This window comes from Streptacidiphilus jiangxiensis (assembly GCF_900109465.1).
Lineage (GTDB): Bacteria > Actinomycetota > Actinomycetes > Streptomycetales > Streptomycetaceae > Streptacidiphilus > Streptacidiphilus jiangxiensis.
Genome location: NZ_FOAZ01000006.1, coordinates 280,418 through 336,902 on the forward strand (window position 1 = coordinate 280,418; position 56,485 = coordinate 336,902).

At 73.8% G+C, this 56,485-nt stretch carries 50 protein-coding genes (2 of these 50 cut by a window edge); 32 read left to right on the plus strand and 18 right to left on the minus strand.

The window, feature by feature from the left end:
- A protein-coding gene (locus BMY61_RS14460) for a TetR/AcrR family transcriptional regulator (protein ID WP_052438936.1) crosses the window boundary here: on the plus strand, positions 1-583 show its 3' portion. 143 nt of this gene lie to the left of the window's left edge; only the last 583 of its 726 coding nucleotides appear in the window; the start codon falls outside the window, past its left edge; it ends in the stop codon at positions 581-583.
- A 169-nt stretch (positions 584-752) separates the two neighbouring features.
- Here BMY61_RS14460 and BMY61_RS14465 read toward each other — a convergent pair whose 3' ends face one another.
- Positions 753-1,937: a M48 family metallopeptidase gene (locus BMY61_RS14465; protein ID WP_042451118.1), complete on the minus strand. Its 1,185-nt coding sequence runs from the start codon at positions 1,935-1,937 to the stop codon at positions 753-755.
- Positions 1,938-1,991: 54 nt separating this feature from the next.
- Between BMY61_RS14465 and BMY61_RS14470 the strand changes: the two genes are divergently transcribed.
- From BMY61_RS14470 to BMY61_RS14505, 8 genes are all read left to right on the plus strand, one after another.
- Positions 1,992-2,570 (plus strand): hypothetical protein, encoded by a 579-nt coding sequence (locus BMY61_RS14470; RefSeq protein ID WP_042451120.1) that lies wholly within the window; start codon positions 1,992-1,994, stop codon positions 2,568-2,570.
- 462 nt (positions 2,571-3,032) lie between these two features.
- Positions 3,033-3,617, plus strand: coding sequence for a (2Fe-2S)-binding protein (locus BMY61_RS14475; RefSeq protein WP_042451290.1), 585 nt, complete (start codon positions 3,033-3,035; stop codon positions 3,615-3,617).
- Positions 3,614-6,031, plus strand: a complete 2,418-nt coding sequence (locus tag BMY61_RS14480) for a xanthine dehydrogenase family protein molybdopterin-binding subunit (RefSeq protein WP_042451122.1) — start codon at positions 3,614-3,616, stop codon at positions 6,029-6,031. The genes BMY61_RS14475 and BMY61_RS14480 overlap by 4 nt, the downstream gene beginning before the upstream one ends.
- Positions 6,028-6,891, plus strand: a complete 864-nt coding sequence (locus BMY61_RS14485; protein ID WP_042451129.1) for an FAD binding domain-containing protein — start codon at positions 6,028-6,030, stop codon at positions 6,889-6,891. Before BMY61_RS14480 ends, BMY61_RS14485 begins: the two co-directional genes overlap by 4 nt.
- A 16-nt stretch (positions 6,892-6,907) precedes the next feature.
- On the plus strand, positions 6,908-7,837 hold the full coding sequence (locus tag BMY61_RS14490; RefSeq protein WP_082015207.1) for an AAA family ATPase: 930 nt from the start codon (positions 6,908-6,910) through the stop codon (positions 7,835-7,837).
- Entirely contained in the window at positions 7,834-9,189 is a 1,356-nt protein-coding gene (locus BMY61_RS14495; protein WP_236656118.1) for a vWA domain-containing protein, read from the plus strand. Before BMY61_RS14490 ends, BMY61_RS14495 begins: the two co-directional genes overlap by 4 nt.
- The gene (locus BMY61_RS14500) at positions 9,182-10,303 is read left to right on the plus strand and encodes an XdhC family protein (protein ID WP_042451132.1); all 1,122 of its coding nucleotides are present in this window, start codon (positions 9,182-9,184) and stop codon (positions 10,301-10,303) included. Before BMY61_RS14495 ends, BMY61_RS14500 begins: the two co-directional genes overlap by 8 nt.
- A 2-nt stretch (positions 10,304-10,305) precedes the next feature.
- A complete protein-coding gene (locus BMY61_RS14505; RefSeq protein WP_042451135.1) occupies positions 10,306-11,031 on the plus strand; it encodes an SRPBCC family protein in 726 nt (241 codons plus the stop codon).
- A gap of 85 nt (positions 11,032-11,116) precedes the next feature.
- Here BMY61_RS14505 and BMY61_RS14510 read toward each other — a convergent pair whose 3' ends face one another.
- Genes BMY61_RS14510 through BMY61_RS14520 form a run of 3 tightly spaced genes read right to left on the minus strand, consistent with a single transcriptional unit; the run spans position 11,117 to position 14,725 of the window.
- Positions 11,117-12,472, minus strand: coding sequence for an FAD-binding oxidoreductase (locus BMY61_RS14510; protein WP_042451297.1), 1,356 nt, complete (start codon positions 12,470-12,472; stop codon positions 11,117-11,119).
- A gap of 20 nt (positions 12,473-12,492) precedes the next feature.
- Positions 12,493-13,488: a decaprenyl-phosphate phosphoribosyltransferase gene (locus tag BMY61_RS14515; protein WP_052438938.1), complete on the minus strand. Its 996-nt coding sequence runs from the start codon at positions 13,486-13,488 to the stop codon at positions 12,493-12,495.
- Positions 13,489-13,495: 7 nt separating this feature from the next.
- Positions 13,496-14,725 (minus strand): phosphodiester glycosidase family protein, encoded by a 1,230-nt coding sequence (locus BMY61_RS14520; RefSeq protein WP_042451138.1) that lies wholly within the window; start codon positions 14,723-14,725, stop codon positions 13,496-13,498.
- Positions 14,726-15,035: 310 nt separating this feature from the next.
- On the opposite strand from BMY61_RS14520, the gene BMY61_RS14525 reads away from it, so the two are divergent.
- Positions 15,036-16,277 (plus strand): YncE family protein, encoded by a 1,242-nt coding sequence (locus BMY61_RS14525; protein WP_052438939.1) that lies wholly within the window; start codon positions 15,036-15,038, stop codon positions 16,275-16,277.
- Positions 16,278-16,296: 19 nt separating this feature from the next.
- Here BMY61_RS14525 and paaI read toward each other — a convergent pair whose 3' ends face one another.
- Positions 16,297-16,668, minus strand: a complete 372-nt coding sequence (paaI, locus tag BMY61_RS14530) for a hydroxyphenylacetyl-CoA thioesterase PaaI (protein WP_042451304.1) — start codon at positions 16,666-16,668, stop codon at positions 16,297-16,299.
- Positions 16,669-16,848: 180 nt separating this feature from the next.
- On the opposite strand from paaI, the gene BMY61_RS14535 reads away from it, so the two are divergent.
- From BMY61_RS14535 to BMY61_RS14550, 4 genes are all read left to right on the plus strand, one after another.
- Positions 16,849-17,535, plus strand: a complete 687-nt coding sequence (locus BMY61_RS14535; protein ID WP_042451139.1) for a hypothetical protein — start codon at positions 16,849-16,851, stop codon at positions 17,533-17,535.
- Positions 17,536-17,584: 49 nt separating this feature from the next.
- The gene (locus BMY61_RS14540; RefSeq protein WP_052438940.1) at positions 17,585-18,019 is read left to right on the plus strand and encodes a MarR family winged helix-turn-helix transcriptional regulator; all 435 of its coding nucleotides are present in this window, start codon (positions 17,585-17,587) and stop codon (positions 18,017-18,019) included.
- Positions 18,016-18,435 carry a hypothetical protein gene (locus tag BMY61_RS14545; protein WP_042451141.1) on the plus strand — a complete coding sequence of 140 codons (420 nt, stop codon included), beginning with the start codon at positions 18,016-18,018 and terminating at the stop codon, positions 18,433-18,435. Before BMY61_RS14540 ends, BMY61_RS14545 begins: the two co-directional genes overlap by 4 nt.
- Before the next feature lie 69 nt (positions 18,436-18,504).
- Positions 18,505-18,885, plus strand: a complete 381-nt coding sequence (locus BMY61_RS14550) for a SpoIIAA family protein (protein ID WP_042451143.1) — start codon at positions 18,505-18,507, stop codon at positions 18,883-18,885.
- On the opposite strand, the gene BMY61_RS14555 is transcribed toward BMY61_RS14550, so the two are convergent.
- On the minus strand, positions 18,882-19,529 hold the full coding sequence (locus tag BMY61_RS14555) for an MOSC domain-containing protein (protein WP_042451145.1): 648 nt from the start codon (positions 19,527-19,529) through the stop codon (positions 18,882-18,884). The genes BMY61_RS14550 and BMY61_RS14555 overlap by 4 nt on opposite strands.
- Positions 19,530-19,629: 100 nt before the next feature.
- Entirely contained in the window at positions 19,630-21,924 is a 2,295-nt protein-coding gene (locus BMY61_RS14560) for a GH92 family glycosyl hydrolase (RefSeq protein ID WP_342342524.1), read from the minus strand.
- Between the two features lie 364 nt (positions 21,925-22,288).
- Here BMY61_RS14560 and BMY61_RS14565 point away from each other — a divergent pair, with 364 nt between their 5' ends.
- Together BMY61_RS14565 and BMY61_RS14570 are read left to right on the plus strand one after the other, a co-directional pair.
- Positions 22,289-24,319: a hypothetical protein gene (locus tag BMY61_RS14565; protein ID WP_042451147.1), complete on the plus strand. Its 2,031-nt coding sequence runs from the start codon at positions 22,289-22,291 to the stop codon at positions 24,317-24,319.
- A gap of 14 nt (positions 24,320-24,333) precedes the next feature.
- The gene (locus BMY61_RS14570) at positions 24,334-24,879 is read left to right on the plus strand and encodes a GtrA family protein (RefSeq protein WP_063773300.1); all 546 of its coding nucleotides are present in this window, start codon (positions 24,334-24,336) and stop codon (positions 24,877-24,879) included.
- Here BMY61_RS14570 and BMY61_RS14575 read toward each other — a convergent pair.
- Positions 24,864-25,763: a 3-hydroxybutyryl-CoA dehydrogenase gene (locus tag BMY61_RS14575; RefSeq protein ID WP_042451148.1), complete on the minus strand. Its 900-nt coding sequence runs from the start codon at positions 25,761-25,763 to the stop codon at positions 24,864-24,866. The two genes, BMY61_RS14570 and BMY61_RS14575, sit on opposite strands and share 16 nt — an antisense overlap.
- 313 nt (positions 25,764-26,076) lie before the next feature.
- Here BMY61_RS14575 and BMY61_RS14580 point away from each other — a divergent pair, with 313 nt between their 5' ends.
- From BMY61_RS14580 to BMY61_RS14610, 7 genes are all read left to right on the plus strand, one after another.
- The gene (locus tag BMY61_RS14580; protein WP_042451150.1) at positions 26,077-26,427 is read left to right on the plus strand and encodes an ArsR/SmtB family transcription factor; all 351 of its coding nucleotides are present in this window, start codon (positions 26,077-26,079) and stop codon (positions 26,425-26,427) included.
- 26 nt (positions 26,428-26,453) lie between these two features.
- Positions 26,454-26,603 carry a DUF6126 family protein gene (locus BMY61_RS46160; RefSeq protein WP_169791868.1) on the plus strand — a complete coding sequence of 50 codons (150 nt, stop codon included), beginning with the start codon at positions 26,454-26,456 and terminating at the stop codon, positions 26,601-26,603.
- 182 nt (positions 26,604-26,785) lie between these two features.
- Entirely contained in the window at positions 26,786-28,147 is a 1,362-nt protein-coding gene (locus tag BMY61_RS14590; protein ID WP_042451155.1) for a uracil-xanthine permease family protein, read from the plus strand.
- Between the two features lie 149 nt (positions 28,148-28,296).
- A complete protein-coding gene (locus BMY61_RS14595) occupies positions 28,297-29,226 on the plus strand; it encodes an ABC transporter ATP-binding protein (protein ID WP_042451157.1) in 930 nt (309 codons plus the stop codon).
- Positions 29,223-30,101 carry an ABC transporter permease gene (locus BMY61_RS14600; protein WP_236656120.1) on the plus strand — a complete coding sequence of 293 codons (879 nt, stop codon included), beginning with the start codon at positions 29,223-29,225 and terminating at the stop codon, positions 30,099-30,101. Before BMY61_RS14595 ends, BMY61_RS14600 begins: the two co-directional genes overlap by 4 nt.
- A complete protein-coding gene (locus BMY61_RS14605; RefSeq protein ID WP_244904210.1) occupies positions 30,098-31,549 on the plus strand; it encodes a sensor histidine kinase in 1,452 nt (483 codons plus the stop codon). The genes BMY61_RS14600 and BMY61_RS14605 overlap by 4 nt, the downstream gene beginning before the upstream one ends.
- Positions 31,546-32,226 carry a response regulator gene (locus BMY61_RS14610; protein WP_042451160.1) on the plus strand — a complete coding sequence of 227 codons (681 nt, stop codon included), beginning with the start codon at positions 31,546-31,548 and terminating at the stop codon, positions 32,224-32,226. Before BMY61_RS14605 ends, BMY61_RS14610 begins: the two co-directional genes overlap by 4 nt.
- A gap of 79 nt (positions 32,227-32,305) precedes the next feature.
- Here the strand turns inward: BMY61_RS14610 and BMY61_RS14615 are convergent, their stop codons facing one another.
- The 4 genes from BMY61_RS14615 to BMY61_RS14630 all read right to left on the minus strand — a co-directional run bounded on the left by BMY61_RS14615 (position 32,306) and on the right by BMY61_RS14630 (position 38,234).
- Positions 32,306-33,640, minus strand: coding sequence for a hypothetical protein (locus BMY61_RS14615; RefSeq protein WP_042451163.1), 1,335 nt, complete (start codon positions 33,638-33,640; stop codon positions 32,306-32,308).
- 293 nt (positions 33,641-33,933) lie between these two features.
- On the minus strand, positions 33,934-35,283 hold the full coding sequence (gene lysA, locus BMY61_RS14620) for a diaminopimelate decarboxylase (RefSeq protein ID WP_042451164.1): 1,350 nt from the start codon (positions 35,281-35,283) through the stop codon (positions 33,934-33,936).
- A gap of 10 nt (positions 35,284-35,293) precedes the next feature.
- Positions 35,294-35,659, minus strand: coding sequence for an SAV_915 family protein (locus tag BMY61_RS14625; protein ID WP_236656122.1), 366 nt, complete (start codon positions 35,657-35,659; stop codon positions 35,294-35,296).
- A gap of 289 nt (positions 35,660-35,948) precedes the next feature.
- A complete protein-coding gene (locus BMY61_RS14630) occupies positions 35,949-38,234 on the minus strand; it encodes an FdhF/YdeP family oxidoreductase (protein ID WP_236656124.1) in 2,286 nt (761 codons plus the stop codon).
- 171 nt (positions 38,235-38,405) lie between these two features.
- On the opposite strand from BMY61_RS14630, the gene BMY61_RS46165 reads away from it, so the two are divergent.
- The 3 genes from BMY61_RS46165 (at position 38,406) to BMY61_RS14640 (ending at position 40,951) form a co-directional block, all read left to right on the plus strand.
- Positions 38,406-38,579: a hypothetical protein gene (locus BMY61_RS46165; RefSeq protein ID WP_169791869.1), complete on the plus strand. Its 174-nt coding sequence runs from the start codon at positions 38,406-38,408 to the stop codon at positions 38,577-38,579.
- Positions 38,580-38,740: 161 nt separating this feature from the next.
- On the plus strand, positions 38,741-40,306 hold the full coding sequence (locus BMY61_RS14635; RefSeq protein ID WP_042451170.1) for a Na+/H+ antiporter: 1,566 nt from the start codon (positions 38,741-38,743) through the stop codon (positions 40,304-40,306).
- 201 nt (positions 40,307-40,507) lie between these two features.
- Positions 40,508-40,951, plus strand: coding sequence for an ATP-binding protein (locus tag BMY61_RS14640; RefSeq protein WP_052438942.1), 444 nt, complete (start codon positions 40,508-40,510; stop codon positions 40,949-40,951).
- A 59-nt stretch (positions 40,952-41,010) separates the two neighbouring features.
- Here the strand turns inward: BMY61_RS14640 and BMY61_RS14645 are convergent, their stop codons facing one another.
- From BMY61_RS14645 to BMY61_RS14655, 3 genes are all read right to left on the minus strand, one after another.
- On the minus strand, positions 41,011-42,231 hold the full coding sequence (locus BMY61_RS14645) for an FUSC family protein (protein WP_042451319.1): 1,221 nt from the start codon (positions 42,229-42,231) through the stop codon (positions 41,011-41,013).
- 91 nt (positions 42,232-42,322) lie between these two features.
- Positions 42,323-44,101, minus strand: coding sequence for an Ig-like domain-containing protein (locus tag BMY61_RS48375; RefSeq protein ID WP_075003904.1), 1,779 nt, complete (start codon positions 44,099-44,101; stop codon positions 42,323-42,325).
- A 96-nt stretch (positions 44,102-44,197) separates the two neighbouring features.
- The gene (locus tag BMY61_RS14655) at positions 44,198-45,277 is read right to left on the minus strand and encodes a hypothetical protein (RefSeq protein WP_042451178.1); all 1,080 of its coding nucleotides are present in this window, start codon (positions 45,275-45,277) and stop codon (positions 44,198-44,200) included.
- A 221-nt stretch (positions 45,278-45,498) separates the two neighbouring features.
- Here BMY61_RS14655 and BMY61_RS14660 point away from each other — a divergent pair, with 221 nt between their 5' ends.
- Positions 45,499-46,551 (plus strand): substrate-binding domain-containing protein, encoded by a 1,053-nt coding sequence (locus tag BMY61_RS14660; protein WP_042451179.1) that lies wholly within the window; start codon positions 45,499-45,501, stop codon positions 46,549-46,551.
- 53 nt (positions 46,552-46,604) lie between these two features.
- Here BMY61_RS14660 and BMY61_RS14665 read toward each other — a convergent pair whose 3' ends face one another.
- Together BMY61_RS14665 and BMY61_RS14670 are read right to left on the minus strand one after the other, a co-directional pair.
- Positions 46,605-47,402, minus strand: coding sequence for a sugar phosphate isomerase/epimerase family protein (locus BMY61_RS14665; RefSeq protein ID WP_075003905.1), 798 nt, complete (start codon positions 47,400-47,402; stop codon positions 46,605-46,607).
- Positions 47,399-49,528: a DUF2264 domain-containing protein gene (locus BMY61_RS14670; RefSeq protein WP_063773302.1), complete on the minus strand. Its 2,130-nt coding sequence runs from the start codon at positions 49,526-49,528 to the stop codon at positions 47,399-47,401. The genes BMY61_RS14665 and BMY61_RS14670 overlap by 4 nt, the downstream gene beginning before the upstream one ends.
- 272 nt (positions 49,529-49,800) lie before the next feature.
- On the opposite strand from BMY61_RS14670, the gene BMY61_RS14675 reads away from it, so the two are divergent.
- The 5 genes from BMY61_RS14675 to BMY61_RS48780 all read left to right on the plus strand — a co-directional run bounded on the left by BMY61_RS14675 (position 49,801) and on the right by BMY61_RS48780 (position 55,943).
- Positions 49,801-51,153, plus strand: a complete 1,353-nt coding sequence (locus BMY61_RS14675; protein ID WP_042451181.1) for an ABC transporter substrate-binding protein — start codon at positions 49,801-49,803, stop codon at positions 51,151-51,153.
- On the plus strand, positions 51,150-52,091 hold the full coding sequence (locus BMY61_RS14680; RefSeq protein ID WP_042451183.1) for a carbohydrate ABC transporter permease: 942 nt from the start codon (positions 51,150-51,152) through the stop codon (positions 52,089-52,091). Before BMY61_RS14675 ends, BMY61_RS14680 begins: the two co-directional genes overlap by 4 nt.
- Complete coding sequence (locus BMY61_RS14685) at positions 52,088-52,996, plus strand: carbohydrate ABC transporter permease (protein ID WP_042451184.1); 909 nt, start codon at positions 52,088-52,090, stop codon at positions 52,994-52,996. The genes BMY61_RS14680 and BMY61_RS14685 overlap by 4 nt, the downstream gene beginning before the upstream one ends.
- 125 nt (positions 52,997-53,121) lie before the next feature.
- On the plus strand, positions 53,122-54,102 hold the full coding sequence (locus BMY61_RS14690; protein ID WP_042451326.1) for a hydroxyacid dehydrogenase: 981 nt from the start codon (positions 53,122-53,124) through the stop codon (positions 54,100-54,102).
- A 200-nt stretch (positions 54,103-54,302) separates the two neighbouring features.
- The gene (locus tag BMY61_RS48780) at positions 54,303-55,943 is read left to right on the plus strand and encodes a carbohydrate binding domain-containing protein (protein WP_042451186.1); all 1,641 of its coding nucleotides are present in this window, start codon (positions 54,303-54,305) and stop codon (positions 55,941-55,943) included.
- Between the two features lie 15 nt (positions 55,944-55,958).
- Here the strand turns inward: BMY61_RS48780 and BMY61_RS14700 are convergent, their stop codons facing one another.
- Positions 55,959-56,485: the 3' portion of a hypothetical protein gene (locus tag BMY61_RS14700; RefSeq protein ID WP_052438943.1), read on the minus strand. Its footprint extends 370 nt past the window's final position; only the last 527 of its 897 coding nucleotides appear in the window; its start codon lies beyond the right edge, outside the window; the stop codon is at positions 55,959-55,961.

The window sequence follows — 56,485 nt, forward strand, 5'->3', positions numbered from 1 at the left end:
CGCCGGCGAGATGGGCTTCACCGCCCCCGCCCTGTACCGCTACTTCGCCGACCGTGACGAACTGCTGACCGCCCTGGTGGCCGACAGCTTCACCGGCCTGACGGCCGCGTTGACGGCGGCCCGCGCCGCGGCCTCCGACGACGTGGGCGACCGCCTCGAAGCGGCCTGCTTCGCCTACCGGGGCTGGGCGCTGGCCAACCCCGAGCGCTTCGCGCTGATCTTCGGGGCCCCCGTCCCCGGCTACGCCGCACCGGCCGACGGGCCCACGCTCGCGGCGGGACGCACCACGCTCGACCACATCGCCGAGCTCTTCGCCGACGCGGCCGCGGACACGCCAACGGACGAGGACGCGGCACCCGCGGCTCCGGAGAACGAGTTCGGCCTGCCGCAGCCGATGCTGGAGGCGGTGCTGCGCACCTGGTCCACGGTGCACGGCTTCGTCTCGCTCGAGGTCTACGGCCACTTCTGCGTGCTCGACGGGCCGGCCCGGGACCGGCTCTTCGAGGCCCAGGTCCGCACGGCCGCGGCCGTCGCGGGCCTGGATCAGGCGACGGACCAGGCGACCGGAGCGGCACAGCCGTAGGTGCCGAGGGGGTCGCCTGCGGCCGCGCCCGCGAGCCCTCCGCCTCCCGATCCGGACCCACCGTCAGGAGCCGACCGGACGTTGCCGGGCCGAGCCGGGGCCGGGGGCGTCAAGCCCGGCCGACGCAACCGGTACGCCGGGCCCCGCCTGCCGGGCCCCGCCTGCCGGGTCACCCCTCGTGGGCCGCCGCGAGGCGGGGCGGATCGGGCACTCCGTGGTCGCGGGCCCAGGCACGGGCCTGGGCGATGCGGGCGACGGTGGGCGGATGGCTGGCGAAGAGCGCCACGGTCAGCGGGTGCGGCGCCAGGTCGGCGATGTTGAGGACCGCGAGCCGGCGCTGCATCGCCACCACCGTGCCCGGAGCGCGCGTCAGGTCCAACGCGTAGGTGTCGGCGCGGGCCTCGACCTGTCGGCTGCGCAGGTTGTACACCGGACCCCCGAGGGCGCCGGCGAGCGTGCCGAGCGCCGCCACCAGCGCCAGCGACCGCGGGTCGGACGCCCGGGAGACGCCTGCGGCGTCGAGCAGCGGCGGCCAGTGCAGCGCGGCCGCGAGCAGGCAGACCACCCCGGCCGCTCCCAGCGCGCCGACCAGGGTGCCGTAGAGGACGTCGCGGCGTGCGGCGTGACCGAGTTCGTGCGCGGTGACGGCCGCGACCTCCTCGGGCGCGGCCTGCTCGACCGTGGTGTCCCAGACGACGACCCGCCGGGTGCGGCCGATACCGGAGACGTACGCGTTGACCGCGCTGGTGCGCCGCGAGGCGTCGCTCACCAGGATGTCGCGCACCCGCACCCCGGAGGCCTCGACGACGGCCATCAGCGCCCGGCGCAGCTCCCCCTCGGGCAGCGGCGTGAAGCGGTTGAACAGCGGCTCGACGAGCACCGGCACCAGGAACGACAGCGCCACCACCAGCAGCGCCGCGCCGAGCGCGGCCACCGCCCACCACGCGTCCGGCAGCCGACGCATCAGCGCGTAGAGGGCGACGGAGACCCCGGCGAAGAGCGTGACGCCGATCGCCAGCCCCTTGCCCGCGTCGGCGGCGAACAGCCGCCAACTGCGGTGGGACAGACCCCAACGGCGGTTGACCACCTCCGCCCGCAGCGACAGCGGCAGCGCCACGACGAACGACACGAGCTGCAGGGCGACCGCCCCCAGCGCGGCGGTCGCGATCCACCCGCCGCCCGCGACGTCCCCGGCGGCGCGCACCAGCGCGGCGCCCAGCGGCGTGAACCCGAGCAGGAGCGGCACGGCGAGCCCGAGCAGCATCGAGGTGTACCGCAGCGGTGCCACCTCCCGCTTCCGGGAACGGGACCGCTCGATCTGCTCAGGGGTGAAGTCGTCCTCCAGAGGCGCCATGGCACCTAGTGTGGGGGATCCGGGAGTCGCCGAAACCGCACGCGAGGAGCCGTCATGGAGCTGCACAACCCTGCGCCCTTCACCGTGGACCAGGTGGTGCACGCCCTGTCCGTGCTGGGCCAGGAGGTGGTCGCGGACCCGGAGTACCGGCCCGACGGACCCACCGACGACGACCTGCCCGAGTTGCTCGGTGGTCTGCTCGGCCGGGTGGAGCTGGAAGTCGCCACGGTGGTGGATCCGGACGACGAGCCCCCGCAGGCACTGGCGGCGCTGCTGGAGGGGTGGCGTGCCGAGAGCGACGACGTGTCCCTGCACCGTGCGGTGCTGATGCACCGCCTGCAACGAACGGCGTTCGACGTCGGGGCGGCGCTGGGCGAGGAGGAGGACGAGGACGAGGAGGACGACGAGCCGACCGGCCCGCCCGGCGTCGCCGGCTCCGCGGCCTGCGCGCTGGCCGCGGCGGACCTGCTGGCGGCGCAGGCGGCCGTGGACGACGGCCACATCCGCCGCGCCCGCCGCGCGCTCGACTCCGTCGAGGGCTTCCTCGCCCAGGCGCTGCTGACGGTGCACCTGCTCCGCCTGGAGGTACGCGCGGAGGAGGAGGACGACGAGGACGAGGACGACGAGGGCTGACCGCCGCCCGCCCGCCGCCCGGGGCCCGCTCCCTGGGCGTGCCGGCTGCGGCCACGGCGGCCCAAGACCCCGCTGACCCACGGTCCCGGTGGCCCGGCGGCCCACGGCCCCGGCGGCCCAAGGCCCCAGCGGCCCAAGGCTCCACTGACCCACGGTCCCGGTGGCCCAGCGGCCCACGGCCCCGGCAGCCCAGGGTCCCGGCGGCCCAAGGCCCCGGTGGCCCAGCGTCCCCGGTGGCCCAGGGTCCCGGCGGCCCACGGTCCCGGTGGCCCAGCGGCCCACGGCCCCGGTGGTCCAAGGTCCCGCTGACCGACGGCCCCGGCAGCCCGTGCCCCCAAGGGGCGGATCGGCCTGCGGGGCCGCGAACGGCGGCCTAGTGTAGGGGTATAGCCGGATTTCTGCCGTTTCGGGCCCTGGGTCTCAGGGCCCGAGAGCTCAGGAGGGCAGATGGCCCAGAATCCGATGCGCGACGATCCCACGCCCCCGCCCGCCCTGGCGCGGACCTCCGCGGCCCGGATCGCAGTGAACGTCGACGGCGTGGCCCATCTGGACGAGGTGGAGCCGCGCCTGCTGCTGGTGCACTACCTGCGCGACCGGCTCGGTCGCACCGGCACGCCGATCGGCTGCGACACCGGCAACTGCGGGGCCTGCACCGTCGACCTGGACGGGATGAGCGTCAAGAGCTGCCAGGTGCTGGCCGTGCAGGCGGACGGCAGGCGGGTGACCACGATCCAGGGGCTGGCCGGGCCGGACGGGGCCTGGCACCCCTTGCAGCGGGCCTTCCACGAGCAGCACGCGCTGCAGTGCGGCTACTGCACGCCGGGGATGATCATGGCCGCTCGGGACCTGCTGAAGGACAACCCCGATCCCACCCCGGAGGAGGTCCGCGACGCGCTGGAGGGCAATCTCTGCCGTTGCACGGGCTACCAGAACATCGTCCGCGCGGTGCTGGCGGCCGCGGCCGAGCTGCGCCGTGAGGGCGCGCCGGAACCGCGGGGCAAGGCGGCGGGCGCCCCGCGGGCGAGCGGGCAGGAGGCGCCGGCATGACCGACCAACTGACGGGGCAGGCGCCCGGGCGCGAGGTCGGCCGGGCCCGGACCCGCAAGGAGGACGCCCGGCTGGTGACCGGGCAGACCACGTGGACGGACAACCTCACCGCACCAGGACTGCTGCATGTCGCGATCCTGCGCAGCCCGCTCGCGCACGCCCGGATCGAGCGCGTCGACGTGCGCTCGGCGCTGGAACGCGAGGGCGTGGTCGGCGCGTTCAGCGGGGCCGACCTGGCGGAGGGCCTGGGCTCACTCCCCTGCGCCTGGCAGGTCACCGAGGACATGGTGCTGCCCGAGCACCCGGCGCTCGCGGTGGACGAGGTCCGCCACGTCGGCGACCCGGTCGCGGTCGTGGTCGCGCGCGACCGCTACACGGCGGCCGACGCGCTGGAGGACGTCCTGGTGGACTACGAACCGCTGCCCCCGGTCCTGGACCTGGAGGCGGCGCTCGCGGACGACGCGCCACTGGTCCACGCCGACAAGGGCACCAACCGCTGCTACACCTGGCCGCTCGTCTCCGGCGACTACGCGGCGGCCAGGGCCGCGGCGGACGTGGTGGTGCGACGCCGCCACCATCAGCAGCGGCTCATCCCCAACGCGATGGAACCGCGCGCCAGCATGGCCGTGCCGGTGCCCGCGACCGGCGAGTACACGCTGTACTCCTCCACCCAGATCCCGCACATCGTGCGGGTCATGATGGCGCTGACCACCGGCATCCCCGAGCAGAAGCTCCGCGTCGTCGCCCCGGACGTCGGTGGCGGGTTCGGCTCCAAGCTGCAGGTGTACGGCGAGGACGCGATCGCGCTGACGCTGGCGCGCCGGCTCGGGCAGCCGGTCAAGTGGACCGAGTCGCGCTCGGAGAGCTACCAGGCGCAGCACCACGGGCGCGGGCAGATCCAGGACGTCGAGCTCGCCGCGACGCGCGACGGGCGGCTGCTGGGCATGAAGGTGGACCTGCTGGCCGACATGGGCGCCTATCTGATGATCATCACGCCCGGCACGCCGCTGCTGGGCGCGTTCATGTACCCGGGCATCTACAAGATGGACGCCTACGACTTCCACTGCACGGGCGTCTTCACCACCCGCACGCCCACCGACGCCTACCGCGGCGCGGGCCGGCCGGAGGCGACCTTCGCCATCGAGCGGACCATGGACGAGCTCGCCGCCGAGCTGGGCCTGGACCCGCTGGAGCTGCGCCGCCGCAACTGGATCCGGCACGAGGAGTTCCCCTTCACCACCGTCGCCGGGCTCACCTACGACAGCGGCGACTACGCCGCCGCCACCGATCGCGCGCTCGCGCTCTTCGGCTACGACGACCTCCGCGCCGAGCAACGGGCCCGGCACGAGAACCTGGACCCGGTCAGGCTCGGCATCGGGATCTCCACCTACACCGAGATGTGCGGCCTCGCGCCGAGCCGCATCCTCGGCTCGCTGCGCTACGCCGCGGGCGGCTGGGAGGCGGCCATGATCCGGATGCTGCCGACCGGCAAGGTCGAGGTGATCACCGGGACCAGCCCGCACGGCCAGGGCCATGTGACGGCGTGGAGCCAGATCACGGCCGACGCGCTCGGCGTCCCGTTCGAGGACGTCGAGGTGATGCACGGCGACACCCGCGTCGCCCCGCAGGGCATGGACACCTACGGCTCGCGCTCGCTGGTCATCGGCGGCATCGCGGTGCACGAGGCGGCGTTGAAGGTCGTCGCCAAGGCCCGCAAGGTCGCCGCACACCTGCTGGAGGCGAGCGAGGACGACCTGGAGTTCGCCGACGGCGCCTTCTCCGTGCGCGGCTCGCCGGAGGCACGCAAGACGATCCAGGAGGTCGCCTTCGCAGTCTTCGCCGCGCACGACCTGCCCGAGGGCATGGAGCCGACGCTCAACGCGGAGCACCTGCTCGACCCGGACAACTTCTCCTACCCGCACGGCACCCACCTGTGCGCGGTGGAGGTCGACACCGAGACGGGCAAGGTCGCGATCCGCTCCTACGTCTGCGTCGACGACGTCGGACGGGTCGTCAACCCGATGATCGTCGAAGGCCAGGTGCACGGCGGCGTCGCCCAGGGCATCGCCCAGGCCCTGTACGAGGAGGCCGTCTACGACGACGCGGGCAACCTGGTCTCCGGCACCATGGCCGACTACCTCGTCCCCGCCGCGCCGGACCTGCCGGACCTGGTCACGGACCGCACCGAGACGCCGGCCACGTCCAACCCGCTCGGGGTCAAGGGCGTCGGCGAGGCGGGCACCATCGCCTCCACCCCGGCGGTGGTGAACGCCGTCATGGACGCGCTGCGGCCGCTGGGCGTCCGTGACATCCGGATGCCGTGCACACCGGAACGGGTGTGGCGGGCCGTCAAGGAGGCCACGGCCGCCGCATCCGCCGCCGCTGACGCTGCCGGGAAGGAGGGCCCGTCGTGATCCCCGCGACGTTCGACTACGCCCGTCCGCAGAGCACGGACGAGGCCGTACGGGTGCTGGCCGAGGCCGGCCCGGAGGCCAAGGTGCTGGCCGGCGGTCAGAGCCTGCTGCCGATCCTGCGCCTGCGGCTGTCCTTCCCCGAGCTGCTGGTCGACCTCGGTGCGGTCGACGCGCTGCGCGGCATCCGGCAGGACGGCGCCCAGCTGGTGATCGGCGCCATGACCACGCACCACGAGGTCGTCCACGACCCGCTGGTCCGCGCGCACGCGGGCCTGCTCGCCCGAGCCGCGGCGACGGTGGCCGACCCGGCCGTCCGCCACCGCGGCACGCTCGGCGGCTCGCTCGCCCACGCCGACCCGGCCGGTGACCTGCCCGCCGTCTGCCTGGCCCTGGACGCGACCATGGTCGTGCTCGGCCCGCAGGGCTTCCGCACGGTCCCGGCGGCGGAGTTCTTCGTCGACTACCTGCAGACGGCGCTGCGGCCCGACGAGCTGCTGACCGAGATCCGGATCCCGGCCATGGACGGCTGGGGCTTCCACTACGAGAAGTTCCAACGCGTCGCCCAGGCCTGGGCGGTGGTCGGCGTCGCGGCCGCCGTCCGGCCGGCGCAGGACGGCCGCGGGATCGCCGAGGCGAGGATCGGGCTGGTCAACATGGGCGCCCGCCCGATGCGCGCCCACCTGACCGAGACCGCGCTGACGGGAGCGGACGGGAGCGAGGAGGCGATCGGCCGGGCCGCGACGCTGGCCGCCGAGGGTACGCATCCGCCGACGGACCTGTCCGGATCGGCCGAGTACCGCGAGCACCTGGCCCGCGTGCTGACGCAGCGGGCCGTGCTGGCCGCGGCCGGGACGGCCTGAGGCGGGCCGCGCCGCGATGGGACCGGAGGAGCGGGCGACCGCCTCCCCGCCGCTGGAGCCCGACAGCCCGCAGGCGCTGCGGGCCCGGCTGGAGGAGACCGGCTACCTCGTCGACGAGGGCCTTGCCGTGGCCTGCTTCCTCACCGTCCGCCTGCACCGCCCGATCTTCTGCGAAGGCGACGCCGGCACCGGCAAGACGGCGCTCGCCACCGCCCTCGCCGCCGCGCTGGGCGCGCCCCTCATCCGGCTCCAGTGCTACGAGGGCATCGACGCGACCCAGGCCCTGTACGACTGGGACTTCCCGCGCCAACTGCTCCACCTCAAGGCGGCCGAGGCGGGCGGCGTCGGCGACGCGGAGCTGTTGGAGTTCCAGCTGTACAGCCCGCGCTTCCTGATCGCCCGCCCCCTGCTGAAGGCGCTGGAGACCTGGCCGTCGGTGCTGCTGGTCGACGAGATCGACCGGGCCGACGAGGAGTTCGAGGCGCTGCTGCTGGAGCTCCTGTCGGAGTGGACGGTCACCATCCCCGAGCTGGGCACGCTGCGCGGCGAACGCCCACCCGTCACCGTGCTCACCTCCAACCGCACCCGCGAGGTCCACGACGCGCTGAAACGGCGCTGCCTCTACCACTGGTTCGAGCATCCGGACTTCGCCCGCGAGGTCGCCATCGTCCGACGGCGCCTCCCGGACGTGACCGAGCGCCTCGCCGTCGAGGTGACCCGCGCGGTCCGCGCGCTGCGCGCCCGCGACCTGCTCAAGCCGCCGGGCGTGGCGGAGACCCTCGACTGGGCCGAGGCCCTGCACGCGCTCGGCGCGACGGCGCTGGACGCGGAGCTGGCCACGGCGACGCTGGGCGCGGTGCTCAAGTACCACGAGGACATCGAGCAGGCCCGGAGCCTGGACCTGACGGCCCTGCTCGCCTCCGCCCCGACGGGCGGCCCATCGTGAGCGAGACCCTCCGCCTGCGGGCGGGCACCCGGGCCCCGAGCGGACTGAGCGGCGGGCCCGGCGAGGGTGCCGCGCGGGCCGGGCCCGGGGACGCGGCGCTGCACAGCCCAGCGGGCCCGCGTGTGGCGGGCGCAGCCGTCAGGCCCGGCGGCCGGGACGGCGGTTCCCTGGGCGGAGCCCGGCTGAGCCCGCCGGGCCCGGGCGGCGACGCGGTTCTCGACGCGATTGGCCTCGACGACGAGGGCGCAGCCCGGGTGGTCGTCGGGTTCGTGCGGACGTTGCGGGGCGCCGGGGTCACGGTCGTGACCGGTCAGGTCGCCGCCTTCCTGCGGGCGCTGGACGTGGTCGGGCCCTCCGGCCGGGCACAGGCCTACTGGGCCGGGCGGTCGACCCTCTGTTCCGAGCGGGACGACCTGGCCCGCTACGACCGGGTCTTCGCCGCGTACTTCGGCGACCGCCCGCACAACGGGAGCCCGCGCCCGGCCTCTCCCTTCCGACCCCGACCACAGGTCGCCGTCGCGAGTGGACCAGGGGCGTCCGCCGAGACCGGGCCCGCGGCCGAGCGGCCCGTCGCGGCCCTCGCGAGCGCCACGGAGGTGCTGCGGCACCGCGACGTCGCGGCGCTCACCGACGCCGAGCGGACGCAGCTGCGCCGCCTGCTCGCGGCGCTCGCGCTCGGTGGGGAGCCGCGTCGCAGCGCACGGCGGCGGCCGGCCCGGCACGGGGAGGTCGACGCGCGCCGCACGGTGCGGGCGATGCTGCGGCAGGGCGGCGAGCCGGCGCGGCTGTGCCGCAGGGCGCGGGTGCGCAAGCCACGCCGCGTCGTGCTGCTGGTGGACGTCAGCGGGTCGATGGCGCCCTACGCGGACGCGCTGCTGCGCTTCGCCCACGCGGCGCGGATCGCTCCCGCTGCCCGCACGGAGGTGTTCACGCTCGGCACCCGGCTCACCCGCGTCACCGTCGCGCTCGCGCACCGCACACCCGACCTCGCCATGGCCGCGGTGGGCCGCGCCGTACCGGACTGGAGCGGCGGGACGCGGCTCGGGGAGACGCTGCGGGCGTTCCTGGAGGGGTGGGGACGCCGGGGCCTGGCCAGGGGCGCGGTCGTGGTGCTGCTGTCGGACGGGTGGGAGCGCGGCGACCCGGCCCTGCTCGGGGAGCAGATGCGGCGGCTGCACCGGCTGGCGCACCGCGTCGTGTGGGCGAATCCTCGGAAGGGACGGCCCGGTTACGCGCCGCTGGCGGGCGGCATGGCGGCCGCGCTGCCGAGCGTGGACGTGTTCGTCGAGGGGCAGAGTCTCGCGGCGCTGGAGCGGCTGGCGGCCGTGGTGAGAGGAGCGGCGGATGCGTGAGATCCTCCCGGCACTGCGGCGCTGGTACGCGGCGGGCGCGGAGTTCGGGCTGGCCACGGTCGTCGGGGTGACCCGCAGCGCGCCGAGGGCACCGGGCGCGGCGATGGCCGTCGGCCCGGCCGACGAGGTGGTGGGCAGCGTCTCGGGCGGCTGCGTCGAGGGCGCCGTCTTCGAGCTGGCCCAGGAGGTGGTCCGCACCGGCCGGGCCCGGCTGGAGACCTTCGGCTACAGCGACGACGACGCGTTCGCGGTCGGCCTGACCTGCGGCGGCGAGATCACGTTGCTGGTCCGGCCGGTCTCGGAGGCGTTGGATCCGGCGTTCGCGGCCGTCGCCGAGTCCGTCGCCGAGCAGCGGCCGGTCGCGGTGGCCACGGTGGTGCGGGCGCCAGACGACGCCGCCACGCAGGTCGGCGCGGTCCTCGCGGTCTGGCCGGACCGCGTCGCCGGGTCACTCGGCACGGAGGGACTGGACGCCGCCGTCACTGCGGACGCGCGGGGCGAGTTGGCGCAGGGCATGACCGCCCAGCGCCACTACGGCCCCGCAGGCGAACGGCGGATGGACCAGGTCACCGTCTTCCTGCAGTCCTTCGCTCCCCCGCCGCGCCTGCTGGTCTTCGGCGCGATCGACTTCGCCGCCGCCGTCGCCGACCTCGGCGCGTTCCTCGGCTACCGGGTGACCGTCTGCGACGCCCGCCCGGTCTTCGCGACGGCCCGGCGCTTCCCACCGCAGGTCGACGTGGTCGTCGACTGGCCGCACCGCTATCTCGCCGCCACGCCGGTCGACGCCTCGACGGTGATCTGCGTGCTCACCCACGACCCGAAGTTCGACGTGCCGGTGCTGGAGGTGGCGCTGCGCACGCCGGCCGCCTACATCGGTGTGATGGGCAGCCGCCGCACCCACGACGACCGGCTGGCCCGGCTGCGCGAGGCGGGCGTCGACGAGGCGGCGCTCGCGCGCCTTCGCGCGCCGATCGGCCTGGATCTCGGCGCGCGCACGCCCGAGGAGGTGGCCGTCTCGATCGCCGCGGAGATCGTCTCGACCCGCTGGGGCGGCACCGGCGCCGCCCTGTCCGCCACGACGGGTGCCGTACACGGGCCGGACCCGAGGAGTTGACCATGCGACTGCACCACGACATGACCGTCCCGGCCTCCACCGACGACGTCTGGCGGGCGCTCGGCGAGATCGACGCGATCGCCCCCTGTCTGCCCGGCGCCTCGGTGGAGCGGATCGACGAGGACACCGTCTACGGCTCGATGACGGTCAAGGTCGGCCCGATCACCGTCGCCTACAAGGGCCGCGCCGTCATCGACGAGCGCGACGACGCCGACCACCGCATGGTCGTCCACGCCTCCGGCCGCGAGCAGCGGGGCGTCGGCACGGCGCAGGCGACCCTGGTGGTCGCGGTCCACGACCAGCCCTCCGGCGGGAGCGAGGTGGACGTCGACACCGACCTGACCGTCACCGGCCGCCCGGCCCAGTTCGGTCGCGGGGTGATGGCCGACATCGGCGACCGGGTCATCGCCGAGTTCGCCGACCGTCTCTCCCGGCAGCTGGCCGAATCCGCCGCCACCGCCGGACGGGCGACCGAGGCGGCGGAAGCGGCGGCGGACAGGGCAGCGAATGCGGCGGCGGCAACGGACGGGGCGACAGCAGCGGGCGGGGGGCCGGCAGCGGCGGCCGAGACCGCGCCGACCCCGCAGGCGGGACGGGACGAGCCGCTCGACCTCGGCCCGATCCTGCTGCCCGTCGTCCGCCGCGCCGCGCTGCTCGCCGCACTCGCCCTGGCCCTGGCCCTCGTCGAGCGGCGCCTGCGAAACCGCCTCCGCACGCGCCGGCGGTGAGGCCGGCGCTCCCGGTCCCGGAGGCCGGCTCCCGGTCGCGGAGACCGGATCCCGCGCCCGGACCGGCTCGGTCGCAGAGGTCGGATCAGTCGCAGAGGCCCAGTCGGCGGCCCAGGTCGGAGCGGAAGACCCGGTGCGGGTCCAGGCGTTCGCGCGCTTCGCGCCACTCGTCCAGCGGGCCGTACATCTCGGCGAACCGGGCCCGGTCCATCCGGGCGTCCTTGGCGAGGTAGATCCGACCGCCGGAGCGGGCGACCAGACGGTCGAGGGCGTCGAGCAGCTCGCCGAGGCCGGGCCTGGCGGCGGGCAGGTCGACGGCCAGCGACCAGCCGGCCTCGGGGAAGGACAGGGGGTGGTCGTCGCCGGGGCCGAACCGCTTCAAGGTCCCCAGGAAAGGTGCGGCCTGATGCCGGTGCAGGGCTTCGAGGACGCAGGCCACGAGGTCACACCCCGCGTCCGGGACGGCGAACTGGTACTGCCAGATCCCGGCCGGACCGAGCGCGCGGTTCCAGCCGGAGACCGCGTCGAGGCGGTGGAAGTAGGCTCCGAGCGAGGCGGTGGTCTGCCTCTGCCGCGGCGCCCGCCGGTACCACAGGCCGTTGAACGCGGCGGCCGTGCGCGGGGTGACCGGGCAGAAGGGCAGCGTCGGCGCCGGGAGCGCGGGGCCGGGACGGTAGCGCGGGCCGTCGGGTTCGCGGCGCGGATCCGGCTCGGCGAGGTGGTCGGCGAGGTCGACGACGCCGCGTCCCAGCGCCCGGCCGTGCGCGGTGCCGTCGATCCAGGCGACGGCGTAGCGGGTGGGGGCGGTGTCGAGGAGGTCCATCAGCGCGTCGAGGTCCTCGGCACGGCGGGTGGTGACGCGCAGTCGCGCGCTGCGGACGGGCACCAGGCGCAGCGTGACCGCGACGACGACGCCCGTCAGGCCCATCCCGCCGACGGTGGCACGGAAGGCGGCCGGGTCGTCCTGCGGGGTGAGGCGTCGCAGCATGCCCGTGCCGTCGACGAGGTCGACCTGCTCCAGCCAGGCGGCGAGGGTGCCGTCGCGGTGCTGGTTCTTGCCGTGCACGTCGGCGGCGACGGCACCGCCGACGGTGAGGTGGGCGGTGCCGGGCAGGACGGGCGGCAGCCAGCCGTGCGGGACGGTGCGGGCGAGCAGTTCGGTGAACGCGACCGAGGCGGAGACCCGGACCCGCCCGGCGTGCGGATCGAGCAGCAGCCAGGGCTCGACCGCGGGGTGCAGCACCAGCCCGCCGGAGTTGAGGGCGGCGTCACCGTAGCTGCGTCCCGCGCCGCGGGCGAGCAGGCCGTGGGCGGGGCGGCGGGCGATCAGCGCCCGCAGGGCGGGCAGGTCCAGCGGCCCGAGCGGCTCGGCCGTGCTGTGCGACGTCCGGCCCCAGCCGCAGAGCCGCGCGGTCGCGTTCACCCTCGTGGTCGCCTTCATGGTGGCAGGCATGGTCGCCGTCACAGGAGCGGGGTCAGGAAGGCCAGCAGCCACAGCAGTTCGGCGGCCAGCAGACGACGGTCGGTGAGCAGCAGGTCCTCGACGCGGGTCACCGGGCGGCGCGAGGCGAGGCGGTCGAAGCGCAGCAGCGCGTAGAGCAGTGGGAGCGCGCTCAGCAGGTGCCAGGCGCGGGTGGCGGGTGGTCCGGCGCCCGGCTGGCCGACACCCGACGCCCAGGCCAGGTACGCGGCGACGGTGGCGGTGAGCAGGAGCGTGCGCAGCAGTCGGAGCCCTCGCGGACCGTAGTGGGCCAGGGCGGGCCGGTGCCGGGCGGCGGCGGCACCGAGCAGTTGTGCCTCGGCGGCGCGTTTGGCCGCGGCCACCAGCAGTGCGCCCAGGCTGCAGACGACCAGGAACCAGCCTGACAGCGGGATCCGCGAGGCGACCGCGCCGCCGACCGCCCGCAGCACGAAGGCCGAGGCCAGCACGGCGAGTTCGACGCCGGGCAGGTGCTTGAGCGCGAGCGAGTAGCCGACGCTGAGCCCCAGGTACCCGGCGAGCACGGCGGTGAAGCCCCACCCGGGCACGGCCGCGGCGAGCGCGAGGGCGCCGAGCGCGAACAGCACGGCGCAGTGCCACCCCTGCGCCGGTGTCAGCTCCCCTGACGCCAGCGGGCGCCGCCGCTTGGCGGGGTGGCGCCGGTCGCGGTCGAGGTCGGCGAGGTCGTTGACGCAGTAGCCGGCCGCGGCGGCCAGCGTGAACGCGCCGACGGCGAGGACGAGGTCGACGGGTCCGCGGCCGTCCCGCCCGGTCGTGCCCGCCGCCAACGGCGCTGCCAGCACCAGCAGGTTCTTCGGCCACTGCCGCGGCCTGGCCGTGCGCAGGGCGGCTCGCGCGGTGCGGGCCGGGTCGGCGCGCGGAGGGGCGGCCGGTGGCGGCGCCGGGCGGGCGGTCTGCGCGGTTCGCCCGGCGCGCCCGGTTCGCCCGGTTCGTACGGGGCTCGGGACGCTGCTCATCGCACGCTCATCCGGCACTCCGGGCGAAGACCGCCACGAAGTCGCGGCTGGTGGTGGAGTAGTAGCGGTCGGCGGGGCGCTGCTGGCCGTCGAGGAGCTTGACCGGGACCGGGTCGGCGCCGCCGACCGGGGGCCGGTAGTACATGAACGACATCCACGCGGGGTTGATGTCGAGCTGCATGGCCTCGACGCAGCCCGCGCGCTGCAGCAGATCGGCGAGCGTGCGGACGGACAGCGCCGGACCGTAGACGAAGACCACGCGGCCGTCGGCGGTGACGCCGATCCCGGAGCGCCAGACGAAGTACGCGCCGCCGATGGTGAGGCCCCACCCCGACTCGATGTTCGTGTCGACGCTCGCCGGGACCACACCGTGATCCACCAGCAGCCGCAGGTTCTGCCGCACGCCCACCACCTGGCCGGTCATCGACACGTCCCGGCCCCAGACGCCGACCGCGACGTGGCCGTCGCGGTAGAAGACCAGCGACGCGTCACCCGGCGTCAGCGTGCCGCGGGTGGTGCCGTCGAGGTAGAAGCCGCCACCGGATTCGTTGATCTTGAAGCCGCCGTTGAAGGTGGCGACAAGGTTCGTCCGACCTCCGGCGGGGACGTCGTAGGGCGCACCCCAGTTCGCCGGTCCGGGGTCGCTCCAGCCGGGGTGCAGTTCGAAGCGGAGCAGCCTCGGGTCCAGCGAGGCGACGGCGGCGACGTAGGAGGTGTGCTGGGCGTCGGGCCGCAGGTAGGCGGCGATCACGGCGGGCCGGCCGGCGACGGTGCGCAGCACCTGCCAGGTGCCCTCGCCCGGCAGCGGCGGTCCGGCCGGCGGGACGAGCCGCGGCGGGAGGGCGACTACGGCTTTCCGGGGTGCCGCGTGGGCGACAGCCCCGCCGGGCGGCGCGGCGGGGCGCAGGGCGATGGCCGGTCGGCCGCCGACCCTGGGCGGGTGCAGGTCGTACTGAAGCGTCTCGACGAGCGTGACCACGGGACCGAGGTGGTTGTTGCGGCCCCAGTCGGCGACGCGCGCCGCGACGCTGTCGTCGCCGGGCGCGGTCAGGGCCTGTCCCAGCGACCAGCTGAGCCAGATCAGCAGCGCGGCCAGCGCCGCGGCCACGGCCCGCGCCCAGGGCCGCTGCGGAACGGCCCGGACCCGGCGCAGTTCCCGGGTGCACCGACGTCGGAACGGCCGGTCCGCGGCGGGCGCGCGTTCGTCCGTCCCCCGTCGCCGCACGAGCTCGGACATCCCTGGCCACTTCCTTCGGCCGCGCCCTCCATCCTCCCACGGGACGCCCGTCGCGGCGGGTCCGTGCGCGGGCAGCACGACCGTCAGGCGCCGCGCCATCGGACGAGCGGCAGGAAGACCTCGTCGACCTTCCCGGGCAGGCCGTGGGAGCCGAAGGCCGCCTTCCACGCACTGGCGGCATACGGCCGCGAGCGGCGCGAACGTCGGCCCGCAGGCGGGGAATCCGGGGCGGCAAGGCCCTTGGCTGTTGAGCCCGCACTCCCTACTGTCGAGTAGCGATTGAGATGGACACTTCATCAGGGAGCCCAGCATGCGAGCCATCGGCACCTTACGCACCGCCCTCGTCCTGACGGGCGGCGCCCTTCTGCTCGCCGTCGGCCTGAACGGGCCGACCGCCGGAGCCGCACAGGCCGCCACCGGCGCGGGGGCGGCGACGACGGACGGACTGCGCGACGTCATCGTCGTGGGAAACAGCCAGGCCGGGACGGTGAGCTTCATCGACGCCCACACCTTCGCCAACCTCGGGTCACTGAACGTCACCGCCGACGCCCAGCAGCGGATCTCCCAGATGGACCCGGTCCAGTGGGCCGGCTTCCAGACCGTCACCTCGGTCGAGGGAGGCACCCGCTGGGTCGACGACGCGCAGCTCTCGCCGGACGGACGGCGGCTCTACGTCTCCCGAGGCAACCTCGACGACGTGGCCGCCTACGACATCGCCACCGGCGTCCAGATCTGGCGCACCCGCCTCGACGGCTTCAAGGCCGACCACGCCGCGCTCTCCCCCGACGGCACCCGCTACGTCGTTTCCGCCACCACCGCACAGAAGGCCGAGGTCCTCGACACCGCGACCGGCGCCGTCGTCGGCTCCTTCCCGACCGGAACCTACCCGCACCAGAACGACTACAGCGCGGACGGCCGGTACATCTACAACTCCAGCATCGGCGTCACCTCGCTGCCGCAGTCGCTGGAGTGGGCCAAGGGCACGTTCCAGCTGACCAAGGTCGACGCGCAGTCCCTCAAGGTCGTGCAGACCTGGCTGTTCCCGCACGGCATCCGCCCGAACAGCATCGAGTCGGACGGCCGGACGATGTTCACCGACCTGTCCTACCTCAACGGCTTCGCGCGGTTCGACCTCGGCACCGGGCAGCAGGTGCACACCTACCCGATGCCGTACAGCGCGGCCGGAGCGGCCCTCAGCCCCGACAGCTACCCGCAGAACTCGGCGCACCACGGCCTGGCTCTGTCCGGCAACGACTCCCGTGTCTGCGACGCGGGCACCATCGACGACTACGCAGCGATCGTCCGGGTCTCCGACGGCACCACGGTGGGCACCGTCGGCTACCCGACCGGGAGCCTTCCCTACTGGGCCACCAGCAGCGCGGACGGCAGCCTCTGCTTCGTCTCGCTCAGCAAGGCCGACGCGGTGTCCGTGATCGACTATGCGACCGGGACGGAGCTCGCCCGGACACCGGTCGGCGCGTTCCCGCAGCGCGAGCGCACGGGCGCGATCGACCCCGCCGTCCTGCGGGGCCTCTCCCCGGCAGCGGGGTGAGCGGTCCTGCCCCCCCGGCTCAGCCGTGCTTGAGGCTGCGGCTGCGCCCGCGGAACTCGGCCACGACCTCGTCGCCGCGACGGACGGTCACGTCGTAGACGCCGCTGCGCCCGTAACGGGTGCGCTCCTCGGCGGTGGCGACCAGTTCGTCGCCCTCCAGGACCGGCGCCACGAAGACGATGTCCGCCCCGGCCGCCACGGTGACCGGCCCGTACGTGTTGCAGGCACAGGCGAAGGCCGAGTCCGCGAGCAGGAAGACGTAGCCGCCGTGGCCGATCCGGTGGCCGTTGACCATGGCCGCGGTGACCTTCATCCGCAGCACGGCACGGCCCGGGGCCAGTTCGTCGAGGTGGATGCCGAGCGCGGCGGAGGCGGTGTCGGCGGCGAGCATGGCGCGAGCGGCGGCGAGGCCGGTGTCGGCGCCGTCACGGTTGTCGGCGCCGTCACGGTTGTCGGGGGCGTCGGCGGGGATCGGGGCGGTCATGGCTGGAGGGTATCCGCCGCGCGACATCACCCGGGCGCGCGCCCCGGGCAGCCCTGCCCGCGCGCGGCCGTGTCCGACAATGGCGGGATGGCCGACACCTCTCTGCTCCCCGGCCTGGACGTGGCCTGGGTCTGCCTGGGCAGCCTCGGCGGCGCGGTCGCCACCGTCCTTGCCGCGTGGGCGGCGCGGGCCGAGGGCGACGTGCGCGCGGGCTGGCGCTGGTGGGTCACCGCAGGCGACGCCTGGACGGCGGGCGACAGCTGGCTGACCAACATCACCGTGGTGACCGGCGTGCTGACCTCGATGTGGTCCCGGCTCACCTTCAGCGGCGGGGTGCTCAGCACCGGCTCCGCCGACGCCACCGTCTTCGTCCTGTTCCTGGTCTTCACGGCAGCCGCCGCGCTCGCCCCGGTCATCTACGCCGCCTGTGCGGCGGGCGGCACCGGCGCGGCGGGCGATTCGGTCACCGGAACGGCCTTCGGGTACCTGCTGGCGGCGACGGCCGTCCTGCTGGGCACCTTCGGCATGATGGCCGCCCTCGCGGTCTTCGTCTGGGACGCCCTCGCCCCGACCCCCGCCAGCCGCTCGATCGTCCTTCCCTTCCTCGGACTGGGCGCCGCCCTGACGGCCGTCTACGCATTCCGCACCATCACCGCCGTCCTGCGCCACCACGCGACCGTGCCGGGAGCGGCGTCGCCGTCCGTGCCGAGTCCCACCCCCTCGTCCTCGTTCCTCGTCGGCAGCCGACCCTCCCGGCGTTCGGCCACCCTGTGAACCCTCGGTCTTTTGCTTTTGATACTCCGAAATCGTAGTATCCGAAATCGTGAGAATCGACACCGTGCCCGCCGACCCCTCGCCGCTGCTCGCCCTGCAACGGGCGACACACGCGACGCTGCAGCTGATCACCGGCGAGCTCGCCGCTCTCGAGATGACCGCCTCCGAGATCAACGCGCTGGCCAACCTCGCCGACGGAGCACCTCGCACGGTGTCCCAGCTCGGCGCGGCGGTCGGGGCCCGGCCGACGACGCTGACCAGCGTGCTCGACCGGCTGGAGCGCCGGGGTCTCGTCACGCGCGGGGCCCGGGCCGGCGACCGGCGGGCCGTGGTGGTCGAGCTGACGCCCGCCGGACGCGCCGCCGCCGGGCAGGTGCGGGCGACCTTCGGCGCACTGGAGCGGCGCGCGCTGGCCGGACTCCCGCCGGAGGCGGTCGCCGGGTTCCACCAGGTCCTGCAGGCACTGACGGAGGTGTCGTCATGAACACTGTCTCCCCCTCCCCCGAGTTCCAGGCGCTGATGGGCGAGGTGATGGCCGGGGCGGAGCGCTTCGGCCACCGGCAGCACGTGCAGCTCACCTGGCTGGCGGTGCGCCGCCACGGGGTGTCCACCGCTGCGGACGTGGTCGGCGAGGGCATCCGCGCGACGGCGACGGCCGCCGGCGCCCCGCAGAAGTTCCACGTCACCATGACCCGGGCCTGGGTCGAGCTGGTCGCCCACCACGCCGCAGCCTTGGCGGAGGCCGCCGACTCGTTCGACGCGTTCGCCCGGTCCAGTCCCGAACTGCTCGACAGGACGCTGCTCTCCCGCTTCTACCGCCCGGCGACTCTGGCCGGTGATGCCGCTCGCACAGGGTGGGTCGAGCCCGATCTCGCACCGTTCCCCTGGCAGCACACCTGACGGGCGCCGCAACACGGGCGCGGTTAGCGTGGAGCGGTCTGCTCGCACCCCGACGGAACGGAGCACACCGTGATCGAGAAGCTGGAGAACCTGCCCGAGGGCGTCATCGGTTTCAAGATCCACACCAAGCTCGCCGCCGAGGACTACCAGCAGGTGCTGGCCCCGGCAGTGGAGCAGGCCACCCAGGTGGGCCCGATCCGCTGCGTCCTGGTGATCGAGGAGTTCCACGGCATGACCGGCGGGGCCGTGAAGGACGACCTCAAGCTCGGCATGGAACACCTGCGCGGCTGGAAGCGCATCGCCGTCGTCACCGACATCGCCTGGATCAGCAACCTGACCGGCCTCTTCGGCTGGATGATCCCGGGCGAGACGAAGGTCTTCCCGCTCGCCGAGCAGCAGTCCGCGATCGCCTGGGCGGCGGAACCCGGCCCGGACCAGGCCTCGAACTAGGCGGTGCGCCCGCGCGCCGTCTCCAGGACCTCATCCGGCAGCGCCCGGGCCGCGAGCAGCCGTGGCAGGAGCTCCGGTTCGAGGGTGACCGCGCGGAAGACGAGAGCGACGGAGACGTCGTGGTCGGGACGGTCGAGGATCTCGACCGGCGCGCCGGACTCGATCACGCCCGGGGTGACCACCCGCAGGTAGGCGCCCGGGAGCGCGGCCCGGGTGAAGCGCTTGATCCAGCCGTCGCGCTCCAGCCACCCCTGGAACGTCCCGCAGGGAATGCGCGGGCAGGAGACCTCGAGCACCACCTCCGGGCCGAGCCGCCACCGCTCGCCGACCAGCGCGCCGTTGACGTCGACGCCGAGCGTGGTGAGGTTCTCCCCGAAGACGCCGTTCGCCAACGGCCGGCCGAGCTCGGACTCCCAGCCGTCCAGGTCCTCGCGCGCATAGGCGTAGACGGCCTGGTCCACGCCGCCGTGGTGCTTCACGTCGTAGGCACGGTCCCCCGCGAGACCCACCTCCCCGGCGCCCTTGGGGCCGGGGACGCGGACGGCGACGGGGCCGTCGACGGGCCGCTTGTCGATACCGGTGGCCCGAAGTCCCTTCCACGGGTTGGGACGCGGGTGACCGACGTTCACGGAGAGCAGCTTCACCCGGACGACGCTACGGACCCCGTTCCCGCGGCGCGACTCAATTCCCGGCCCGGCCCGGCCCGGCTCGGCCCGGCCCGGCTCGGCGAAGCCGTGGCGCGCGTCACGGATAGGCGGGGGGCGCGTCGGAGGAGTCGGTGCCCCAGGAAGGGGTGCGGTCCGTGGTCAGGGTGTAGTCGAGGCGGTCGGTGGCCAGGGCGTCGGTCCAGGTGCTGTGGCTCGGGGAGCCGTCGCGCGTGAGGGCGGCGATGTGGGGGCCTGAGCCGTGGGTGGTGATGGTGAGGTCGGCGCGGCCGCCGCGGTGGACGACGGCGCGCGGGAAGAGCGGGGTGGAGAGCGCGAGCGTCGGCGTGCCCGGTGTCTGCGGGTAGAGACCGAGCGCGGCCCAGACGTACCAGGAGGACATCGCGCCGAGGTCGTCGTTGCCGGGTTCGCCGTCGGGGGTGTCGGCGAACAGCTGGTCGAGGATGGCGCGGACGACGGTCTGGGTGCGGTCGGGGCGGCCGGTGCTGTCGTAGAGCCAGGGAGTGCCGAAGCCGGGCTCGTTGCCCTGCCAGTGGTAGGGCTCGCCGGGTCCGGCGTTCAGGCGGGTGAAGTAGGCGTCCAGGCGGGAGTTGGCCCGGCCCGCGCCACCGAGGCTGTCGACCAGGGCCGGGAGGTCGTGCGGGACCATCCACAGGTACTGCGCGGCGTTGCCCTCCTGGAAGCCGTCCTGGGCGCGGCCGTCGTGCAGGTCCAGAGCCGGTCCGGGCGGGAAGGCGCCGGACCCGTCACGCGGGCGCAGGTAGCCGGTGGCGGGGTCGAAGAGGTTGTGCCAGTTGCGGGAGCGGTCGCGGAAGCGCCCCGCGGTGTCGGTGTCGCCGACGGACGCGGCGAGGCGCGAGATCGCGAAGTCCGCGACGGCGTACTCGAGCGTGGTGGAGGCGCCGTTGTGGACGTGCGAGGTGGAGTCGGTGTGGTCGTTGGGCACGTAGCCGAGCTGCAGGTAGCGGGCCTCGCCGGGGCGTTCGACGTACCAGCCCTGGCCGGGCGGGTCGCCTAGGTCCTCCGCTCCGTGCACCATCAGCTGCAGGGCGTGGCCCGCGTCGAAGCCCTGGTCGCCGAGGGCCTGGATCTCGGCGAGGACGGCGTCGGACGGGTCGCCGTTCATGACGCCCGTGTAGCCGTCGGCGTACGGCCACTTGGGCAGCCAGCCGCCCTGGTCGGCGTCGGCGAGCAGCGAGTTGGCAAGGTCGTCGGCCCGGCCGGGGAAGAGCCAGGCCAGCAACGGGATCTGGCAGCGGTAGACGTCCCAGCCGGAGACGTCGGCGTACTGGACGTGGCCCGCCGGGACCTGGTGGACCTGTCCGTCGAAGCCCCGGTAGCGGCCGTCGGCGTCGCTGAACGTCGCCGGGTGGAGCAGGGAGTGGTAGAGCGCGGTGTAGAAGGTGGCCCGCCGGGCGCGGCTGCCGCCGTCGACGCGGATCGCGTCCAACGCGCGGCGCCAGTCCTCGCGGGCTCGCCCGGCCACCGCGTGGACGTCCCAACTGCTCGCCTCCGCTTGCAGATTGGCCTCGGCACCGGCCGCGTCGACGTAGGAGAGGCCGACCTGGAGACGCACGAAAGGGTCGCGGCGGGTGTCGAAGGTCAACGTGGCGCCGGGTGCGGCGCCGTGCCGGGTGGCCGGCCAGAGCGCGGTCCGGAACGGCCGGTCGGAGCGGAACGCGAAGTGCAGGGTGGTCGCGTGCGGTGCGCCGCAGAAGTGGCCGGAGGTCACCTGGCCGATCAGCTCGCGGTCGCCGACGGCCCGGACGAGGGCCCCGCTCGTCGCCGTCGCCCCTCCCGCCGCGTCCACCAGCAGCACACCCGAGGACGCCCCGCGCGGATAGGTGAAGCGGGCCGAGCCGGTGTGCGTGGTGGCGCTGAGCTCGGTGCGGACCCCGGCCGCGGTCACGGCGTAGTAGCCGGGCCGGGCGGTCTCGCGACGGTGGTCGAGCGGGACGGTGGCCGCGGCCGGGCGGGCGGGCGCGCCGCCCGCGAGGGGCAGGACGGGCACGTCCCCGGCGATCGGGCAGCCCGGCCCGGACAGGTGGGTGAGGCTGAAGCCGCGGACGGCGCTGTCGCCGTAGGCGTAGCCGCCGCCGTCCGGGCGTGAGGGTGTGTCGGGGCTCCACTGCACCATCCCGAAGGGCACGGTGGCGCCCGGGAAGGTGTCGATCCGCCCGACCCAGCGCCCGCCGCGGCCGGTGCCGACGAACGGATTCACGAGCGCGGTCGGATCCTCGTGGAAACCACGCGCGAACGCCGGCGCCGACGCCACCGACGCCGCCGAGATCGCGGACGGCCCGGACCACCCGGACCGCGGTACGGCCTGTGCGGGTGCGGTCACTGCCCCCAGCACGAGGCCTGCGGCCATCATCCCCGCAAGGCCGACCCGTCCCGTGCGCAGCACGCGCGATCACGCCCCCTTCGTTCGCGGCTCTCACGCCCGCGGCATCCGACCGCGACTCCCGACGTGGTGTCACCGCCCGGAGACCGCAGGCTAGGTCGGCGCACCGTGCCGTACGGGGAGCGCGCCGCGCCGAGCGCACGCCGCTCCCCCGAACGTGTGCCCGCGTTGACCTGGGTGGACGAAGAACCGCTGGTCGGACCGGCGTCAGGACCGCGCGAGGACCGTTCACCGGTTCGGGTGGGCGGCGCGCCCGCTGCGGGCGTGTGCTCGTTGAACCTGTGCCCGGGCCGACCATGATGAGGCGTCGGACAAGGACGCTGGAGGATGGTTCGTGGTCGCGCTGACCGTCGCCGCGTGGCTGGTCGTGCTCGCGGTGGGGCTGCTCGTCGCCCTGGCCGTGGGCTTCCGGTCGCGCGGAGAGCTGTTCACCGCCGCGCTCGGCGCAGCGCTGTTGACGGTGACGGTGTCCGAGAAGGCGCTGCTGCTGGTCGGCTGGTTCCGGCCGGTCCCGCTGCTGCTGACGCTCGTCGGCTGCCTCGCGACGACGGTCGCCACGCTGCGGCTGCTGCCGGGGGCGCGGGAGCGCGCAGCTGCCGGCACGGCCCTGCTGCGGGCGCCGGCGCGGTGGCGCGGACCGCTGCGCGCGCCGCTCGTCTGGACGGTCAGCGCGGCAACCGCCACGGTCTGCGGCTTCGAGGCGGTCCTCGCGGTGCGACTGCCGCCGCGTGACATCGACAGCCTCTGGTACCACCTCGTCAGCGTCGCCGGCTGGGTCCGCACCGGCGGCCTGGCTGCCCCGATCGACCACCTCTCACCGGTGCGCGCCGTCGGCTGGACGGTCGTCTCCGACAGCTACCCGCGCGACACCGAGCTGGTGGGCGCCTTCCTCTCGGTCTTCACGCACGACACCAGCCTGGTCGCGCTGACCCAACTTCCTTTCGCCGTCCTGCTGCTGCTCGCCGTGTACGCGCTGTCGCGGCGCCTGGGCGCGGCCCGCGGCACCGCGTGGTGCGCCGCGTGCGTGGTGCTGCTCACGCCGGTCGTGGTGGCACAGCTGGGCATGGCCTACAACGACATCGCCCGCGCGGCCGTCCCGGTGGCGGCGTGGTCCGTGCTGCTCGCCGCGTGCGGCCCGGTCGCCCGCGCATCAGGGGACGGATCCCCGGCACCGGCACGGCTGTTGGTGTTCGCCGGGGCGCTGTTCGGGCTCGGGCTGGGGATCAAGCCCGCCAACGCCTACCTGCTCGCGGCGGCGCTGCCCGTCGCACTGTGGCTGTGCCGCCGTCGCCATCCGCTGCGCGCGGGCCTGCTGGTGGCCGGGCCCGCCGCGCTGGTGGGCGGGTTCTGGTACGTCCTCGCCTGGCGTGCCTGGGGATCGCCCTTCTGGCCGCTGCAACTGGGCCCGTTCCAGGGGCCGATGACGATGTACGACCTCGTCGACACCTACCTGCCGCGCGCCTGGCGCGGCGCCGCCCCGCCGGTGCAGGTGTTCCTCTCCTGGTGGGACGCGTTCGACGCGATGGACCGGCCGCACTGGTACGTCGCCAACACCGGTCTGCTCGGCCTGGGTTGGCTGCTCGTGCTGTTCCCGGCCGCGGTGGTGCTGCTGGCGCGGGCGGTGCGCGTGCCGCGGCTGCGGCTCGCCGCGTTCGGCGTGGTGCTGCCACTGCTGCTCGGCACGCTCGCCACGCCGGGGGCCTGGTACGCCCGGTACACGATTCCGCTCGTGGCGGCGGGCGCGGTCGCCTTCGCCGTGCTGTGCGGCCGTCCGGCCGACGAGAAGTCCGACGCCGGGGGTTCCGACGCCGCGGGTTCCGGCGCCGCGGGTTCCGGTCGACGGAGCGGGAGCCGGAGCCGGGCGCTGCACCGCGCCGCGGTCGCCGTGTCGGCGACGGCGGTCACGGTGGCCGCGTGCGCGGGCCTGGTGTCCGGGTTCCGCTGGTCGACCTACCGCACGATCGAGGACCCGGCCCAGCTCGACGCGGTGGCCACGGCCCGACTGGCCGCCGCGCCCTCCCAGGACCGGGCCCGCGCCGGGATCTGGGCCGGCGACGCGCCCGTCAGGGCCCTCCCGGACAACGCCGTCATCGGTTTCTGCGACGAGGACGTCCCCGAGAACTGGTTCCCGATGTTGCTGATCGGTCCGCACTACCAGCGCCGGCTGCTCGACCTGGGCCACTGCGGCAGCCCGGCCGGCGCGGTCGCCCGGCTCGGGCGACAGCGGGTCGGCTACCTCTACACGACCTGCTCCAGCCGGTTCGGGCGGCGGGTCGACGCGGCCGCGGACCTGCTCACCCCGGTGGCTCCGAGGAACAGCACCGACTGCGGACTGCGGCTCCACGTCCCCGCTCACGCCGACTGAAAGTAGGACGCACGATGCCCCTCTCCCAGCTGCTCCCGCGCGACCGGTGGCTCCGGCTCCTGCCCGAGCTGGCGCGCTTCGGCGTGGTCGGCGCGGCGGGGTACGCCACGGACGTGGTGCTGTTCAACCTGCTGCGGGCCGGTGCGGGCGCCGGGCCGCTGTCGGCGAAGGCCGTCTCGCTGACCGCGGCGACGGCCGTCGCCTACGCGGGGAACCGCTGGTGGACCTACCGGGAGCGGACCGTCGGGCGCGCGGCGGCGGCTCCCGTGTACCGGGAGTTCACGCTCTTCGTGCTGGTCAGCATCGGCGGCCTGCTGATCCAGCTGTGCTGCCTGGCGGTCTCGCACTACCTGCTCGGCTTCACCGGGCTGCTGGCGGACAACATCTCGGGCAGCGTCGTCGGCATGGCGGGCGCCACCGTCTTCCGGCTGATCGGCTACCGCACCTGGGTGTTCCGGGCGGCCCCCGTGCCGGAAGCCGCCACCCCCGACGCGACCGGATCCGCAGCGGCCGTGCCCGGGCCCGCCGCTCACGACCGGGTGGATCAGGCGGCGGTGTAGTCGTAGAACCCGCGGCCGGTCTTCCGGCCGAGCCGGCCCGCCTCGACCATGCGCAGCAGCAGCGCCGGCGGGGTGTAGAGGGGCTCCTTGAACTCCTCGTACATCGCCTCCGCCGCCGCCCGGACGGTGTCCAGGCCGATCAGGTCGGCGAGCCGGAGCGGACCCATCGGGTGGGCACAGCCCATGACCATGCCCGCGTCGATGTCCTCGGGCGCGGCGAAGCCGGACTCGGCCATCCGCACGGCGGAGAGCAGGTACGGGATCAGCAGGGCGTTGACCACGAACCCGGCCCGGTCCCGGGCCGGAACCGCGTGCTTGCCGAGCTGGTCGACGACGAAGTGCTGCGCCCGGGCCTTGGTGGTCTCGGAGGTGAGCAACGAGGGAACCAGCTCGACCAGCGGCAGCACCGGCACGGGGTTGAAGAAGTGGATGCCGATGACCTGCGCGGGGCGCGAGGTGGCGGTGCCCAGGCGCATGATCGGGATCGACGAGGTGTTGGTGGCCAGGATGGCGTCCGGGTCGGCGACGATCGCGTCGAGCTTGGCCAGGACCTCGGCCTTGACCTCCTCGATCTCGGCCACGGCCTCCACGACCAGCTGACGGTCGGCCAGGTCGCCCAGGTCGGCGGTGTAGCGCAGGCGCGCGGCGGCGTCGGCGGCCTCCTGCTCGGTGAGCTTGCCCGCGCGTACCGCGCGGGCCAAGGACGCCGCTATACGCTCCTCGCCGCGTCGGACGGCCTCGGCGTCGGCCTCGGCGACCAGGACGTCCAGCCCGGAGCGGGCGCAGACCTCGGCGATCCCGGCGCCCATCTGGCCGCAGCCGACCACGCCGACCCGCTCGATCCCGGGTGCCGTTCCCGCCGCCGCCAGTGTCGTGTCAGCCATGACTCCCTCTCCGCCGCCGCGCCACAGTGGCTCGGGTGTGCGTTCCGGACGCGACTGTACGGTACTCAGTGTCACCGGGCAAGGCACTCAGTACCCCGATCAGCCACACCCTCCAGGCGCCCGGAATCTACTGACTGACCTGGCTACTTGCGGGTAACTACGCCACCCTCGGCTTCGCGGCCATCCCTACCGGAGGGTACTGAGTGTCACCACCGGCGGTCCTCCGGCACGCTCCGACATGACGGCGAATTGAAGATGTCTTCAATTGCTGCGATGCTGCACACCACGCGCGCGAGACGAAGGAGCGAGAACCGTGCCGGTCCCGCTGTACCAGGCCAAGGCGGAGTTCTTCCGCATGCTCGGCCACCCCGTGCGCATCCGCGTGCTGGAGCTGCTCCAGGAGGGGCCGATGCCCGTGCGCGACCTGCTCGCCGCGATCGAGGTCGAGCGCTCGAACCTCTCCCAGCAACTGGCCGTGCTGCGCCGCTCCGGCATCGTCACCTCCGTCCGGGAGGCCGACACCGTCGTCTACTCCCTGGCCGGCCCCGACGTGGCCGAGCTCCTGGGCGCCGCCCGCCGCATCCTCACCGAGCTGATCGCCGGCCAGCAGGACCTGCTGGCCGAGCTCCGCGCGACCGAGCCCGTCCCGGCGCGCCAACGATGACCACCCAGCCGGAGGAGCCCACCCCGATGACCGCCCGACCGGAAGAGACCACCGAGGGCAGCGGCCGCCGCGCCAACAGGGGCGTGTGGATCCGCGCGTTCATCTACGTCATCGGCTTCCATGTCTTCGCCGCGTTCGTGATGCTCCTCTTCTACGTGGGCTCGCACCGCCAGTGACGTACCGTCCGGTGCGAAACGATCCGTTTCGCACCGGGCCCCGGCAAGCCCTGACCACGCTGCTCCAGCTGGGGGATCTCGGCGTCCGCGCTGGCCCGACTGCGCCCGTCGGCCGCACCGACGGACCAGGCTTGTGACGTGGCCATCGGCGCCCACCTTGCAACGAGAGCGGTGACACAGGCATGCCCAGGTTCGGCTGGACTCTCCATGGCGACGGCAAGCACATCCGATCGGGCGAGGTCGTCAAGCCCTGGGAGCGGCTGAGCTGGGGACGCACCATCGGCCTGGGGGCACAGCACGTCGCGTCGATGATCGGCGCATGCTACGTCGCCCCGATCCTCATGGGGCTCAACCCCAATCTGACCGTGATGATGTCCGGTATCGCGACGATGCTGTTCCTGGTCATCACACGCGGCGCGATCCCCAGCTATCTGGGAGCCAGCCTGTCCTTCGTCGGGGCCGCGGCGACGATCCGCGCCCAGGGCGGCTCGACCGCCGAGATCACCGGAGCCATGCTGGTCGTCGGCCTGGTTCTCGCCCTGTTCGGCGTCATCGTGCAGCGGGGTGGGGCACACATCATTCAGACGATCCTGCCGCCCGTGGTCACCGGCGCGGTCGTCATGCTGATCGGATTCAATCTGGCCCCGGTCACCGCGGGAACCTACTGGCCCCAGGACCAGTGGACCGCCCTCGCGACGATGCTCGCGACCGGCTTGTTCCTGGTGGCACTCCGCGGCTTCGCCTCACGCATCGCGATCTTCCTGGGACTGGCGTTCGGCTATGCGCTGTCGTGGAGCCTGGACCGGATCCTCGGAAAGATCCACTCTGCTGACGGCTCAGGGAAGGTGACGGACCACTGGCGACTCGACCTGTCAGGAGTCCGCCCGGCCAAGTGGATCGGCTTCCCCGACCTCCACGCTCCGCACTTCTCCGGGTCGGCGATTCTGGTCGCCCTTCCTGTCGTGATCGCCCTCGTCGCCGAGAACACGGGCCACGTCAAGGCGGTCAGTGAGATGACCGGCGCCGAGCTCGACTCGAAGATGGGCACGGCGATCGCCGCGGACGGGGCTGCCACGGTCCTGTCCACCGCCGTCGGCGGCGGCGCCACCACCACCTACGCGGAGAACATCGGCGTCATGGCCGCCACCCGCGTCTACTCCACCGCCGCCTACTGGGCCGCCGCCTGCTTCGCGCTCCTCTTCGGCCTCTGCCCCAAGTTCGGCGCCATCGTCGCCGCCATCCCCGGCGGCGTCCTCGGCGGCATCACCGTCGTCCTCTACGGCATGATCGGCCTCCTCGGCGCCCAGATCTGGATCCGCAACCGCGTCGACCTCACCAACCCCGTCAACCTCATCCCCTGCGCCACCGGCATCGTCATCGGCGCCGGCGGCGTCACCCTCCACATCAGCGACAACTTCGAACTCGGTGGCATCGCACTCGGCACCATCGTCACCCTCACCGGCTACCACTCCCTGCGTGCGCTCGCCCCCGCCCACCTCAGAAGCCCGCAACAGCCCACCGAACCGGCTGCTGCGGACCGGTAGCTCTGCCGGGTCACCGGCGGGCGGTGTACCCCGGTACCAGTGCCCTTGCCGAAGAGCACGCCTCGGTACCAGGGACCGGCGATCCCGCGCTCCTAGCGTGGAGGCATCAGGTTCCGGAACGGCCGGAGCGGATGCGAAAGGCGCCACCGATGATCGAGGTACGCGAGCTCACCAAGCGGTACGGGGACAAGACCGTGGTGGACCGGCTGGACTTCACCGCCCGGCCGGGCGCCGTCACCGGCTTCCTCGGCCCGAACGGGGCGGGCAAGTCCACCACCATGCGGATGATCATCGGGCTGTCCAGCCCGACCAGCGGATCGGTCACCGTCAACGGCCGCCGCTACGTCGAGCACGCCGCCCCCCTGCGGCAGATCGGCGCCCTGTTGGAGGCCCGGTCGGTCCATCCTGGGCGTTCCGCCTTCGACCACCTGATGGCGCAGGCGCACACCCACGGCATCCCCAGGCGCCGCGTGCACGAGGTCATCGAGCTCGCCGGCCTGCGGGACGTGGCGAAGAAGAGGGTCGGCGCCTTCTCGCTCGGCATGGGACAGCGGCTCGGCATCGCCGCCGCCCTGCTGGGCGACCCCCAGGTGGTGATGCTCGACGAACCGGTCAACGGCCTGGATCCGGAAGGCGTGCTCTGGGTACGCAACCTGCTGCGCACCCTCGCGGACCAGGGCCGCACCGTGTTGCTCTCCTCGCACCTGATGAGCGAGACGGCCCAGATCGCCGACCACCTCGTCGTCATCGGCCGGGGCAAGCTGCTGGCCGACACCACCGTGGACGAGCTGGTCGCCCGGGCGGGCGGCAACGGCGTGCGCGTGCTGACCTCCGAACCCGCCAGGCTGCGCGACCTGCTGGCCGGGCCCGGGGTGGCCGTCACCGGCTCGCCCGGCTCCGAGGCCCTGCACGTCACCGGCGCGGACGCCCGGCGGATCGGCTCGACCGCCGCCGACAACGGCATCACCCTGTACGAACTCGCCCCCCAGAACGTCTCGTTGGAGCAGGCGTTCATGGACCTCACCCGCGACGCCGTGGAGTACCAGAGCGCCGCCGACACCCTCCGGAGCATCGCATGACCCTCCTGACCGCTCCTCCTGCCGCCCCTGCCGGCCCCGACGCCACCGGCATCGGAACCGGCACCGGAGCCGACCGGGCCGACGACCTGTCCGGAGCACGCGTGACCGGGCGCCGAGTGCTGCGCTCCGAATGGGGCAAGTTCTGGTCGCTGCGCTCCAGTCGGGCGACCCTGGGCATCGGCGCCCTGGTCCTGGTCGTCTTCGGGATGATCGCCTCCTCCTCGTTCCATCCGGCCGCGGCCGGAACGGGACACCTGTTCGGCTCGGCCTCGGACGGCGTGGGCCTGGCACTGTCCGGTCTCACGCCCACCATGCTGGCGATCGGGGTCCTCGGCGTGCTGGTCTCGGCCGGCGAGTACAGCACCGGCATGATCCGCTCCACGCTGGCGGCCGTGCCGAAGCGTCTGCCGGTCCTGTGGTCCAAGGCCGCGGTCTACGGCGTCGTCGCGTTCGCCGCCACCACCGTCGCCGCCCTCGTCGCCTTCCTGCTCGGCGGCACGGCACTCGCCGGGACCTCGGCCGCGTTGTCGCTGACCGCCCACGGGGTGCTGCGCTGCCTGGTCGGCGCCGGCCTCTACCTCGCCCTGGCCGGTGTCCTGGGAGTGGGCCTCGGCGCACTGCTGCGCTCCGTCGCCGGCGGCATCACCGCCCTGATCGGCGGCATGATGATCCTCCCCGGGCTGGTCTCGCTGCTGCCCGCTTCGGTCGCCGGCCACATCACCCCCTATCTGCCCAGCAACGCGGCCGACGCCGTGACGACCCTGCACCACACCGCGGGTCTGCTGAGCCCCGGGGCCGGTCTCGCGGTCCTCGCGGGCTGGGCGGCGCTGGTGCTCGGCGGCGCGGCCTTCCGTCTGACCAGGACCGACGTGTGACCCTGCGCTCGTCCGACCCCGCGGCCACCCGCGACGCCCGCGACCGCCGCCCCCGCGAGCACCCGGAGCCGGACGGTCGCACGGCGCGGGGACGGCACAGAGCGCCCGACGGGGCGACCATGGACCTGATGAGCCACGCACCGCCGACCGCTCCCCCGCTCGCCCCGACGCACCCCCTGCTCCACCGGCTGCTGCACTGGCAGCGCCGGCTCAGGGCCCTGGACCGGCGCCGGCCGTGGCTGCTGGACGCCGCCGTGCCGCTCCTCGTCCTGCTGCAGGGCCTGCCCGAGCTGCTGGGCCACCCGGACACCGGAGGCTTCGCCACCCACAACGCGACGCCACCGCTCCCGGCCCTGTTGGCCCTGGACCTCGCCCTGGTGCTGCCGCTGTGGTGGCGGCGCAGGGCGCCGGTCACCGCGTTCGCGGTGATCGCCGCGGTGGTCGTGCTCGAGTGGTCGTTCGGTGTCTGGCAGCGCGTCGACGTCGCCCTGCTGATCGCCCTGTTCAACCTCGCCCTGCACGGCCCCCTGGGCCGCCTGCCGTGGGCCGCCGCCACGACCGCCGGCGCCTTCACCCTGGCCGCCTTCCGCTTCACCGACGACCAGAGCCCGTGGCTCAACCTCTTCTTCCTCCTGGGCACCGCGACCGCGGCGATGGCCCTGGGACTCACCTTCCGCAGCCGGCGCGCACAGCTCACCGCCCTGGAGGAGCGCGCCGCGCGCCTGGAGGTCGAACGCGACCAGCGCACCCGCCTCGCCGCCGCCGCCGAGCGCACCCGCGTCGCCCGGGAGATGCACGACATCGTCGGCCACAACCTCGCCGTCATGGTCGGCCTCGCCGACGGCGCGGCGACTCTGGCCACGACGGACCCGGCCCGCAGCGCCGAGGCGATGACGATGGTCGCGGGCACCGGGCGGCAGGCCCTGGGTGAGCTGCGGCGCGTCCTCGGCGTGCTGCGGGACGAGCCGGAGGCCCAGCTCACGCCGCAGCCCGGTGTCGGGGACCTGGACGTGCTGCTGGAACGGGTCCGGGCGGCCGGGGCCGAGGTCACCTACCGCACCTGCGGCGAGCCCGACTCGCTCGAGCGCGGCCTCCAGCTCGCCGTGTACCGGATCGTCCAGGAAGCGCTGACCAACACCCTCAAGTACGCCGGGCCCACCGCGACCGCGTACGTGTCGCTGGACCTCGAGGGCGGACTGGTCCTGGTGCGGGTCGAGGACACCGGTCCGCCGCCGGGCCGGCCTGCGCAGCCCCGCTCGCCGGGCGGGACCGGCGCCGGAAAGGGCCTGCTCGGCATGCGCGAGCGGGCGGCGATGTACGGCGGATCGGTCACCGCGGGGCCGCGTCCCGGGGGCGGCTGGACCGTGGAGGTCCTGCTCGACCCGGCAGCACCCGCCACGCCGGCCGTCGGCGAACCCTCCGCCACACCACCGGGAGGACGCCTGTGACCACTGTGCTCATCGCGGACGACCAGCCGCTCCAGCGGATGGGCTTCCACATGCTGCTGGACGGAACTCCCGGCATGACCGTCGTCGGCGAGGCCGGGCACGGCGCCGAGGCGGTCCGGATGACCGCCGAACTGCGGCCGGACGTGGTGCTGATGGACGTCCGTATGCCGGGCATGGACGGGATCGAGGCCACCCGACGGATCGTCGGCTCCGGGGGACGGTCCCGGATCCTCATCCTCACCACCTTCGACCTGGACGAGTACGCCTACTCCGCGCTGCGTGCCGGCGCCAGCGGCTTCCTGCTCAAGGACGCGCTGCCCGAGGAACTGCTGGCGGGCATCCGGGCGGTCTCCTCCGGGGACGCCGTCGTGGCACCGGGCCTCACCCGGCGCCTGCTCGACACCTTCGCGCACCGGCTCCCGCAGCCCGGGGGTGACACGTCGCAGGCCGAGGACCCGCGGTTGGCCTCGCTCAGCGACCGCGAGCGCGAGGTCCTGGTGGCCATCGGCCAGGGGTGGACCAACCAGGAGATCTGCGAGCGCCTGGTCCTGACGGAGTCGACGGTGAAGAAGCACGTCGGCCGCGTCCTCGCCAAGCTCGGCGCCCGCGACCGCGTCCACGCGGTGATCCTCGCCTACGACACCGGCCTGGCCCACCCCAACGAGCCGGGCGCATAGCTCGTCGACCGTGGCGGAGCCGACCTCCGGACAGACCCGACGTCCCCGGCCGGTGCGGGCCGGGGACGTCGGGGAGCGGTCAGCCCGCGGTCGGCGGGGTCAGCAGATCCGCGAGCGTCTTCTCGTTGCCGTAGGCGAACGGCCTGACCTGACCGTGACTGTCGACGGTGACGATGGCCAGGTCGTAGGTCATCGGCGTGGTCCCCGGCGCCGGCGGCGGGGTGGGGATCTGGTAGTCGCCCTTGATCGCACAGATGGCGACCGGGCCGGCGGCGTCGGTCTGGCCGGCGTTGAGCGACTTGCCGTCCCTGGCCAGGTGGTGCGACTTCCAGCCGGTGACCGCCGTGGCGGAGCGTCCGTAGGCGCTCACGACGGTGCCCGCGACGCCGTAGCGCTCGGTCTCGGTCTTGGCCACCTTGGTGCAGTCGTCGGTCAACTGGGCGGAGGTCATGCCGTCGCGGGCATCCGCTCGTCCCGTCATCGGGATCGGCCTCGCGGCGGCCGCGGATGCGGCCGCGGATGCGAAGGCGGATGCGGTCGAACCCGTCACGGACCGGGCCGCCGCAGCCTGGGCGGCCGCGGCCGAGGAGAAGCCGCAGCCGGAGCCCTCTCCTCCCCACCACTCGGTGTCCGAACTCCACACCCCGCACATCCAGGGGTCGACCGAGGATCCCTGCCGGCCGCTGATGTTGACGTTCTGGGCGTTGCCGTTGACGTACTGGATGTTGAAGTACGGCTGGCCGGTCGTGCTCGCTCCCGGGTCCCAGCTCTCGAGGCCGAACTGCACGCTCGTCCCGGTCGTCGTCCCCCAGTTGGGCGTGGTGCCCATGGTGGTGTTGTCGACCTGGTAGTACCACGTGTTTCCGGCGCGGAAAATGCTGAACCGGTGCTGGGAGTTGGGCCCTATGTAGCTCTGGTCGTGGACGCCCAGCGGGTACCAGTTCCCGTTCAGGGCATAGCCCCAGTACCAGAAGTTCTCGTAATTGCAGCGGTGGCCGGTGCCTATCTCCTCCCAGTCGAGGCCCTGCTGACCGGCCAGCGTGATCCACTGCGACTGGTAGGCGATGCCGCCGCCGCCCGGGAACGACCACTCGGTCGTCCCGGGATTGATGGTCGGGGTGGCGGAGCAGTTGCTCCCCGCCGCGATGCCGGAGATGTTGATGTCCGATCGGGTGACACCCAGGCCCCAGTACGGGCCGTGCGTGTTGTCCCAGCCGATGGCGTAGCAGTGGAACTGACCCCCACTGGGGTAGCAGCTGGAGTTGGGCGCCGAGGGCGTCGGCGAGACGGGCTTGGCACTGGCCTGCGCGCTTCCCCCGACGAACAGCGACCCGGCGGCCAGCGCGATGCCGACCGCGAAGGCGGCGGCGCGCGGCCTGGCTCCCCGGCCCCATGAACCCCTCGTGTTCCCCATGACGTTCTCCTGTTCGGACCATGATGGGCGGACACTCACCCATCCCCCGGAAGTCCGAGCCCCCGAGAGTGACGGCGCGGAGTACGGATACTGGCCAACTCTGCGCGGACACGTCAAGACACGTGGAACGATTATTTGTGGGCGATTCATCGGCCACGCCGATGTCGAGCGACTGGCGAGCGCGGGCGAGGATGACGCGACCGGACATACAGTTCGTGGATCCCCGAAGGGATTTGATGAAGCCTCAGGCCGACCCGGGACGCCGTTTCATATGCTCGGCCCGCCGGCTCGGCTCACAGGCCCACGTCGCGGCTGCGGACGTCCGCCAGGGACTCCCGGCGGACCAGCAGGCGGGCCGTGCCGCCCGTGACGGCGACCACCGGGGGCCTGCCGACGAGGTTGTACCCGGAGGCCATCGAGAGGTGGTAGGCGCCCGAGGCGGGGACGGCCAGCAGGTCGCCGGGGCGGATGTCCGCCGGGAGCTCCACCCCCGCCGCCAGGACGTCCCCCGCCTCGCAGTGGCGGCCCACGACCTGCACCGGGCTCAGCTCCGCGCTCGCGGCCCGGCCGACCAGGCGCGGGGCATAGCGGACGCCGTACAGCGCGGGCCGCGGGTTGTCGCTCATGCCCCCGTCCACGGCGACGAAGGTCTGCCGGCCGTTCTGCTTGACCGAGAGGACCCGATAGAGCGCGACGCCCGCCGGGCCGGCGATCGCCCGGCCCGGCTCCAGCAACAGCCGAGGCTCCGGGAGGTCGACCGTGGCGCACGCGGACCGCAGCTCCGCACGGACGCGGGAGGCCAGCGCGCGCACGTCGAGAGCGTCCTCGCCGGGGCGGTAGGCGATGGCGTGGCCGCCGCCGAGGTCCAGCTCGGGCAGGACCGCGCCGTGGGCCTGCCGCGTCCCGTGCATCAGCGCGACCATCCGCCGCACCGCCAGCAGGTACGGCTTCACGCTGCTGATCTGCGAGCCGAGATGGCAGTGCAGGCCGACCAGCTCCAGCCGGGGCTGCTCCAACACGCGGGCGATCGCCAACTGCGCGGTACCGTCGGTGCTGGAGAGGCCGAACTTCTGGTCGGCGGTCCCGGTGCGCACGGCCGGGTGAGCGCCGGCGGCGATGCCGGGGGCGATCCGCAGCAGCACGCGCTGGCGGGCGCCGTAGGGCACCAGCGCGGCGATGCGGGCGATCTCGGCCGTGGAATCGATGACGATCCGGCCGACGCCGAGACGCAACGCAGCCTCCAGCTCGTCGGGGCTCTTGGCGTTGCCGTGCAGGATCATGCGCTCGGCGGGGAAGCCGGTCGTCACCGCGAGCTCCAACTCGCCGCGCGAGCAGACGTCCAGGCCGAGACCCTCCTCCTCGACCCAGTGCGCCATCGCCCGGCACAGGAACGCCTTGGCGGCGTAGTGGATCTCCGCCTCCGCGAAGGCCTCCCGGTAGAGGCGGCAGCGGGCCCGCACCTCGTCCTCGTCGACGAGGTAGACGGGGGTGCCGAAGCGCTCGGCGACCTCGGCGAGGGGAACGCCGCCGACGGAGAGGTCCCCGTGGGCCGTCGGCCGGGTGGAGCCGGGCCAGACCGGGAGCCAGGGCAGGTCCGCGTCGCCGGTCCCGCGGCTCCTGGGCAGCGGCAGTGTGGTTGTCATCGAAGCCCCCTCAGGCGACGCGCGGACGGGCGGCGAGGCGGGCCGGGGTCCGGGGCACGCGCCAGTGGTCCGGCTCCTCCAGCGCGGGGGCGGGCGCGGCGACCAACTGCGGGTCTACCGTCAGGGTCGCGATGCCGAGGGCGCCGGCCAGGTTCCGGAGGGCGGGTTCCGCGAGGGTGATGCTTCGCTGGTCGGGCCCGAGCACGGCGGACAGGTGCGTCGCACTCGTGAACGCGACGGCCGTGCGGGCGCCGAGCGGTGTGCGGAACAGGCGGAGCACGTCGCCTCCGGGGCCCGGCCGGACCGGAACCAGCAGCAGCCCGGCGGGGACGGATTCCTCGGGTTCCGGGTCGTCTCCGTACAGGTACCGAGCCATCGTCAGCACCCCTTCCTTTCCGACGGGAGAAGTCGTCTGCGACCGGCCCGCCGGGGCGCGCCGATCCGTCGCCTCAGACGCTATTCCCGCTGTTCCGGCAGGGGTGAGCGGCCCTGATGCGTTCCTGACGCGACGGGCGGGAATGTTGTCGCAGCAGTGGCGGCTGCGTGGCGGCCGTCACACCGTGATCGTCGTCAGGCCCGTCAAGCCGTCGTGGCCGCGACCGCGGAGAATCCGCCGGAGGCTGAGCCCGACGTCCATGCCGACTGCCGCATCGCCGCCCGGTTCCTCATGGAGGACCTGAGCGGGTCACCGTCACCTTGAGGTGCTTCATGAGGGGCTGGTCGCTCTGGGTGCTGTGGTCGCCGATGGCGCACAGGACGTTCATCTCGGGCATGTAGCCGGCCGCGCAGCCCTGAGGGATGTCGTAGGGGATGGCCAGGTATCCGGTGAGGGAGCGGGTGGAGCCGTCGCGGGCGGTGGCGGTGATGTCGACGGGGGTGAACTCGGTCAGGCCGCGATCGCGCATGTCGTCGGCGTTCATGAAGATCAGCGTGCGCAGGTTCCGCACACCCCGGTAGCGGTCGTTGTCGGAGTAGATGGTGGTGTTCCACTGGTCGTGGCTGCGCATCGTCCCGAGTGCGAGTGTGCCCGCGGCGGGCACGACGTCGGGCAGCGGCGCGGCGGAGAACTCGGCCCTGCCCGAGGGGGTGAGGAAGACCAGCTCGCGGGCGGGCTGCTTGATGCGGAAGCCGAGCGGTAGGCGCACCCGCCGGTTGAAGTCCTCGAAGCCGTCCAGCACCTCGGCCATGGTGTCGCGAATGCGATCGTAGTCCTCGACGTACCACTGCCACGGCGTGCGGCTGTCCGGCAGTGCGGCCCGCGCCATGCCCGCCACGATGGCCGGCTCGGACAGCAGCCGCGGGGAGGCCGGGCGCTTCATGCCGCGCGAGAGGTGGACCATGCTCATCGAGTCCTCGACGGAGGTGCTCTGCTCGCCCCCGCGCTGGTGGTCCTTCTCCGTCCGGCCCAGGCACGGCAGGATCAGCGCCCGGCGCCCGTGGACGAGATGACTGCGGTTCAGTTTGGTGCTGACCTGCACGGTCAGCTCGCACCGGCGCAGCCCCTCGTGGGTGTAGGGGGTGTCCGGCGCGGCGAGCGCGAAGTTGCCGCCCATCGCGACGAAGACCTTCAGTTCGTCCCGGTGCATGGCCTCGATCGTCGCCACGGTGTCCTTGCCGTGGGCGCGCGGGGAGACGATGCCGCAGACCTGGTCGAGCCGGTCCAGGAACCCGGTGGCGGGCCGGTGGTCGATGCCGCAGGTGCGGTTGCCCTGAACGTTGCTGTGCCCGCGGACCGGGGAGGGGCCGGCCCCCTCCCGGCCCAGGTTGCCACGGAGCAGCAGCAGGTTGACGATCTCGCGCACGGTGTCGACGCCGTGCTCGTGCTGGGTGACGCCGAGGCACCAACTGACGATGCTGCGGTCGGCGTCCCGGTAGACACGCGCAGCCTTGAGGATCTCCGCACGGGCGACACCGCTCTGACGCTCGATCTCCTCCCAGCTCGCGTCCTCACAGACCTTGCGGTACTCCTCGAATCCGCTGGTGTGGCGATCGATGAAGACGTGGTCCAGTGCCTTCGGGTCGTGCCGTGCCTGCTCCAGGACCGCCTTGGCCATGCCGCGCAGCAACGCCATGTCGCCGCCGATCCGGGGCTGGATGTTCAGGGTGCTGGTCCGGGTCGACTTGTTCAGGGCCATGTCGACGAAGTCGTGGGGAATGATCGTGCGACGGGCGGCCGCCTCCACCAGCGGGTTGATGTGGACGATCTGCGCGCCGCGCCGGTGCGCCATCGCCAGGGCCGTCAGCATGCGCGGAGCGTTGGAGGCGGCGTTGACGCCCAGGACGAACAGGGCGTCCGTGGTCTCCCAGTCCTTGAGGTCGACGGTGCCCTTTCCGGTGCCGAGCGCGGCCTGCAGGGCGCGGCCGCTGGCCTCGTGGCACATGTTGGAGCAGTCGGGCAGGTTGTTGGTGCCCAGTTCACGGGCCATCAGCTGGTACAGGAAGGTCGCCTCGTTCCCGAGGCGGCCGGAGGTGTAGAACGCGGCGTGGTTCGGGTCGTCCAGGCCGCGCAGGGTGCTGCCGACGAGCTCGAACGCGTCCTGCCAGCTGATCGGCACGTAGTGGTCGGTGACCGGGTCGTAGACCATGGGCTCGGTCAGCCGCCCCTGGTCTTCCAGGGCGAAGTCGCTCCACCCGGACAGCTCGCTCACCGAGTGCGCGGCGAAGAACGCGCGGTCCACGCGCTTGCGTGTCATCTCCCAGGTGACGTGCTTGATGCCGTTCTCGCACAGGTCGAGCCTGAGGCCCTTGATGTCGTCGGGCCAGGCACAGCCGGGACAGTCGAAGCCGCCGTCCTCGTGGTTCATCTTCATGATCGCGCGCGGCCCGTCGACGTACTCGCCCTCGCGCACCAGGAAGCCCGTGACGCTCTTCGCAGCACCCCACCCGGCCGCCGGATGACGGTACGGCTGGTACTGCGGCGGCTCCGCCTTCGGCTCCTCGGAACTGGTCACGACCATCACCTTCCGCGCTTAAGGTCCGGCGTCGGCTCCTGCAGGCTGCGTCGTTCTGACGCCAGGCTATTCCCGTTGATCACCGGCAGCCACACGCCCGGAGGCGACTGCGTTTGCGTCGGTCCGTCACCGGGGTTTGAGTGGTGCTGGACGCGAGTCGAAGGAGGGACCATGGCACACCACAAGTCGAACAAGGCCGTCGAGGGCGACCCGGACACCGGCCACGGAGGTGGCCTGCCCCGGCGCCCCGACGAGGACGAACTCGAGGAGCGGACCGAGATCGACCGCGAGGAGGTCGGCCTGGATCCCGAGGGTGAGCCCGAGGAGGACGCGGCCGGGGGCTGATCCCGAGCTGCCCGGGTGCGCGACGAAACCGCTGGTGACTGGGTTAACGGGTTGATAAGATCCCGACACGGTGTGCCGGGAAGTCTGGTCGGCGCGGAGGGGCCGTTTGGCTGCGAGCACGCGGCCACGCCCTCCGGTGAGACTCGAAGGAACCCGTTTCGATGCGCGCCGTGGGCACCGTCCTCCTCCTTGTCGTTCTGGCCACCGTCGTGGCCACCGGCGCCAAGCGGTGGCGCATCCCCGCACCCTCGCTGCTGGTCCTGGTCGGCCTCGGCGTCGCACTCATACCCGGGACCCCGGAACTCCACATCGCGCCCGGGACCATCGGACTCGTGGTGCTGCCGCCGCTGCTCTACGCCTCGGCGGAGGAGCTGTCCCTGCGCGACCTGCGCAGCGTCTGGAAGCCGGTCATCATCCTGGCGTTCGGGCTGGTCCTCGCCTCGGCGGCGGTGATCGGCCTGCTCGGGGCGTGGCTGACCCCGCTCAGCGGCGCCATGGCCCTCGTGCTGGGCACCGTGCTGGCCAGCACCGACCCCGTCGCGGTCACCGCCCTCGGGCGTCGCCTCGCGCTGCCCGGACGGGTGCAGATGCTCGTCCAGGGCGAGAGCCTGTTCAACGACGCCACCTCCCTGGTCATGTTCAAGGTCGCGGTGGCCGTCGCCGTCTCCACCACGGCGGTGAGCTGGACCCAGGCCGGCGGCGAGTTCTTCCTGCTGGCCGGCGGCGGAACCGTCGTCGGGGCCGCCATCGCCGGGGTCGTCGCCCTGATCCGGCGGCGCACCACCGACCCGGTGCTGGAGACGGTGATCGCCCTGGTCACCCCCTACGCCGCCTACGTGCTCGCCGAGGAGCTGCACACCTCCGGGGTCACCTGCGTCGTCATCGCCGGCGTCCTGCTCGGGCGCTCCAGCCACCGGCTCACCGACGCCCGGATCCGGCTCCAGCTCCAGGCCGTCTACGCGGTCGTGGTGTTCCTGCTGGAGAGCGTCGTCTTCGCCATCGTGGGCCTGGAACTGCCCACCCTGGTCCGCGCCCTGCCCGCCGGCACCGGGGCCTGGCCGCTGCAGGCCCTGGCCATCGCCCTGGCTCTGATCGCGCTGCGGCTGCTGTGGATGCTGCCGCTCTCGGCCGCGGTCAAGCCGACGGCCGGTCGCCCCTCGTGGCGGCTGGCCGCGGTCGCCTCCTGGGCGGGCACCCGAGGCGTGATGCCGCTGGCGGCGGCACTCTCCATCCCGCTGACGACCGAGGCCCACCAGCCCTTGGAGGGCCGCGCCCTGGTCCTGACCCTGACCACCGCCGTCGTCATCTTCACCCTCGTCGTCCAGGGGCTCTCCCTCGCCGCCGTGGTCAACCGCTCCGGCCTCGCGCTCGAACCCGAGCACACGGCCCGCGAGGAGGCCGACACCCGCACCGCGCTCGCCCGCACCGCGCTGATCCACCTCGACGACATCACCGGCCTGGAGACCGTCCCCGACGCCGCCCTGGACCGCGTCCGACGCCGCCTCGACGCCCAGCTCGACCACGGTTCCGACGCCGACTCCGAGGAGAACGGCACTCCGGGAGGCCGGACCGTCCTGGCCGCCTACCGCGAACTGCGCCGCGAGGTCATCGCCGTCCAGACCGCGGAACTGCGCCGCCGCTACGACGACCACGAGATCAGCGACACCACGCGCCGCCGCCTGCAGCACGAGCTCGACCTGGAGGAGACGGGCCTCGGCGGTGCCTGACCGCCGACGCGCTCACGACCACGTGCACGCATGGGCGACCGCGTCCGCGCGCCGGCGGAGCAGCTGACGACTCCCCGCACAGGTGTGACGGCCGGTGCCCTGGGTAGTCGCCGTGCGACCGGACACCAGCAAGGAGGCGGTCCCGATGCCTGCCACCCGCCCCGGACGGGGCGGTCGGGGAGCGTGATGAGTCCACACTCCGTGACTGCCTTCCCGTCCGGCCCCTGGCACCTCGAGCTCTCCGGTGAGGCCGGGGTGGACCGCGTGGCCACCGGGATCGCGTTCGTCCGGCGGGCCCTGGCCGAAGGACGCGCCGACGCCGAGCCGCGCGAAGCGGACGGGGAGCGGGCCCTCGACGTCGTGCTGGTCGACGTCGTGCTGGTCGCCGCCGAGCTGCTCGGGAACGCGGAGCGGCACGGCGGCGGCACCCGCTCCGTGGACCTCGAGCACCGCCCAGGCCTGCTCCGGATCATCGTGTGCGACACGAGCCCGCTCCCGCCCCGCCCCGTGCTGCCGCACCGGGCCGAACGTGCCGGCGGCCACGGACTCCACATCGTCGCGGTGCTCTCCGCCGACTGGGGATGGAGCCAGGACGGACCGGGCAAGGCCGTCTGGGCCGACCTTCCCCTTCCGCCGGTCGCCTGAGCCGCCGCCCGGGCAGCGTCGGCCGCGGGTCAGCGCGGGTCGGCGCGGGTCGGCGCGGGTCAGCGCGCGGAGCGCAGGGGCTCGCCGCGGGCGAGGCGGCGGACGCGGGCCAGGGGACCGCTGCGGCTGCGGCGCTGGCTGCCGCCACGGTCCAGCTCCTCCATCAGGCGCTGGGTGCGGTGCTCCAGGTCGAGTTCATCGAGGATCCGGTCGACCTCGGCCAGCAGCGCGCCGTGGAGCTGCCAGGCGGCCGGATGCCGTTGCACCTGCCGCAGCAGCAGCTCCGCGACGTGGTCGCGACTGGACCAGGCGGCCCGCAGTTCCGCGGCGAGGCGCTCCTCGGCGCCCTCCGCGTCCCGGCTGACCTGGGTCGTCACCAGCACGCCGAAGCTGACCAGGGCCCCGCCGAGATGTCCGAGGACGTCGCGCAGACCGGCGGCGATCTCGGGTTCGAACAGCGGGTCGTCGCTGCCACGCCGTTTGGCGAGGTCGGTCAGCGAGCGGGCGAGGACGCGGACCACGACCACGCAGATCTCCAGCGTGTCCAGCCCGGTGCGCAGCACCACGCGGGAGAGCAGCGGCTCGCTGATGCGCGGGTTCAGCCGCACGCTGTCCTCGGCCTGGCGCAGCGCCGCGTCGACCTCGGCGATGTACTGGTCCAGGCGCCGCGCCTCGTGCAGCCGCTCGGCGGCGCGGGCGACGGGGGTGGGGCTGTCCAGTTCCTCGCCCAGCCGCAGCAGCAGCTGCCGGACGCGGCGGGCCAGGTCCTCGATGGACTCGCCGGCGCTCTCCACCCAGACCGGCGGGGCGAACAGGAGGTTGAAGGAGAGCCCGACCCCGGCGCCGATCAGGGTCTCCAGCACCCGGTCCCAGGCCTGGGAGGCCAGCTGGGTGACACCGAGCACCAGCATCGCGCTGATGGCGACCTCTTGGACGAACTCCCCCACCCGGATGAACTGGCCCAGCGTCAGCGAGGCCAGGATGATCAGTCCCAGACTCCACCAGGAGAGTCCCATCACCGAACTGAAGCCGATGGCCAGCACCACGCCCGCGACGACGGCGACGACCCGGCGCGCGCTCGTGGTCAATGTCGAGAAGAGGGTGACCTGCACGACGAGCAGGGTGGTCAGCGGCGCCGTGAGCGGCGCGGGCTGACTGCTCAGCTGCTCCGCGACGGCGTAGGACAGCGTCGCCGCGACCGTGCCCCGCAGCGTCTGCACCACCACGGGGTCACGGCGGGCTCGGCTCAGCGCGCTCGGGCTGCTCAGGATGCGAGGGATGGCGGACACCCCCTACGTATGCCCCGTGCGGCGCGGGCCTTTCAAGCCGACACACCACCTCCCTCCTCGACCCACCTCAGGTTCCGGATCCCTACGCCCCGCAGCCGGGCCCGGCGAGGAGCGGGTCGACGGTCAGGTCGGGGGCGTTGCCGCTGCAACGCAGCGGGCCGGTGACGGTGTCGGCCTCGAAGGTGGGCACGGCGGGCTCGGGAGGCAGGCCGCCGCCGCTGTTGGCGGTGAGCGTGACGGGGGCCGTCACGGTGTTGCCCGAGACGTCCAGGCCGCCCGTGTTCGCGGTCAGCGTCAGCGGGCCGCGGACGGTGTTGCCCCCGCAGTCGCCGGACGCGCCGGGTGCCGCTCCGACGAGCAGGAATCCGGTGGTGCCGTGGACGCTGACGGGCGCGTCGAAGGTGGATCCGCAGAAGGTGAGGGCGGCGGCGCCGTCGGCGGCGAGGGGACCGTGGATCTCGGCGCCCAGGACGGCCAGCGCGCCACCCGGGCGGACGGTGACGGGGCCGTCCTGGCTGCCGCCCGCCCCCAGGCACAGGGAGTCCCCCGACCGGACGGTCAGCGGGCCGTGGTGGGCGCCGGTCAGGCAGGGCCCGTCGAAGCCGACGGTGACGCCGGTCGGGGAGGCGCTCGCGCTCGGCATGGAGCTGGGGTCGCCGCCGTAGGCGGCGGTGATCGGGTGGATGCCGGGCTGGAACCCGCTCGTGGTGAAGGCGGCGCGGCCGTCGGTCAACGGGACGGTCGCCAGCGCGGTGGTGCCGTCGGAGAAGGTGACCGTGCCGGTCGGTGTCGGGGCCCCGGCATTGTCCGGGCCGACGGTGGCCGTGAGAGTGACGGGACGGCCGAACAGGGGCGAGGTGGTGTCGGCGGTCAGGGTGGTCGTGGTGTCGTAGCGGAAGGAGACCGTGGCGTGGCCGTCGCCCTGGTTGACGCCCTGCAGCAGGGAGACGTCGGTGGCGTCCGAGGCGGCGTGGCTGCTGCCGCCGCCTCCCCCTGCCCCGTACAGGTTGCCCGGGTTGCCGCCGCCGGACCCGCCCGCGCCGCCGAACCAGCCGCCGCCTCCGCCCCCGCCGCCGTTCCCGCCGCGTGCGCCGTTCCCGCCGGGGCCGCCGCTGCCGGGGTCGGGCAGGCCGGTGTTGGGGTCGGTGTCGGTTCCCGGGATGCCGGGGCCGCCGAGGGCGGAGTTGGGGCTGCCCGTGCCGGGGCCGCTCTGACTGCCGCCACCGCCGGCGACTCCCGATCCGTCGGGTCCGCCACCCTGGCCGCCGTCCTGGGCGACCGGACCGCCGCCCGCGCCGCCGTGCAGCAGCGGACCGCCGTTGCCGGCTCCTCCGCCGCCGCCGGCGACCAGGACGCGGTCGCCCCCGCCGAAGGCGCCGGTCCGCACGTCCGAGGCGCCGCCGCCGGACCCGCCGCCGCCGTGGGCTCCGCCGCCGCCCGAGCCGTGGCCGAAGCCACCGGGCCGGGCGAACTCGCCGTGGCGCGAGCTGCCGGGTATGCCGGCGGCGCCGATCGTGAGCCGGAGGGTCTGGCCCGGTCGGACGGCGAGGGTGGCCCGGGTCTCGCCACCCAGGCCTCCGGACGCCCCGGCGTTGGGCGGGTTCGGGGCGACGTATCCGGCGGCGCTGCCGCCCTCGGCGCCGAAGAGGTCGACGGTGACCGCGCTGACGCCGTCCGGGACGGTGAAGGTGTCGGTCCCGGTGGCGGTGTAGGTGCAGCTGTTCGGCGAGCTCGCCAGGACTCCGGTGGCACCGCAGGGCGACACGGCGGCGGCCGCGGCGGGGCCGGTGGCGACGGGCACGAGCACGGCCGTCAACAGGCCGGTGGTGCCGGTCAGCGCGAACAGGACGGATCTTCTCATGGGGTTGTGCTGCCTCTCCGGGTCGGCGGCGGCCGACCCGTGACGGGTCGTGCGATCGGGGGACCGAGTTGCTCGGGGAGATCGGGGGGTCGTGGGTCAGACGCCGTCGTCGGCGCAGAGCGCCCAGACGTCGGAGTGGTTGGTCGTGGAACCCGCGCCACCGGTGTGGGTGGAGGCGGTCCAGTACGCGGCCGTGGTCGTGGCGTCGGCGACGGGGTTGCCGCTCGAGTCGCTGGGGTAGCTGCCGTTGAGGTGGTCGCCGCCCGAGCCGGGCCCGGTGAAGTCGGTGGTGGTGACGCTGCCGCCGCTGATCGCGGCGCCACCGCTGACCAGCGTGCCGTCGTTCGCGCCGCATCCCACGGTCGCGGTCAGGCCGGTGTCGGCGCTGTTGGGGCCGCTCACCTCGGTGTAACGCACGGTCACCGTGGTGCCGCTGACGTCGATGCCGCTCCCGCTGCAGATCGCGTACGCGTAGGTGGTGTTGGTGCTGCCGCCGCCTCCGCCGTTCCAGCCGACGGCTGCCCAGGAGTCGGGGTTGGTCTCGCCGTCCGCCGCGGCCTTCTGCCCGTAGTCGTGGGCGGCGTTGTCGAAGGTGGGGTAGCTCGCGGCGGGCTTGAGGCTGCCGACACCGGCCGGGGTGGTACGGGCGCCGCCGCCGAGCAGGCGGGTGCCGGACGGGCAGGTGGCGACGGTCAGACCCACCGTCGCGGCCGACGTCGGGCCGGCGAGGTCGTTCATGACGACCTGCGTGTGGTCGATCAGGCTGCTGGTGAAGCAGACCGCGTAGGGGGTGGTCGAGAAGGAGCTGTTGACCGCGCCGCCGCTGCCGCCGATGCCGAGCCAGTGCGTCACGTCGGTGCCCACGACGCCGGTGGAACCGGTGTACTCGGTGCTGCCGTCCGGGCTGGGCTCGGTGCCGTTGACGTGGTTGCCGGGCGCCGCACTGCCGGTGCCGACGGCCTGGTCGATCCCCCCGCCGGAGATCAGGCCGCTGCCGCAGTCGGCGTGGGTGGAGATCTCGGAGAAGGTCGAGGTGGGGCCCAGGGTCGCACCTGGGGTGCGGACGGTGGCGGCCACCGTGTCGGCGTACGAGATCCCGGGTGCGGCGAGCACGAGCACGGCGCCGAACACGAGCGCCTTGCCCACGACGAGACGGTGCGTCGGACGGACGGACATGGGACATTCCCTTCTGAGCGCGGACGAGCACCGACAGACTGGCGTTCGACCCGCGAGTAGCCCACTGGTGATCCGTACGGTGCGTCCGTCGCAGAACTGGGTGATCGACCAGGGCTGCTCCCACCTTCCGTGCCCGCCCGTCTCGATCAGCTCGCGATCGAATGATACAAATTGATCCGAGCAGTCGATCGAGGGCGCACGCCCCGACGCAGGAGGAAGCCATGACGTTGACGGCCGAGCAGCGCCGGGCCCGGATCCTGGAGGTCGTACGGGAGTCGGGCACCGTCCGCGTCGTCGACCTGGCAGCCGGGATGGGACTGGCGGCCGTCACCGTGCGGCGGGACGTCGCCGCCCTCGCCGAGAGCGGCCAACTGCGCCGCTCGCACGGCGCCGTCTCCCTGCCCGGTGGCGAGGACGCCGCCGGGCCCGGAGGGCGCGACCTGGTCGTCGGCATCCTGGTCCCCACCATCGGCCTCTACTTCGACGAGATCATCGCCGGGGCGCGCGCCGCCGCGGACGCGGCCGGGGCGCGGCTGGTGCTCGGCGTCTCCGCCTACCGGCCCGCCGACGACCGGGCCAAGGTGGACCAGCTGCTCGCCTCGGGCGTCGACGGCCTGCTGGTCACCCCCAACTGGCGGCCGGACACGGCGCCGGAGGACAGCGAGTGGATCTGCGACCTCCCCGTCCCGACCGTCCTGGTCGAACGTCAGGCCCCGCCCGGCAGCCCCTTCGCGCAGCTCGACGCCGTCGGCTCGGACCATGGCCACGGCGTGCTGCTCGCCCTGCGGCACCTGGCCTCCCTCGGCCACGACGCCGTGCTGCTCGCGGCCCGCACGGACACCTGGACGGCGCACCAGGTGCGTGCCGGCTACGCCGAGGGCGTGCGCCTGCTCGGGCTCAAGGCACTGCCGGTCGTCGACATCGACCCGCCGGGGAGCGACCTCGACGAGGTCGTCTCCCGCCTGGGCGGCGAGGACGGAGCCCGGGCGGTGCTGGTCCACAACGACCAGGACGCGCTCCAGCTCGCGCCGCTGCTGCGCGCGCGGGGTCTCAAGGTGCCCGACGACGTCGCGGTGGTCTCCTACGACGACGTGGTCGCGGCCCTCGGCGACCCGCCGCTGACGGCGGTGGCGCCGCCGAAGCACTTCGTCGGGCGGGCGGCGCTGGAACTGCTGCTGGGACGCGTCACCGAGGCCGAGCCGTCGCCGGTGCGCCACGTCGCGCTGCTGCCCGACCTGAAGATCCGCACCTCCTGCGGCGGCGCGGCGGGCTGAGCACGACTACGCCGCGCCGGACACGCGGGACGCGCGGGACCCGCTGGGCGTGCTCAGCGGGTTTCGGCGGCGAGGCCCCGCAGGTGGACCGCGCCGGAGGCGAGGAGCGGGGCGAAGGCCGCGGCGTCCGGGTACCACGGGGCCTCGTACTCCCAGGAGACCCAGGCGTCCGCCGGGAGCGCGCGCACGCACGCCCCGATCGGCAGCACGCCCGCCCCCAGCGGCAGCGGGGTCAGCTCGTCCGGCCCGGCGACGTCCTTCACCTGCGCGTAGCCGAGGTACGGGGCGAGCGCGGCGGCGGTCACCGCCACGGGCTCCCCGGCGAGTCGGGTGTGCAGCAGGTCCCACAGCGCGCCGACGGCCGGGTGCCCGGCCAGTTCGGGCCGGGCGAGAAGGCGGGCCACGTCCCGGCCGCTCCGGTGTGAGTCGTGGGTCTCCACGAGGATGCGGACGGCCAGCTCCTCGGCGGTCGCCGCGGCCGCCGCGAGGCGACGCGCGGCGCGGGCGTCGGCCTCCGCGACCGGCCCGTCCCCGCCGCGGGGGAAGACCCGCAGGTGGCGGGCGCCGAGGTCGGCCGCGAGGCGCAGCCGGTCGACGAGCTCGCGGACGATTCCCGCGTCGTCGCCGGGGGCGGCGACACCGGTGTAGTCGGCGAGGGCGAGCGGGACGATACCGGCCCGGGCCAGCGCGGCGGCGGTCCGCCGCCGCTCGTCCGGGCTCAGCTCGGGATGGACCGGCTCGCCCGGCGCGCAGCGCAGTTCCAGCCCCTGCCAGCCGTGGTCGGCGGCGAGCCGCAGGACGTCGTCGAGCGGTGCCCCGGGCAGGCCGAGGGTGGAGAAGGCAAGCCTCACCGCATCCCTCCGGGCCGGGCGAGGGCGACCTCGACGACGCAGGCGTCGGCCTGCGCAGCGGCGTCGTGCAGGACGGCCTCGTGCTCGGCGCCGTCGGGCCACCGGACGTGGAGCTCGTGCAGGTCGTCACGGCTCCGCACCTGGACGAGGGGCGCCCCGGTCGGCACGGTGGCGGCCGACAGCCGTGCGGCGGCGACGAACAACGAGGCGCCGGGGCCGGTGGTGCCGCGCAGGACCGGCACGGCCGCCTCCGGCCCGAACGCGGTGCCGGCCGGAACCGGCTCCACGGCCGCCGTACGGAATCCGATCTCGCCGCGCAGCTCCGAGACGAGGATCCGCCCGTCCGCGCCGGTCGCGGCCACGCGGGCGAGGACACCTGCGGCGACCGCACTTTCGGCGCCCGCAGCGCCTTCGGCCACCAGGCCGGTGGCCGCGTGGCCGGTCATCGCGGGGCTGCTGTCCGTCCGGCGCTGCGCCCCAAGGACGGTGCCCGAAGAGCCCTCGGCCACCTGGCCCGGGCTCGCGGGGCCGCTGTCCGTCCGGCGGTGCGCCGCGAGGCCGGTCCCCGCCGCGGCCCAGCCGCTGTGGCGGGCCTCGGTGCCCGGCGACGCGCCGGTGACCAGATGAGCGTGGATCTCGTCCGGGCCGTGGGCGAGGACCAGCGACAGGACGCGGACGCCCGGCAGCGCGGCGCCGCCGATGCGCGGGTGGTGCGTGGACGCGGCCCAGCCGGGGCCCGCGCCGCGGGGGCGGATGCGGCCGCGTTCGCTGGGCGCACCGGCCACGACCAGCCCGAAGTGGTTGTCCGGTGGCCCGTCGTGGACGGGGGCGGTCGCGGTGGAGTGGGCGAGGCGGGCGTAGAGCGGGTCGTCGGCCAGGACCTGGTCGGCCAACTGGTTGTCGCTGCCGTGGTTGTGCAGGCGCACCAGGCCGTCGGCGGCGGTGGACTGGATCAGCCAGCCCGGTCCGCGCAGCGGGACCACCGCGTCGCCGGTCTCGACCGGCGCGGGGGCCTCGCGGTCGGTCCAGACGGGGTGGTCGGCGGGCAGCAGCAGTCCGAGGAAGCCTTTGCTCGCCCAGTACGGGGAGGCGGGGCCGGAGTACTCCTGGACGACGGGCAGGTAGGGGCCGTACCAACCCAGCGTCAGCAGGCCGTCGGCGTCGAGCGCGTCGTGGTCGAGGAAGTGGCGCAGCACGCCCGAGGCCAGGCGTCGGGTCGCGCCGGGGGCGAGCGGGGTGTGGCCGGTCAGCGCGCCCGCCCACAGCGGGGCCGTGGCGGCGAAGCGGTAGGTGAGCGAGCGGCCCTGGTGCATGGGCGCGCCGTCGGCGCCGAAGGTGCTTGCGTAGCCGTCCAGGTGGGCGTGCAGGCGGGAACCGTAGCGGTCGAGCAGGGCCTGGTCGCCGCTCAGGTGGGCGTGCAGGACGGGGTAGAGGTGGAGGGCCCAGCCGTTGTAGTGGTCGAAGGCGCGGGGGCGGCCGTCGGTGTACCAGCCGTCGCCCAGGTACCACTGGTCGATCTTCTGCAGGCCCCGGGCGACGGCCGCGTGCGCGGCCGCGTGGTCGTCGGTCTCGGCGAGGAAGGCGCCGACCGTGAACGGGAAGAGCCACCAGTTGTTGTCGGCCGGGGTGTGGTGCAGCGCCCCCGACAGCCAGGCGCGGACTTTTGACTGCGTCCGGCCGTCCAGCTTGTCCCAGAGCCAGGGCCGGGTGAGGCGGAGCCCCAGGGCGACGGACGCGGACTCGACCATGGACTGGCTCCGGTCGCCGATGACCGGCCACGAGACCGGGTCACCGGCCGTCAGTTGGCGTTCGGCGGTGGGGGTGCGGGTGCCGGCGGCCAGGCCCGCGGCGTACTGCTCGAGCAGTCCGTGCGGGTCCTCTCCCCCGGCTCCGGCGACACGGAACGCGGCGAGCAGGAAGGTGCGGGCGAAGCCCTCCAGTCCGTCGGAGCGGGCGCCGGAGACGCTCGGGCGGGGGCCGGGAAGGCTGATCAGCGCCTGCTCGGGGCCGGCGTGCGGGCGGACGGCGCCGAGCAGTCCGTCGGCCACCGCCTCCCAGTGCGCCCTGGTCCAGCCGGTGCGGGGGCTGCGGGTACGGTCCTCGGGCGGCAACGGGACGGATGGCATGACGATGCTCCTCGGGGCAGGCAGATCGAATCTAGAAAAGGGGGGATCAGGTGTCAATGAGTCAGAGCGAATGATCGGCCGCTGGTGGCCCACCAACCCACCAGCCCAGGGCTTTCCTGCCCCATCGCCAGATCACTTCAGATCATTTGATCGCCAAGTCTTGACTCCGATCGGACCTGGTCCCAGGATGGCCCCACGTTCCCGCATCGCCGAGCCGCCATCCGCCGCGATCGGGGCCCCTCCGCTGCGACCCCACCCTCAGGAGCCGAGCCATGCCGACAGCCTCTCCCCGTCCTGCCCGAGTCGCCCGCACCGCCGCCGCGCTCACCGCCTCCGCCGTCTCACTCGCCGTGCTGACGGCGTGTGGCAGCAGCGGCTCGGGCCCCTCGGCCGCCCCCGCCGCCCCGGGCAAGCCGGTCTCCCTCACCTTCTGGGGCTGGGCCAAGGGCACCGCGGACGTGGTCGCCGCGTTCAACGCCTCGCACAAGGACGTCCACGTCGACTTCCAGCAGATCCCCTCCGGCAACGCCGGCGGCTACGCCAAGATCGCCGACGCCGAGAAGGCCGGCAACGCCCCCGACCTGTTCAACGTCGAGTACGCCAAGCTGCCGGAGTTCGTCAGCCAGGGCTACGTCCAGGACATCACCAAGGCCGTACCGGACAGCGTCCGCAGCCAGTACCTGCCGCAGACCATGGGCCTGACCACGCTCGGCGGCGAGACCTGGGGGCTGCCGCTGGACGCCGCCCCGCAGGCCCTCTTCTACCGCAAGGACCTCTTCGGCAAGGCCGGCATCACGACCGCGCCCACCACCTGGGCCGACTTCCGCGCCGACGCGGTCAAGCTCAAGGCCGCGGAGCCGAGCACCCGCATCGCCACCTTCTTCCCGGACGACCCGAGCACGTTGGAGGCCCTGTCCTGGCAGAACGACGCCCAGTGGTTCGGGACCCAGGGCGACACCTGGAAGGTGAACCTCAAGGACGCCGGCACCGCCAAGGTCGCCGCCTACTGGCAGGACATGATCAGCAGTGACCTGGTCAACGTGATGCCCTCGTTCAGCCAGCAGTGGACCTCCTCGCTGGTCAAGGGCGACACCGCCGCCTACCTCGGCGCGGCCTGGGGCGGCGGGGTGCTCAAGAGCACCCTCGCGAGCGCCCCCGGGCAGAGCGGCCAGTGGGCTGTCGCCCCGATCCCCAGCTGGGACGGGCAGCCCGCCAGCGGCATGCTGGGCGGCACCACCTTCGCCGTCTCCAAGGCCAGCAGGAACACCGCCGCCGCGCTGGAGTTCGCCGAGTGGGCGACCACCACCACCGACGGCATCAAGGCCCGCATCGGCTCCGGCACCTCCTCCGCGTTCCCCGCCGACCCGAGCCTGGTGCCCGTCGCCAAGTCCGCGTTCGACACCACCTTCTACGGCGGCCAGGACATCTACGGCGTCTTCGTCGCCGGCGCCGCCTCCATCAAGAAGGGCTGGACCTGGGGGCCGGCCATGGGCACCACCAACACCTCGCTGACCGACTCCTTCGGCAAGCTGAGCAGCGGCGGCACCCTCGCCGGGGCCCTCGACGGCGCGCAGAGCGCCACCGTGAACGCGCTGACCGGCGCCGGCCTGAAGGTCACCCAGTGACGACCGGCACCACCAGCCCCACCGACACCGCACCCGCCCGTACCGGCCGCCGTCCGCGCGGCCGGTACGGGGCGCCCGCCGCCCTGATCGCGCCGTTCCTGGTGCTGTTCACCGCGTGCACACTCGTCCCGATCGGCTACGCGGTCTGGCTCAGCCTGTTCACCGAGCACCGCTCCGGTCTCGGCTTCGGCGGCAGCACCACCGTCTTCGACGGGATCGGCAACTACACGCACGTGCTGGCCGACCACGCCTTCCGGTCCGGCTTCGTGACGATCGGCTGCTACGTCGTGCTCTATATCCCGGTCATGGTCGCGCTGTCGCTGGCACTCTCCCTGCTGCTGGACTCGGCCCTGGTGCGGGCCCGTCGGTTCGTCCAGCTCTCGCTGTTCCTGCCGCACGCCGTCCCCGGCGTCATCGCCGCCCTGATCTGGGCCTTCCTCTACACGCCCGGCGTCAGCCCCGTGGTGGCCGCGCTCGGCGGAGGCCTGAACATCCTCGGGCACCCGCTGCCGGCGGTGGTCAACGTGGCCGTGTGGGAGTGGACCGGCTACAACGTCGTCATCTTCTACGCCGCCCTGCAGGCCGTCCCGCGCGAGGTGCTGGAGGCGGCCGTCGTCGACGGCGCCGGACCGCTGCGCACCGCGCTGAGCATCAAGGTGCCGCTGATCCGCTCCTCGCTCGCGGTCGTGGCGCTGTTCACCGTCATCGGCTCGCTGCAGCTGTTCACCGAGCCGACCATCCTCCAGGGCGCCGCACCCGGCATCACCAGCAGCTGGACGCCCAACATGTTTGCCTGGACCGCCGCGTTCACGAACGACGACTACGGCGTGGCGGCCGCCTCCTCGGTGATCCTCGCCGTCGCCGCCGCCGCGCTCTCCTTCGTCGTCACCCGCGCCACCCGCAACCGCCCCGCGCGCCGGACGGAGACAGCCGCATGACCACCCTCGCTCCCCCGCGCCCCGCCCGGCAGCGCCGGACGGCCGATCACGGGCCGCACCCGGCCCGCCGCCCGCGCCTGCTCTCCTCTTCCGCGGTCAACGCCGCCCTCGGCCTGGCCGTCGTCTACACCCTGCTGCCGCTCGCCTGGCTGGTGCTGGCATCCCCGCTGAACACCACCGACCTGCTCGGCGGCGACCTGTTCGACCCCAGCCGCTGGCACCTGGCCGCCAACCTGCACGGCCTGGCCACCGCCGACGGCGGCATCTACTTCCGCTGGTTCCTCAACTCCCTCCTCTACGCCGGGATCGGCGGCCTGCTGTGCGCACTGGTCTGCACCTGCGCCGGCTACGCCTTCGAGGTCCACGCCTTCCCCGGCAAGGAGAAGCTGTTCGGCCTGGTGCTGCTGGGCGTGCTCGTGCCCACCACCGCGCTCGCCCTCCCGATGTACCTGCTGGCCTCCAAGGTCGGTGTGGTGAACACCTTCTGGGCGGTCTTCCTGCCGTCGCTGGTCAACCCGTTCGGCGTCTACCTCTCCCGCGTCTTCGCCGGCGGCTACGTGCCGGGCGAGGTCCTGGAGGCGGCCCGGATGGACGGTGCCGGGGAGCTGCGGACCTTCTGGTCCATCGGCCTGCGGATGATGCTGCCCGGTTTCGTGGCCGTGTTCCTGTTCCAGTTCACCGCCATCTGGAACAACTTCTTCCTGCCGCTGGTCATGCTCTCCGACAGCAGGCTCTACCCGGTGAGCCTCGGCCTCTACTCCTGGGACACCCAGACCCACGCCTTCCCCGAGTTCTACCCCCTGGTCGTCACCGGCTCGCTGCTCGCCGTGCTGCCGCTGGTCGTCGCCTTCGTCGCCCTCCAGCGGTTCTGGAAGGCGGGCATGACGGCGGGCAGCGTCAAGTGACCGGTGAAGTGAGCCCCATGCCCAGCGCCACCCGCACCTCCCCGGAGACCCGTGTGCCCACCGTCACCACCCCCGCCCCCGCACCGCCGACCGAGGTCCGCGAGCGGCCGCGCGCCGTCCTCGCCATGCACCGCGACCTCGTCGCCCGGCTGATCGACGCGGGGACCATGCGGCGACTGACCGAGATCGCCGACCTCGACCCCGCGCTCGTCCTGGACGACTTCGGCACCCCCGAGGCGCGGACCGCGCTCGCCGGGGCGGAGGTGATCGTCAGCAGCTGGGGCTGCCCGCCGCTCGACGAAGCCGTGCTGGCCGCGGCGCCCCGACTGCGCGCGGTCGTCCACGCGGCCGGCTCGGTCAAGCACCACATCACCGAGGCCTGCTGGGACCGCGGCCTCCAGGTCACCTCGGCCGCCCAGGCGAACGCCCTTCCCGTGGCCGAGTACACCGTCGCCGCCGTGCTCTTCGCCAACAAGCAGGTGCTCCGGTTCGCCGCCGCCTACCGGCTCCGCCGCGCCCCGCACGACTGGCTCGCCGCCTTCCCCGGCGCCGGGAACTACCGACGCACCGTCGGCGTCGTCGGCGCCTCCCGGATCGGACGACGGGTGCTGGAGCTGCTGCGTCCGTTCGACCTGGAACTGCTGGTCCACGACCCCTACCTGGCCCCCTCCGAGGCCGAGGCGCTCGGGGCCCGCGCGGTCGGGCTCGACGACCTGTGCGCCGTGAGCGACGTGGTGAGCGTCCACGCGCCGGAGCTGCCCGGGACACGGCACCTGATCGACCGTCGCCGCCTCGCGCTCATGCGGGACGGCGCGACGCTGGTCAACACCTCCCGCGGCTCGCTGGTCGACCAGCAGGCGCTGACCGAGGAGTTGGTCGACGGCCGCCTCGCGGCCGTGCTGGACGTGACCGAACCCGAGGTGCTGCCCGCCGACTCGCCGCTGTACCAGCTGCCCAACGTGCTGCTCACCCCGCACGTGGCCGGCTCCATGGGCGGCGAGTTGCACCGCATGGCCGCAACGGCCGCCGACGAGCTGGCCCGTTACGCGGCCGGACAGCCGTTCGCGCACCGGATCCTCCCGCAGGACATCCACCGCGTCGCCTGAGCACCGACGCCGACGCGCCCGGCGCCGACCCGCGTCGGCGCCCTGACCATGACATTGGTCCAGACCTATTGACGGGTCACCGCGGCCCTCCTACGATCCCGTGCGGCACAGCCCCACCTGTCCGCACGCCACCCAGAGCCGGGCGCCATGCCCCCACACGCCAGTCGTACCTGTGGCGTTCGGCGGGAAGGGAGCACCGCATGTTCCGTCCGCTGTTCCGTCCACCAGGGGTCACCGCGCCACGCGCGCTCGCCGCGCTGAGCGCGGCCGCGCTCGTCGGCGCCTGCCTCGCCGTCTCCGGCTCCGTCACCGCCGGGGCGGCGACCACCAACCTGGTGGCCAACCCCGGTTTCGAGAACGGGCTCACCGGCTGGACCTGCTCCGCCGGCTCCGGCACGGTCGTCAGCAGCCCGGTCCACTCCGGCACGTCCGCGCTCGAGGGCACCCCCGCAGGGCAGGACGACGCCCAGTGCAGCCAGACCGTCAGCGTGCAGCCCAACTCCGCCTACACGCTGAGCGCCTACGTCCAGGGCAGCTACGTCTACCTGGGCGCCACCGGTACCGGCGCCGCCAGCGACCCCTCCACCTGGACGCCGAGCAGCCCCTCGTACAGTCAGCTCAGCCTCTCCTTCACCACCGGGGCGAACACCACCTCGGTGACGGTCTACCTGCACGGCTGGTACGGCCAACCCGCCTACTACGCCGACGACGTCTCGCTCACCGGGCCCGGCGGCAGCCCCTCCCCCAGCGGGTCGCCGACCTCCACCGTTTCGGCCAGCGCCAGCGCTTCCCCGACCGCCACCGGCTCGCCGACGGTCAGCTCCTCCCCCACCGTCAGCAGCTCCCCCACCGTCAGCTCCTCGCCGAGCAGTTCGCCCACGGGCGCGACCTGCGCGACGAAGCCGCGCCCGGCGGGCAAGGTCCTGCAGGGCTACTGGGAGAACTGGGACGGCACCGCCAACGGGGTCCACCCCGGCCTGGGGTGGATCCCCATCACCGACAGCCGGATCGCCCAGCACGGCTACAACGTCATCAACGCGGCGTTCCCGGTGATCCTCTCGGACGGCACCGCCGAGTGGCAGGACGGCATGGACACCAACGTCAAGGTCGCCACCCCGGCGGAGATGTGCCAGGCCAAGGCCGCCGGGGCGACCATCCTGATGTCGATCGGCGGCGCCTCGGCCGGGATCGACCTGAGCTCCAGCACCGTCGCCGACCGGTTCGTGGCGACCGTCGTCCCGATCCTGAAGGCGTACAACTTCGACGGGATCGACATCGACATCGAGACCGGCCTCACCGGCAGCGGCAACATCAACACGCTCTCCACCTCCCAGGCCAACCTGGAACGGATCATCGACGGCATCCTCGCCCAGATGCCGGCCGGCTTCGGTCTGACCATGGCCCCCGAGACGGCGTACGTCACCGGCGGCAGCGTCACCTACGGCTCGATCTGGGGCGCGTACCTGCCGATCATCAAGAAGTACGCCGACAACGGCGAGCTGTGGTGGCTCAACATGCAGTACTACAACGGCAGCATGTACGGCTGCTCCGGCGACTCCTACCAGGCCGGCACGGTGCAGGGCTTCACCGTGCAGACGACCTGCCTGAACAACGGCCTGACCATCCAGGGCACCACCGTCAAGGTGCCCTACGACAAGCAGGTGCCCGGCCTCCCGGCCCAGTCCGGGGCGGGCGGCGGCTACATGGCCCCCAGCCTGGTCGGCCAGTCCTGGAACGCCTTCAACGGCTCCCTCAAGGGCCTGATGACCTGGTCGATCAACTGGGACGGCTCCCTGGGCTGGACCTTCGGCGACAACGTCAAGTCCCTCCAGGGCCGCTGACGCCCCCTCGACCTGCTACAGCCCGGCTCCGGTCAGCAACGCCTCCGCCTCCGCGCGGGTGCGCCCGCCCGGAGCCGGGCGCTCCTCACTGGGCGGGCACTGGTGCCGGGAGAAGCCGATCAGCCACTGCTCGACGGGATCGTCGCTGTGCAACGTGGGCTCCAGCTCCTCCCGCAGCGCGGACGGGGTGTCCGGGCGCGCGGCGACGGCGTCCCGGACGAGCACGTCCGGGTCCGCCGCCAGCAGGTCACGCAGGTGCGCGGAGAGCGCGGGATGCCGGGCCAGAGCACGGCGAACGTCGGCGTCCGGATCGGTGGCCAGGTCTCCCGTCGGCTCGGCGTGCCGCACCACCCCGGCGCGGGTCACCGGGTCACGGAGCAGCTCGGGCAGGAGGTCCGGCGGAGGCTCGTACGCGTGGACCGCTCCCCGCCGGACGTCCGAATCGGGGTCGGTGAGCAACGCCCGCCGCACCTCATCGGGCGCGTCCAGCCAGTGCCGCGCCAGCGAGCTGCGGACCTCGCGGTCCGGATCCGTGGCCAGCC

What these genes read in the sequence shown, in the direction of transcription:
- BMY61_RS14465 (WP_042451118.1), bottom strand. Translation starts at nt 1,937, where the DNA reads ATGGCGCCTCTGGAGGACGACTTCACCCCTGAGCAGATCGAGCGGTCC.
- BMY61_RS14470 (WP_042451120.1), top strand. Translation starts at nt 1,992, where the DNA reads ATGGAGCTGCACAACCCTGCGCCCTTCACCGTGGACCAGGTGGTGCAC.
- BMY61_RS14475 (WP_042451290.1), top strand. Translation starts at nt 3,033, where the DNA reads ATGCGCGACGATCCCACGCCCCCGCCCGCCCTGGCGCGGACCTCCGCG.
- BMY61_RS14480 (WP_042451122.1), top strand. Translation starts at nt 3,614, where the DNA reads ATGACCGACCAACTGACGGGGCAGGCGCCCGGGCGCGAGGTCGGCCGG.
- BMY61_RS14490 (WP_082015207.1), top strand. Translation starts at nt 6,908, where the DNA reads ATGGGACCGGAGGAGCGGGCGACCGCCTCCCCGCCGCTGGAGCCCGAC.
- BMY61_RS14500 (WP_042451132.1), top strand. Translation starts at nt 9,182, where the DNA reads ATGCGTGAGATCCTCCCGGCACTGCGGCGCTGGTACGCGGCGGGCGCG.
- BMY61_RS14505 (WP_042451135.1), top strand. Translation starts at nt 10,306, where the DNA reads ATGCGACTGCACCACGACATGACCGTCCCGGCCTCCACCGACGACGTC.
- BMY61_RS14510 (WP_042451297.1), bottom strand. Translation starts at nt 12,472, where the DNA reads ATGAAGGCGACCACGAGGGTGAACGCGACCGCGCGGCTCTGCGGCTGG.
- BMY61_RS14515 (WP_052438938.1), bottom strand. Translation starts at nt 13,488, where the DNA reads ATGAGCAGCGTCCCGAGCCCCGTACGAACCGGGCGAACCGGGCGCGCC.
- BMY61_RS14520 (WP_042451138.1), bottom strand. Translation starts at nt 14,725, where the DNA reads ATGTCCGAGCTCGTGCGGCGACGGGGGACGGACGAACGCGCGCCCGCC.
- BMY61_RS14525 (WP_052438939.1), top strand. Translation starts at nt 15,036, where the DNA reads ATGCGAGCCATCGGCACCTTACGCACCGCCCTCGTCCTGACGGGCGGC.
- paaI (WP_042451304.1), bottom strand. Translation starts at nt 16,668, where the DNA reads ATGCTCGCCGCCGACACCGCCTCCGCCGCGCTCGGCATCCACCTCGAC.
- BMY61_RS14535 (WP_042451139.1), top strand. Translation starts at nt 16,849, where the DNA reads ATGGCCGACACCTCTCTGCTCCCCGGCCTGGACGTGGCCTGGGTCTGC.
- BMY61_RS14545 (WP_042451141.1), top strand. Translation starts at nt 18,016, where the DNA reads ATGAACACTGTCTCCCCCTCCCCCGAGTTCCAGGCGCTGATGGGCGAG.
- BMY61_RS14560 (WP_342342524.1), bottom strand. Translation starts at nt 21,924, where the DNA reads ATGATGGCCGCAGGCCTCGTGCTGGGGGCAGTGACCGCACCCGCACAG.
- BMY61_RS14570 (WP_063773300.1), top strand. Translation starts at nt 24,334, where the DNA reads ATGCCCCTCTCCCAGCTGCTCCCGCGCGACCGGTGGCTCCGGCTCCTG.
- BMY61_RS14575 (WP_042451148.1), bottom strand. Translation starts at nt 25,763, where the DNA reads ATGGCTGACACGACACTGGCGGCGGCGGGAACGGCACCCGGGATCGAG.
- BMY61_RS46160 (WP_169791868.1), top strand. Translation starts at nt 26,454, where the DNA reads ATGACCGCCCGACCGGAAGAGACCACCGAGGGCAGCGGCCGCCGCGCC.
- BMY61_RS14590 (WP_042451155.1), top strand. Translation starts at nt 26,786, where the DNA reads ATGCCCAGGTTCGGCTGGACTCTCCATGGCGACGGCAAGCACATCCGA.
- BMY61_RS14595 (WP_042451157.1), top strand. Translation starts at nt 28,297, where the DNA reads ATGATCGAGGTACGCGAGCTCACCAAGCGGTACGGGGACAAGACCGTG.
- BMY61_RS14600 (WP_236656120.1), top strand. Translation starts at nt 29,223, where the DNA reads ATGACCCTCCTGACCGCTCCTCCTGCCGCCCCTGCCGGCCCCGACGCC.
- BMY61_RS14615 (WP_042451163.1), bottom strand. Translation starts at nt 33,640, where the DNA reads ATGGGGAACACGAGGGGTTCATGGGGCCGGGGAGCCAGGCCGCGCGCC.
- lysA (WP_042451164.1), bottom strand. Translation starts at nt 35,283, where the DNA reads ATGACAACCACACTGCCGCTGCCCAGGAGCCGCGGGACCGGCGACGCG.
- BMY61_RS14625 (WP_236656122.1), bottom strand. Translation starts at nt 35,659, where the DNA reads ATGGCTCGGTACCTGTACGGAGACGACCCGGAACCCGAGGAATCCGTC.
- BMY61_RS46165 (WP_169791869.1), top strand. Translation starts at nt 38,406, where the DNA reads ATGGCACACCACAAGTCGAACAAGGCCGTCGAGGGCGACCCGGACACC.
- BMY61_RS14635 (WP_042451170.1), top strand. Translation starts at nt 38,741, where the DNA reads ATGCGCGCCGTGGGCACCGTCCTCCTCCTTGTCGTTCTGGCCACCGTC.
- BMY61_RS48375 (WP_075003904.1), bottom strand. Translation starts at nt 44,101, where the DNA reads ATGAGAAGATCCGTCCTGTTCGCGCTGACCGGCACCACCGGCCTGTTG.
- BMY61_RS14655 (WP_042451178.1), bottom strand. Translation starts at nt 45,277, where the DNA reads ATGTCCGTCCGTCCGACGCACCGTCTCGTCGTGGGCAAGGCGCTCGTG.
- BMY61_RS14660 (WP_042451179.1), top strand. Translation starts at nt 45,499, where the DNA reads ATGACGTTGACGGCCGAGCAGCGCCGGGCCCGGATCCTGGAGGTCGTA.
- BMY61_RS14670 (WP_063773302.1), bottom strand. Translation starts at nt 49,528, where the DNA reads ATGCCATCCGTCCCGTTGCCGCCCGAGGACCGTACCCGCAGCCCCCGC.
- BMY61_RS14675 (WP_042451181.1), top strand. Translation starts at nt 49,801, where the DNA reads ATGCCGACAGCCTCTCCCCGTCCTGCCCGAGTCGCCCGCACCGCCGCC.
- BMY61_RS14685 (WP_042451184.1), top strand. Translation starts at nt 52,088, where the DNA reads ATGACCACCCTCGCTCCCCCGCGCCCCGCCCGGCAGCGCCGGACGGCC.
- BMY61_RS14690 (WP_042451326.1), top strand. Translation starts at nt 53,122, where the DNA reads ATGCACCGCGACCTCGTCGCCCGGCTGATCGACGCGGGGACCATGCGG.
- BMY61_RS48780 (WP_042451186.1), top strand. Translation starts at nt 54,303, where the DNA reads ATGTTCCGTCCGCTGTTCCGTCCACCAGGGGTCACCGCGCCACGCGCG.